This is a genomic window from Pseudoalteromonas luteoviolacea (genome assembly GCF_000814765.1).
Taxonomy (GTDB): domain Bacteria; phylum Pseudomonadota; class Gammaproteobacteria; order Enterobacterales; family Alteromonadaceae; genus Pseudoalteromonas; species Pseudoalteromonas luteoviolacea_H.
In genome coordinates this window covers 527,752-585,422 of sequence record NZ_JWIC01000007.1, presented here as the reverse complement: position 1 = coordinate 585,422, position 57,671 = coordinate 527,752, and the positions used below count along the sequence as shown (strand labels likewise).

Annotated in this window: 61 protein-coding genes and 1 CRISPR repeat array (2 of these 62 only partly in view); of the genes, 25 read left to right on the top strand and 36 right to left on the bottom strand. The window is 41.8% G+C overall.

Annotation, left to right across the window (positions count from 1 at the left end; all coding sequences use genetic code 11):
- Window positions 1-592: direct repeats of the CRISPR family, unit length 28 nt; unit sequence TTTCTAAGCTGCCTGTACGGCAGTGAAC; it reaches 1,896 nt to the left of the window's first position.
- Between the two features lie 211 nt (window positions 593-803).
- From JF50_RS16925 to JF50_RS16900, 6 genes are all read right to left on the bottom strand, one after another.
- Window positions 804-1,085 (bottom strand): hypothetical protein, encoded by a 282-nt coding sequence (locus JF50_RS16925; protein ID WP_039610573.1) that lies wholly within the window; start codon window positions 1,083-1,085, stop codon window positions 804-806.
- A gap of 235 nt (window positions 1,086-1,320) precedes the next feature.
- A complete protein-coding gene (locus JF50_RS16920) occupies window positions 1,321-3,069 on the bottom strand; it encodes an ABC transporter ATP-binding protein (RefSeq protein WP_039610572.1) in 1,749 nt (582 codons plus the stop codon).
- Entirely contained in the window at window positions 3,070-4,875 is a 1,806-nt protein-coding gene (locus tag JF50_RS16915; RefSeq protein ID WP_039610571.1) for an ABC transporter ATP-binding protein, read from the bottom strand.
- Window positions 4,876-5,259: 384 nt separating this feature from the next.
- Window positions 5,260-5,703: a hypothetical protein gene (locus JF50_RS16910; RefSeq protein WP_039610570.1), complete on the bottom strand. Its 444-nt coding sequence runs from the start codon at window positions 5,701-5,703 to the stop codon at window positions 5,260-5,262.
- A 27-nt stretch (window positions 5,704-5,730) separates the two neighbouring features.
- On the bottom strand, window positions 5,731-5,973 hold the full coding sequence (locus JF50_RS16905) for a hypothetical protein (RefSeq protein ID WP_039610569.1): 243 nt from the start codon (window positions 5,971-5,973) through the stop codon (window positions 5,731-5,733).
- Between the two features lie 100 nt (window positions 5,974-6,073).
- The gene (locus JF50_RS16900) at window positions 6,074-6,568 is read right to left on the bottom strand and encodes a hypothetical protein (RefSeq protein WP_039610568.1); all 495 of its coding nucleotides are present in this window, start codon (window positions 6,566-6,568) and stop codon (window positions 6,074-6,076) included.
- A 110-nt stretch (window positions 6,569-6,678) separates the two neighbouring features.
- Between JF50_RS16900 and JF50_RS16895 the strand changes: the two genes are divergently transcribed.
- The 5 genes from JF50_RS16895 (at window position 6,679) to JF50_RS16880 (ending at window position 9,584) form a co-directional block, all read left to right on the top strand.
- Window positions 6,679-6,978 carry a helix-turn-helix transcriptional regulator gene (locus JF50_RS16895; protein ID WP_046356816.1) on the top strand — a complete coding sequence of 100 codons (300 nt, stop codon included), beginning with the start codon at window positions 6,679-6,681 and terminating at the stop codon, window positions 6,976-6,978.
- Between the two features lie 65 nt (window positions 6,979-7,043).
- Window positions 7,044-7,172, top strand: coding sequence for a hypothetical protein (locus JF50_RS27810; protein WP_268747836.1), 129 nt, complete (start codon window positions 7,044-7,046; stop codon window positions 7,170-7,172).
- Window positions 7,173-7,184: 12 nt separating this feature from the next.
- On the top strand, window positions 7,185-7,817 hold the full coding sequence (locus JF50_RS16890) for a hypothetical protein (RefSeq protein WP_039610567.1): 633 nt from the start codon (window positions 7,185-7,187) through the stop codon (window positions 7,815-7,817).
- Window positions 7,818-8,048: 231 nt separating this feature from the next.
- Window positions 8,049-8,843, top strand: coding sequence for a tetratricopeptide repeat protein (locus JF50_RS16885; RefSeq protein WP_152614573.1), 795 nt, complete (start codon window positions 8,049-8,051; stop codon window positions 8,841-8,843).
- 138 nt (window positions 8,844-8,981) lie between these two features.
- Complete coding sequence (locus JF50_RS16880) at window positions 8,982-9,584, top strand: DUF998 domain-containing protein (RefSeq protein ID WP_039610565.1); 603 nt, start codon at window positions 8,982-8,984, stop codon at window positions 9,582-9,584.
- A 52-nt stretch (window positions 9,585-9,636) separates the two neighbouring features.
- On the opposite strand, the gene JF50_RS16875 is transcribed toward JF50_RS16880, so the two are convergent.
- The 5 genes from JF50_RS16875 to JF50_RS16855 form a co-directional block, all read right to left on the bottom strand.
- Entirely contained in the window at window positions 9,637-10,125 is a 489-nt protein-coding gene (locus JF50_RS16875; RefSeq protein WP_052262386.1) for a hypothetical protein, read from the bottom strand.
- Between the two features lie 29 nt (window positions 10,126-10,154).
- Window positions 10,155-10,712: a GrpB family protein gene (locus tag JF50_RS16870; protein WP_052262385.1), complete on the bottom strand. Its 558-nt coding sequence runs from the start codon at window positions 10,710-10,712 to the stop codon at window positions 10,155-10,157.
- 67 nt (window positions 10,713-10,779) lie between these two features.
- Window positions 10,780-11,796 (bottom strand): tetratricopeptide repeat protein, encoded by a 1,017-nt coding sequence (locus JF50_RS16865; RefSeq protein ID WP_052262384.1) that lies wholly within the window; start codon window positions 11,794-11,796, stop codon window positions 10,780-10,782.
- Window positions 11,797-11,887: 91 nt separating this feature from the next.
- Complete coding sequence (locus JF50_RS26245) at window positions 11,888-12,742, bottom strand: cupin domain-containing protein (RefSeq protein WP_052262383.1); 855 nt, start codon at window positions 12,740-12,742, stop codon at window positions 11,888-11,890.
- Between the two features lie 93 nt (window positions 12,743-12,835).
- Window positions 12,836-13,708 (bottom strand): GNAT family N-acetyltransferase, encoded by an 873-nt coding sequence (locus tag JF50_RS16855; protein ID WP_039610564.1) that lies wholly within the window; start codon window positions 13,706-13,708, stop codon window positions 12,836-12,838.
- A 185-nt stretch (window positions 13,709-13,893) separates the two neighbouring features.
- Here JF50_RS16855 and JF50_RS16850 point away from each other — a divergent pair, with 185 nt between their 5' ends.
- Together JF50_RS16850 and JF50_RS16845 are read left to right on the top strand one after the other, a co-directional pair.
- Window positions 13,894-14,940 carry a YjgN family protein gene (locus JF50_RS16850; RefSeq protein ID WP_039610563.1) on the top strand — a complete coding sequence of 349 codons (1,047 nt, stop codon included), beginning with the start codon at window positions 13,894-13,896 and terminating at the stop codon, window positions 14,938-14,940.
- Between the two features lie 2 nt (window positions 14,941-14,942).
- Window positions 14,943-15,977 (top strand): M48 family metallopeptidase, encoded by a 1,035-nt coding sequence (locus JF50_RS16845; RefSeq protein ID WP_039610562.1) that lies wholly within the window; start codon window positions 14,943-14,945, stop codon window positions 15,975-15,977.
- Window positions 15,978-16,018: 41 nt separating this feature from the next.
- Here JF50_RS16845 and JF50_RS16840 read toward each other — a convergent pair whose 3' ends face one another.
- The 4 genes from JF50_RS16840 to JF50_RS16825 all read right to left on the bottom strand — a co-directional run bounded on the left by JF50_RS16840 (window position 16,019) and on the right by JF50_RS16825 (window position 20,277).
- Window positions 16,019-16,987, bottom strand: a complete 969-nt coding sequence (locus JF50_RS16840; RefSeq protein ID WP_152614571.1) for a phosphatidylinositol transfer protein — start codon at window positions 16,985-16,987, stop codon at window positions 16,019-16,021.
- A 193-nt stretch (window positions 16,988-17,180) separates the two neighbouring features.
- Window positions 17,181-17,774 carry a hypothetical protein gene (locus JF50_RS16835; protein ID WP_152614570.1) on the bottom strand — a complete coding sequence of 198 codons (594 nt, stop codon included), beginning with the start codon at window positions 17,772-17,774 and terminating at the stop codon, window positions 17,181-17,183.
- A 197-nt stretch (window positions 17,775-17,971) separates the two neighbouring features.
- Complete coding sequence (locus tag JF50_RS16830) at window positions 17,972-18,634, bottom strand: M15 family metallopeptidase (protein WP_039610560.1); 663 nt, start codon at window positions 18,632-18,634, stop codon at window positions 17,972-17,974.
- A gap of 326 nt (window positions 18,635-18,960) precedes the next feature.
- The gene (locus JF50_RS16825) at window positions 18,961-20,277 is read right to left on the bottom strand and encodes an ABC1 kinase family protein (protein ID WP_039610559.1); all 1,317 of its coding nucleotides are present in this window, start codon (window positions 20,275-20,277) and stop codon (window positions 18,961-18,963) included.
- Window positions 20,278-20,498: 221 nt separating this feature from the next.
- Between JF50_RS16825 and JF50_RS16820 the strand changes: the two genes are divergently transcribed.
- From JF50_RS16820 to JF50_RS16810, 3 genes are all read left to right on the top strand, one after another.
- Window positions 20,499-21,206: a substrate-binding periplasmic protein gene (locus JF50_RS16820; protein ID WP_039610558.1), complete on the top strand. Its 708-nt coding sequence runs from the start codon at window positions 20,499-20,501 to the stop codon at window positions 21,204-21,206.
- Between the two features lie 123 nt (window positions 21,207-21,329).
- Window positions 21,330-22,166, top strand: coding sequence for a pirin family protein (locus JF50_RS16815; RefSeq protein WP_039610557.1), 837 nt, complete (start codon window positions 21,330-21,332; stop codon window positions 22,164-22,166).
- 114 nt (window positions 22,167-22,280) lie between these two features.
- Entirely contained in the window at window positions 22,281-23,045 is a 765-nt protein-coding gene (locus tag JF50_RS16810; protein WP_235423459.1) for an alpha/beta hydrolase, read from the top strand.
- Window positions 23,046-23,103: 58 nt separating this feature from the next.
- Here the strand turns inward: JF50_RS16810 and JF50_RS16805 are convergent, their stop codons facing one another.
- Window positions 23,104-23,577: an NYN domain-containing protein gene (locus tag JF50_RS16805; protein ID WP_039610556.1), complete on the bottom strand. Its 474-nt coding sequence runs from the start codon at window positions 23,575-23,577 to the stop codon at window positions 23,104-23,106.
- A 122-nt stretch (window positions 23,578-23,699) separates the two neighbouring features.
- Between JF50_RS16805 and JF50_RS16800 the strand changes: the two genes are divergently transcribed.
- Complete coding sequence (locus tag JF50_RS16800) at window positions 23,700-24,455, top strand: SDR family oxidoreductase (RefSeq protein ID WP_039610555.1); 756 nt, start codon at window positions 23,700-23,702, stop codon at window positions 24,453-24,455.
- A 50-nt stretch (window positions 24,456-24,505) separates the two neighbouring features.
- Here JF50_RS16800 and JF50_RS16795 read toward each other — a convergent pair whose 3' ends face one another.
- Window positions 24,506-24,997, bottom strand: a complete 492-nt coding sequence (locus tag JF50_RS16795; RefSeq protein ID WP_039610554.1) for a GrpB family protein — start codon at window positions 24,995-24,997, stop codon at window positions 24,506-24,508.
- Window positions 24,998-25,192: 195 nt separating this feature from the next.
- On the opposite strand from JF50_RS16795, the gene JF50_RS16790 reads away from it, so the two are divergent.
- Entirely contained in the window at window positions 25,193-25,621 is a 429-nt protein-coding gene (locus tag JF50_RS16790) for a GNAT family N-acetyltransferase (protein ID WP_039610553.1), read from the top strand.
- 28 nt (window positions 25,622-25,649) lie between these two features.
- On the opposite strand, the gene JF50_RS16785 is transcribed toward JF50_RS16790, so the two are convergent.
- Both JF50_RS16785 and JF50_RS16780 read right to left on the bottom strand, forming a co-directional pair.
- A complete protein-coding gene (locus JF50_RS16785) occupies window positions 25,650-26,198 on the bottom strand; it encodes a dihydrofolate reductase family protein (protein WP_039610552.1) in 549 nt (182 codons plus the stop codon).
- Between the two features lie 103 nt (window positions 26,199-26,301).
- Window positions 26,302-26,877: a DJ-1/PfpI family protein gene (locus JF50_RS16780; RefSeq protein ID WP_039610551.1), complete on the bottom strand. Its 576-nt coding sequence runs from the start codon at window positions 26,875-26,877 to the stop codon at window positions 26,302-26,304.
- Between the two features lie 357 nt (window positions 26,878-27,234).
- Here JF50_RS16780 and JF50_RS16775 point away from each other — a divergent pair, with 357 nt between their 5' ends.
- Window positions 27,235-29,397, top strand: coding sequence for a M3 family metallopeptidase (locus tag JF50_RS16775; protein WP_039610550.1), 2,163 nt, complete (start codon window positions 27,235-27,237; stop codon window positions 29,395-29,397).
- A gap of 58 nt (window positions 29,398-29,455) precedes the next feature.
- On the opposite strand, the gene JF50_RS16770 is transcribed toward JF50_RS16775, so the two are convergent.
- Complete coding sequence (locus JF50_RS16770; RefSeq protein ID WP_039610549.1) at window positions 29,456-29,845, bottom strand: response regulator; 390 nt, start codon at window positions 29,843-29,845, stop codon at window positions 29,456-29,458.
- A gap of 94 nt (window positions 29,846-29,939) precedes the next feature.
- On the opposite strand from JF50_RS16770, the gene JF50_RS16765 reads away from it, so the two are divergent.
- On the top strand, window positions 29,940-30,254 hold the full coding sequence (locus JF50_RS16765) for a Rho-binding antiterminator (protein WP_152614569.1): 315 nt from the start codon (window positions 29,940-29,942) through the stop codon (window positions 30,252-30,254).
- Here the strand turns inward: JF50_RS16765 and JF50_RS16760 are convergent.
- Window positions 30,251-30,715, bottom strand: coding sequence for a GNAT family N-acetyltransferase (locus tag JF50_RS16760; RefSeq protein ID WP_039610547.1), 465 nt, complete (start codon window positions 30,713-30,715; stop codon window positions 30,251-30,253). The genes JF50_RS16765 and JF50_RS16760 overlap by 4 nt on opposite strands.
- Window positions 30,716-30,986: 271 nt before the next feature.
- On the bottom strand, window positions 30,987-31,775 hold the full coding sequence (locus JF50_RS16755; protein WP_052262382.1) for an MBL fold metallo-hydrolase: 789 nt from the start codon (window positions 31,773-31,775) through the stop codon (window positions 30,987-30,989).
- 236 nt (window positions 31,776-32,011) lie between these two features.
- On the opposite strand from JF50_RS16755, the gene JF50_RS16750 reads away from it, so the two are divergent.
- From JF50_RS16750 to JF50_RS16735, 4 genes are all read left to right on the top strand, one after another.
- Window positions 32,012-33,046 (top strand): DUF4097 family beta strand repeat-containing protein, encoded by a 1,035-nt coding sequence (locus JF50_RS16750; protein WP_039610546.1) that lies wholly within the window; start codon window positions 32,012-32,014, stop codon window positions 33,044-33,046.
- A 240-nt stretch (window positions 33,047-33,286) separates the two neighbouring features.
- Window positions 33,287-35,449 (top strand): ATP-binding protein, encoded by a 2,163-nt coding sequence (locus tag JF50_RS26240; RefSeq protein WP_052262381.1) that lies wholly within the window; start codon window positions 33,287-33,289, stop codon window positions 35,447-35,449.
- Window positions 35,450-35,727: 278 nt separating this feature from the next.
- Window positions 35,728-36,462 carry a glutathione peroxidase gene (locus tag JF50_RS16740; protein ID WP_039610545.1) on the top strand — a complete coding sequence of 245 codons (735 nt, stop codon included), beginning with the start codon at window positions 35,728-35,730 and terminating at the stop codon, window positions 36,460-36,462.
- Between the two features lie 67 nt (window positions 36,463-36,529).
- Window positions 36,530-37,978: a dihydrolipoyl dehydrogenase gene (locus JF50_RS16735; protein WP_039610544.1), complete on the top strand. Its 1,449-nt coding sequence runs from the start codon at window positions 36,530-36,532 to the stop codon at window positions 37,976-37,978.
- 43 nt (window positions 37,979-38,021) lie between these two features.
- On the opposite strand, the gene JF50_RS16730 is transcribed toward JF50_RS16735, so the two are convergent.
- Both JF50_RS16730 and JF50_RS27410 read right to left on the bottom strand, forming a co-directional pair.
- Window positions 38,022-38,774 carry a substrate-binding periplasmic protein gene (locus tag JF50_RS16730; protein ID WP_052262380.1) on the bottom strand — a complete coding sequence of 251 codons (753 nt, stop codon included), beginning with the start codon at window positions 38,772-38,774 and terminating at the stop codon, window positions 38,022-38,024.
- A 227-nt stretch (window positions 38,775-39,001) separates the two neighbouring features.
- Window positions 39,002-39,175 carry a hypothetical protein gene (locus JF50_RS27410; RefSeq protein WP_200890422.1) on the bottom strand — a complete coding sequence of 58 codons (174 nt, stop codon included), beginning with the start codon at window positions 39,173-39,175 and terminating at the stop codon, window positions 39,002-39,004.
- Window positions 39,176-39,364: 189 nt separating this feature from the next.
- On the opposite strand from JF50_RS27410, the gene JF50_RS16725 reads away from it, so the two are divergent.
- From JF50_RS16725 to JF50_RS16715, 3 genes are all read left to right on the top strand, one after another.
- The gene (locus tag JF50_RS16725; protein WP_039610543.1) at window positions 39,365-39,904 is read left to right on the top strand and encodes an isochorismatase family protein; all 540 of its coding nucleotides are present in this window, start codon (window positions 39,365-39,367) and stop codon (window positions 39,902-39,904) included.
- 90 nt (window positions 39,905-39,994) lie between these two features.
- The gene (locus JF50_RS16720; protein ID WP_052262379.1) at window positions 39,995-40,945 is read left to right on the top strand and encodes a GlxA family transcriptional regulator; all 951 of its coding nucleotides are present in this window, start codon (window positions 39,995-39,997) and stop codon (window positions 40,943-40,945) included.
- Window positions 40,946-41,069: 124 nt separating this feature from the next.
- Complete coding sequence (locus JF50_RS16715) at window positions 41,070-41,387, top strand: hypothetical protein (RefSeq protein ID WP_039610541.1); 318 nt, start codon at window positions 41,070-41,072, stop codon at window positions 41,385-41,387.
- A 57-nt stretch (window positions 41,388-41,444) separates the two neighbouring features.
- Here JF50_RS16715 and JF50_RS16710 read toward each other — a convergent pair whose 3' ends face one another.
- From JF50_RS16710 to JF50_RS16695, 4 genes are all read right to left on the bottom strand, one after another.
- A complete protein-coding gene (locus tag JF50_RS16710; RefSeq protein WP_039610540.1) occupies window positions 41,445-41,996 on the bottom strand; it encodes a metal-dependent hydrolase in 552 nt (183 codons plus the stop codon).
- A 218-nt stretch (window positions 41,997-42,214) separates the two neighbouring features.
- The gene (locus tag JF50_RS16705; protein ID WP_052262378.1) at window positions 42,215-42,778 is read right to left on the bottom strand and encodes a DUF3833 domain-containing protein; all 564 of its coding nucleotides are present in this window, start codon (window positions 42,776-42,778) and stop codon (window positions 42,215-42,217) included.
- Window positions 42,778-43,302: a chalcone isomerase family protein gene (locus JF50_RS16700; protein ID WP_039610539.1), complete on the bottom strand. Its 525-nt coding sequence runs from the start codon at window positions 43,300-43,302 to the stop codon at window positions 42,778-42,780. The genes JF50_RS16705 and JF50_RS16700 overlap by 1 nt, the downstream gene beginning before the upstream one ends.
- Before the next feature lie 129 nt (window positions 43,303-43,431).
- Window positions 43,432-44,349 (bottom strand): LysR family transcriptional regulator, encoded by a 918-nt coding sequence (locus JF50_RS16695; protein ID WP_039610538.1) that lies wholly within the window; start codon window positions 44,347-44,349, stop codon window positions 43,432-43,434.
- A 98-nt stretch (window positions 44,350-44,447) separates the two neighbouring features.
- On the opposite strand from JF50_RS16695, the gene JF50_RS16690 reads away from it, so the two are divergent.
- On the top strand, window positions 44,448-44,930 hold the full coding sequence (locus JF50_RS16690) for a GNAT family N-acetyltransferase (RefSeq protein ID WP_039610537.1): 483 nt from the start codon (window positions 44,448-44,450) through the stop codon (window positions 44,928-44,930).
- Here JF50_RS16690 and JF50_RS16685 read toward each other — a convergent pair.
- From JF50_RS16685 to JF50_RS16675, 3 genes are all read right to left on the bottom strand, one after another.
- On the bottom strand, window positions 44,927-45,421 hold the full coding sequence (locus tag JF50_RS16685) for a DUF2314 domain-containing protein (RefSeq protein WP_039610536.1): 495 nt from the start codon (window positions 45,419-45,421) through the stop codon (window positions 44,927-44,929). The two genes, JF50_RS16690 and JF50_RS16685, sit on opposite strands and share 4 nt — an antisense overlap.
- Window positions 45,422-45,719: 298 nt before the next feature.
- Window positions 45,720-46,109, bottom strand: coding sequence for a hypothetical protein (locus JF50_RS16680; RefSeq protein WP_039610535.1), 390 nt, complete (start codon window positions 46,107-46,109; stop codon window positions 45,720-45,722).
- A gap of 108 nt (window positions 46,110-46,217) precedes the next feature.
- Window positions 46,218-46,784, bottom strand: a complete 567-nt coding sequence (locus JF50_RS16675) for a uracil-DNA glycosylase family protein (RefSeq protein ID WP_039610534.1) — start codon at window positions 46,782-46,784, stop codon at window positions 46,218-46,220.
- Window positions 46,785-47,394: 610 nt separating this feature from the next.
- Here JF50_RS16675 and JF50_RS16670 point away from each other — a divergent pair.
- Window positions 47,395-48,984: a PepSY-associated TM helix domain-containing protein gene (locus JF50_RS16670; RefSeq protein WP_039610533.1), complete on the top strand. Its 1,590-nt coding sequence runs from the start codon at window positions 47,395-47,397 to the stop codon at window positions 48,982-48,984.
- Complete coding sequence (locus JF50_RS16665; RefSeq protein WP_039610532.1) at window positions 48,981-49,316, top strand: DUF3325 domain-containing protein; 336 nt, start codon at window positions 48,981-48,983, stop codon at window positions 49,314-49,316. The genes JF50_RS16670 and JF50_RS16665 overlap by 4 nt, the downstream gene beginning before the upstream one ends.
- A gap of 688 nt (window positions 49,317-50,004) precedes the next feature.
- On the opposite strand, the gene JF50_RS16660 is transcribed toward JF50_RS16665, so the two are convergent.
- The 3 genes from JF50_RS16660 to JF50_RS16650 all read right to left on the bottom strand — a co-directional run bounded on the left by JF50_RS16660 (window position 50,005) and on the right by JF50_RS16650 (window position 54,279).
- Window positions 50,005-51,657: a hypothetical protein gene (locus JF50_RS16660; RefSeq protein WP_039611013.1), complete on the bottom strand. Its 1,653-nt coding sequence runs from the start codon at window positions 51,655-51,657 to the stop codon at window positions 50,005-50,007.
- Window positions 51,658-51,719: 62 nt separating this feature from the next.
- The gene (locus JF50_RS16655; protein ID WP_039610531.1) at window positions 51,720-53,597 is read right to left on the bottom strand and encodes an alkaline phosphatase PhoX; all 1,878 of its coding nucleotides are present in this window, start codon (window positions 53,595-53,597) and stop codon (window positions 51,720-51,722) included.
- A gap of 142 nt (window positions 53,598-53,739) precedes the next feature.
- Complete coding sequence (locus JF50_RS16650) at window positions 53,740-54,279, bottom strand: lipocalin family protein (protein WP_039610530.1); 540 nt, start codon at window positions 54,277-54,279, stop codon at window positions 53,740-53,742.
- A 128-nt stretch (window positions 54,280-54,407) separates the two neighbouring features.
- Between JF50_RS16650 and JF50_RS16645 the strand changes: the two genes are divergently transcribed.
- Window positions 54,408-54,950 (top strand): DUF6942 family protein, encoded by a 543-nt coding sequence (locus JF50_RS16645; protein WP_052262377.1) that lies wholly within the window; start codon window positions 54,408-54,410, stop codon window positions 54,948-54,950.
- Here the strand turns inward: JF50_RS16645 and JF50_RS16640 are convergent, their stop codons facing one another.
- Entirely contained in the window at window positions 54,951-55,622 is a 672-nt protein-coding gene (locus tag JF50_RS16640; RefSeq protein ID WP_039610529.1) for a class I SAM-dependent methyltransferase, read from the bottom strand.
- 11 nt (window positions 55,623-55,633) lie between these two features.
- Window positions 55,634-57,671, bottom strand: the 3' portion of a protein-coding gene (locus tag JF50_RS16635; RefSeq protein WP_039610528.1) for an AAA family ATPase. Its footprint extends 1,616 nt past the window's final position; the window shows 2,038 of its 3,654 coding nt (coding positions 1,617-3,654); its start codon lies beyond the right edge, outside the window; it ends in the stop codon at window positions 55,634-55,636.

The window sequence follows — 57,671 nt, the reverse complement described above, 5'->3', positions numbered from 1 at the left end:
GTTGACCCTATAGAAGCTTGTAATTTTCTAAGCTGCCTGTACGGCAGTGAACAAAATTCGATTGGCTGGGCGGTCACCGTATTTTTTCTAAGCTGCCTGTACGGCAGTGAACTATTTGAAGGCGAACTCAATTTAAACATCATCTTTCTAAGCTGCCTGTACGGCAGTGAACGGAGCGGTCGCTTGGTTGGCTCATATAAAAAATTTCTAAGCTGCCTGTACGGCAGTGAACTCTCAAGACTTCTATAGAAGAAATTGTATAACTTTCTAAGCTGCCTGTACGGCAGTGAACCAGACGGCGGGAATGGGGGCGGCGATGGTGGTTTTCTAAGCTGCCTGTACGGCAGTGAACGTGCTATTTGGTTTTTGACTCGACTTTTTTCATTTCTAAGCTGCCTGTACGGCAGTGAACGAAACAGTTTTATCAAAGCGTGCTCTAAAGTCTTTCTAAGCTGCCTGTACGGCAGTGAACTTGATATTCACGACTTGCTAACGCATCTTAATTTTCTAAGCTGCCTGTACGGCAGTGAACTCTAAGGCAAGCAATGACGACCGAGTTTTAAATTTCTAAGCTGCCTGTACGGCAGTGAACTATGAGTTTTTAACACAAAAACATGTGAATACAAGCACCTAACTAAATAATTCAAAAAACACCATGTTTTTTAGGTGGTTTGTAACTCATTGATTTTAGATATTATGATACTAAACAAAAATAAAAAGGTATTTTGGTATTTTTGCACCCACCAAAAAGGCCGCTTTACCGGCCTTTCATATCACCTATTATTTAACAACAAGGTTTAACTTTATTTATTTGCGCAGTTGTTCAAGCAACGTCTAATAAAATCATTACAGTTTGTCCAAGGTGGTGCCCACTTAACACAGGCATTATAGTCACTTTGACATCGAGCCTCACACGCATTTGATGGCGTCAACAACGCTAACACATTAGGCTGAGCTGGATAAGTAGCAGAAGTCACACCATCCACTGTTAAAGTTTGATTTACAGTGGTCGATTGTGTATCGACTGCAATAGCAGCTGCACTCATTCCTAAACAGCTAATCGCAGTGAGTAGTACTTTTTTCATGGTTTCTCCTTGAATGGTCTGTATCAAATTAAGACCATAAAACGCTATCAAAAACACAAAAAATTAACAATTGAGTTATTTTTAACTCACCTTGTCTAGGTTGCCACTTTTTAGTGGATACAAGCTCACTGCGACTTGCCTATATTTCCCAAGTTTTTAAAGAACATATTACCGATCTCATTATCGGTCACTAATAGGCACTCAGCTGAGTCGCCTACTTTTATGTAAAGCCCCTTTACGCGACATGAGATTCAGCTCTCCAAAGGCGAGTATAGTAACCACCAATTGAAAGCAAACAACGGTGCGAGCCCGACTCCACGACTTTTCCCTGCTCTATCACTAAAATATTATCCGCCTGCACAATACTAGATAAACGATGCGACACGGTGATCACGGTGCGGTTTTGTAATAAGTGCTGTATCGCGCTGACCACATCCGCTTGTGTGATCGGATCTAATGAGGCAGTGATGTCATCTAATAAAACAATCGGTGTATCTTTAAGCAATGCTCTGGCAATGGCAATACACTGGCGTTGCCCACCAGATAACAAAATACCACTCTCCCCAACCTGAGTATTTATCCCATCAGGGAGTTTATTAATAAACTCAAAGCAATGCGCATCAACGCATGCTTGATATACTTCTTCATCCGTTGCATCAGCCTTACCAATTCGAATATTCTCTAAAATACTGGAGTCAATGAGCTGTACATCTTCAAAGATCATACTTATCAGATTATGTAAGTTCTGAGAGCCTATCTCTTGCAGCCCTACCCCGCCTACTTTTACACAGCCACTGCTTGGTTCAAAAAAGCGAGCACATAGGTTGAGCAAAGTCGACTTACCACTCCCTGTCTCTCCCACAACAGCGGTGATGGCGCCTTCTGGTGCATAAAATGACATATTATTTATAGTATCAATATCATCATAACCAAATGATACACGCTCAAATTCGATACTATGATTCTGAGGTGTAATTGGAACGCAAGGTTCACTTAGGCTGGGCTTATTTAAGAATGCTTCGACTGTACATTCAGACTGAATTACCATACGCAACGTACTGCAATGTTCTGCAACTTCATTGAGCATCATCAGTAATGGGATGATCAATACCCCAAATACAATAGCATCAAAATTCATCGCAGATGTGTCTGCCTCAGGGAGTGATAAAGCCAGTATCACAACAAATAAAACCAGTGCCATATTGAGTACAGCCCGATAGCCTAGTAAGGGGCCTGCACCCCACATTTCAGCCTGTAACACGTGTTGCTTAGCACCATCCAACTGTTTTTGGACGCGAGCCAACCAATGGTGTGTTTGATCAAATAACCTAAGGGTTTTGAGTGCCTCAATATAATCTATTAGGGTACTACGGGTATACTTATCAGCATGCGCTTTTGCTTTAGAAACGTGGATAAATCGCTGCTTTAATACGTGCATTGCCCCAAATGCACAAGGCAAAATTAAACACATGCTCAACGCATACAATGGGGCAATACACAGCAAGATCACCAACCCAAATAAAGCCGCCATCAGGGCTGACAGTAGATCGGGCAACACATGCGAAAATATGCGCTCTACTTTCTTGATATCATCACGGAGTAACTCAAAAAATGCACTGCTGTGTATTTGATGCATAACCCCTAGTGGCAGGTGCCTATAATGCGTAATCGCTTTACTACGATAATCCTGCGCTATTTGGTAACCGCCTATAAGGCTTTGCTGCTGGCCCACATAAGCACAGATGAGTTGTAGTAAAAATACACCGCTCAGTGCCATAAAATAGTCACTGGGTGTCGACAGAAGCATGGTGGCAATGGTGACTTTACTCAACTCTGCATAGAGCCAGTAACAACATAAAACACATGGCAAAATTGAAAAGCATCGCTCCAATATCTTAAATATAATACCAATGATAAACGACTGCTTGCCTGACTTTACATGACCGAGTACACGGCGAATACTGTTGATGACCTGTCTATCCATTTAACGCTCGTAACTTGGTAACTGGGCTGGTATAACCGGTGTTTTCTGAGGGTGCACACCCCCTTGTAACTGCCACCCTTTTTTATAGTGCTCACACCGAGCTAACATTGCCTCATGCGTGCCCTGGGCTGCAATCATGCCATCCATTAACGTGAAAATTTGATCGCTATTTTCAAGACCAAAATAATGAGGTGTGATCACTAAAAATGTGGTGTTAGGGTAATGCCCTTTTAAGCCTTGATAAAACTTCGCGTAGGTCAGGTTATCCATGTCGGCACAAGCTTCATCTAAAATCACCAAAGGTGGTGCGTTCAATAATGCTCTAGCGATGGCGATACGGGTGCTCTCTCCTCTTGATAAATTCATGCCGCGCGCTTCTACCCATGTATCTAACCCATTCGGTTGTCGTCCCAGCCAAAATTTGAGCTGAGCCGCAACGATGGCATGCTCTAGTGCCTCTGTTGTGATGCCACTTCGACCGAATGTGATGTTATCTCTGATTGTCCCCTCAAATAAATAACTTTCTTGCATTACGACGCTCATCGCCCCAGCTCTATCGCCATCAGAGAGTTCAAATACATCTTTACCATACCACTGGACGCGGCCCTTATTGGGCGCAAGTAACCCGCTTGCAAGCATTGCGATGGTCGACTTGCCACTGCCCGTACCGCCAACAATCACATTGAGGGCGTTGGGTAAAAGCTTAAAATGCACATTCTTCAGTACAGAAGCCTGTGCATAACAAAAATCGACGCAATAAAATTGTAGCATCGGGTACTTTGAAGCCCCTTGAACCGGTGTGGTATCGTTTTCAGTAGGCGCCATACAGTACAATGGCGTGATCCGAGCAATACTGGCCAGCATATCGTTGGCTTCCATAAAAAAGCGACTCACCTGTAACAGTGGACTCACCATGCTGGTAGCCAACAAAACAGCTAATATAAACTGCTCGATTAAAATCAGCTGCAAGCTGTATAACCAGATAGCCGTTGGTAGCAAAAATAAACAAGACGAACCCAATAACACGCTATACGCGGCCCAACCAGGTAACGCTTGGTGAGTAACCGACTTCACTGTACCGTGATGGATTTCCAGCTTGTGATGCAGTGTTTCAAACCGTTGGCTATCTAAATTATGTAACTTCATCAAAGGGGCGTATTTTACATAATCATGGAGTGTGGAGTTTAAGTCCGCTGCCTCATGGCTAAATTGTGCATAGCGCTCGGTAATTTTGCATTCCCAAAAACCACGCACGAAATAGCACAGCGGCACAATGGCGATAGCACTCAAAGCAAGCCGCCAATCGATCAGGCACAACGCACACAATAAAAATATCGGAGACAAACAGGCGTTAAATAACTCAACACTATTATGAGCGACAAAGTTTTCTAGTTTTTCAATATCATGGAGCATTTGCTGCTTTAACGCGCCTGTATTTTGCTGGCTTAACCATTTAAGTGTGACACTGGCTAAATGTGTTGACAGTGTCCCCCTAACATCAGCAAACGCTCTAAGCGCAACTTGGTAACTCAAATAATACGCGCTAATACGAAACAGTGTCTTACAAACGATAACCGTGACTAGCCCTGCTGCGACCCAAAGTAATGTGTTGACTGATGTGGTAATCGGGTCAAGTAACTCAGTTATGGCGATAAATAGTAAATATATAGGCAGTAATTGAGCACAACTTGCCAGCGCAGTTAAGCTCAGTGCCATCACCATTTTGCTTTTATATCGAGCACACATTGACCACAAAACCAGCCAAGGGTTATTGCTCTTTTCGGTATCATAAGACTCAACACGCATATAAACAGCTCCTTGAAATGCGTTCTTAAATCAGGGCCAAACGGCTAGCCAGATAATAGAGGGGTAGCAAAGTAATGCAATGATCTCGCTACCAAATACAGATTTTGTTTAAGTGCATTTGTTATAAATCAAACAAACCTACGAGTCCTTTAAACAAAATCCATTATAAAGAATGAATTCAGATTACAAGCCTCGTGATTTTTATCAACGTTAAATAATTCATACAAACAACAAGAATAAAGAAGTATTTATTCATTCAATGACGGAAATACTGCAGTATTATTCATAGTAATTTGGTTGATAGACACTAATAAAAATGCAAACAGCACACTGTGTAAAGATTTTTTAATTAATTAACAATACGTTAGTATTGAGTTGCCGTGACTAGCTATTATTACCATTACGGCTGGTACCAAAGACATAACCGAGCAAAGCAGTCAGGGTCGGAAATAAAACATTGAGCAAAATTAATTGCAAAGTATCAAACCAAAAAGCTCTAAAGTCGCTTCTCTGCTGCGTTAGCTGTTTTAGGACATCCGAATTAATCACTTGATTCGTTAACATCAGTTGCTGCGTTTCTCTCATCGCGATAAAGAACTGATATTCACCCCACATAAAAATACATAAGATGATGACTAAAAAACCAATTAATACACTGATGATCCCCCACGTTAAATTAACGCCTGCTTTTTCTTTTCCTGTAAGGGGTTCAGAGACAGGGGCATCCTCAGGCGTATAGTCCTGTGCCGATGCAAGATCAATATCCTGCCAGGATTCTGATGATGGGATTGCGTTTGATTGTGTGCAGTCCTGTGCACTTGAAGACATGATTTAACTCATTTAATAATTAATGTTCTATAAATTGGTTTTGGAAATATTATTTAATTCAGGTATGACAAGACGATGTATGTCTTTGCCTTGTTTATTTGCGGATAAAATTGTTCTGTCGTGGACAACCTCATCTGATGCCCAATCAAGTAACGTCAAAGCGACTTTAGTCAGATCACTTGATTTTTTCAGTCCTAAACGACTTTGTAGCGCCGCTAAATAATCTGCATCAACCGAAAACCTAACTTCTGTCTTTTTTGCATCCGCCATAAAAACTCCAAAAAATATCCAGCTTTTTTCCGATTTTAGTGGATATACTTTGTTTACGCAACAGCAAAAAAGGCTCCCGAGTACCCAAATTAAGAAAATACTACACTGAATCAAGACTGGACACTTTTGCCATCGCTTTAATCTGTGGATCCAGTCCATTGAGTAAGTCAATTAATTGTGCAGCAATTCCAAAGTCTGATTGAACACGACTTTGTGCTTCATATTCATCAATCCCATTTACCAGTTCCTTTAGCGTTAAAAAGAAACCACTGTTGCATTTATTGCCAATGCCCTTTAGTGTGACGCACACCAGCACATTTCTTGGTTGGCTCACCGTGTTTAATATTACACTTAATAGCCGCGGCGGCATGGACATATATAAGCTAGCCAATGCCTGAAATTGATACTCTCCCATCTGAGTGTATATCACCCAAATTGGTAACTGCTTACTGTACAAAGGTTGATAATTAACTACTGGGCACCTATCGGTTGACAACATGTCTATCAATCCACACTGTACTTGGTGAGATAGTCTTTGCTCCACACTGGCTCTAAATTGGTTTATCAGCCTAATGTCATGTTCTATCCTTGTCATTACGGTATGCTCCATATATAGTATTTACATAATTTAACATTTTTATAATAAATGCTTAAACATCTAAAAGTCTTTAGATTAATTAACATTTTTGTATTTAGGGCGAGACATTGAATAAAACTGTTAGGCCGCACGATGAGCAAAGCTTAAGTGACTTAAAGGTAATGAGGCTCGCAGCTAACAAGACTCAGAAGCAAATGGCCAAAGTGCTCGGGACGAGCGAAGCAACAATTATTAATTATGAAAATGGCGTAAGTGACATTAAGTACAAGGATTACCTTAAATGGTCACTCGCATGCAAATTCGATTTAAGCGCTATTGAAGAACAGCTTCAAACTTTACGTGATCTTGTTATCGAAAATAACTTGCACCGATACCGCAAAGTCAACAAGCTAAAGCACGAAAAGTAGTCATCAGGCCTTATTCAAAAACCATAAAATGTCCCCAAAGGGCAATAAATATAAGGAAAATAACCATGAAAATACCACTGAACACTCAACTACTCTCTCAAGATACATGTCGACTTGTAAATGGTGCCTACAAAACCAAATACCCGACAACTAAACCCGTAAAACCCAAACAACCACCTATTATTCAGCTTTAAGTTCTCTGTATCATGAGTCTTTTGCGCATCTCTTGTGCAGCCTTCATGATCATCGCTTTGATATTTGTCTATTCATATGACTGGATGTTTATGTCATTTGCGACCATCTCATTTTGTTTTGGTGTTCTCCTACTTAGAATAGACAATATCAACGCGGTCTCGATTACTGCCCTTATTCTCGCCATGTCTTTATTTGAATTTGTGTCATTCAATTACCTGATCCCTCTAGAGTCTGAAACGCTCCCCATGATTTGGCTTGGTTCAATCGTATATGGTGTGCAATTGTTACTATTTTTGAGTACCTGTATTGTCCTTTTGCTCAGAGTTAGACTGACCAAACAACTTTTCAAACAAACACATAATATTGCCCCGACCTACGCAGAGGGACTCATCGCTTTTTGTCTCTTTATGACGACGATGTTAATGGCGCTCATGCTCATAGAAAACTTTGTCAGAAATACCATTGATCTGGGCTTCACAAACCACTTTTTTGGCACGTTGACACATTTAACCGTTGTTTATGATAGCTACGAAATAATTGCCTATACGCTACGTGCGTCAATATGTGCCTTATTAATTTCTATGCTTTTTGTTGTTGAGATTGATACAGCTAAACTGGTTGAACAAAGCAAAGTGCGCGGATAATCCGCCCTTCTTATACATATCTTTTCACTCGAAAAGTACATATTTCATACACAACGTCAACAGATGTTTGTTTTGTTATTATGAATAATCTCATTTCTTAATAAAAATTTCTCTAATTCTGTTTTTTAGGATGACAAACCGAAATGGATCTGAGAGAATCCGCCCCATAAACGGTGAATTAGTCAGTATTTACTTACTACATAGTAATTTATAATTATAAGTCTTTTAATAATGCGTAACGCCCTAGTGTCATTAATTTTGCTGTTTACCTTTCTCCCCGTACTGACCTTACACGTACAAGCAAGTAATGCTTACTATAAAGTAACATACCACTACAACATTGGTGATGTATTTACAACGAAAGAAAATGGTGTTTGGCGAACCGCTAAAATTCTAGATATTGATACAAATGAGCAATCATCAACTATTCATGCCTTGCTGTACAACAGCACGAAACACAAGCCAAAGCTTGAAGAAGTGAATAAGTTATCAGTTGCAACATATCACTCCACCATTGCACATGCCAAGCTTGAGAAAAAGTGGCTATTTATCGGTAATGACACGCCCCTTAAGGCTGAATTGAAAGGCTACATTCACTACTTAAAAAGTCATGACTTTAACAAGTACGCTGAGGCAACAAACCAAAAAGTTGATGACCTCATTTTCAGAGCTAATACGCTGTACACAAAAGGGTATGCTTTAAATCAAGCAGCCCAATACAAGCAAGCGATTGAAGCATATAAGCAAGCCATTCATATCTACCCAATGTACTTTGAAGCAATCGATAATATCGGTTTTGCTTACATGGATATGGGAGATTTTAAAACAGCCATCAACTACTTTGATCAGTCTTTGGTCGTTAATCCACAAGGGATGACAGCGCTGTATTATAAAGGCATGTGTTATATCAATCTGGAAGACTATGTGCGCGCCAGTGAAGTGTTCAAACAAGGTATGCATGCCTTTCCCCAGCAAAAACACGTTTTCGAAGAGATCTACATAAAACTGCAACAAGATACCCTTTAACTCACCTTTGTTTCTCCTCATGCTTTGTTAATAAAGTTGGTTGGTAATGCTTCAATAGGAATTGACCGCCAACTATTATTCACGTATTTTATTTTCAACATCAACAAAAAAAATACCAATAACCATAAGGAGAATTCCATGGCAGGTAGTGTCGTGCTACTGACAGGCTTTATTGCCACTATTTGGATAACGATAGGTGTCTATATCGCAGGTAAATTCTATCCGAACTACAACCATAAAACGCAATTTTGCAGTGAGCTTGGCGCAACAGGCAGCCCCACAGAAAAACTCTCACCGCTCATTAACAACTACCCCTTAGGGCTATTATTTTGTTTATTTGGCTGGAGTGTTATAGCGCATGCAAACGAAGCTTTAACGCTCACCGCAGTGGGTTGGTTAATCATCATCCATGGTATTGGGACCTGGGTTGCGGGGTACTTTCCTATGGATAAAGATCCGTACACAAAAACCCCAACACTAAATTGCCAAATTCACTCTCACGCAGGGCTTGTCATGCTGCTATCACTCTTAATCGCACCGCTGCTAGTCCTGTTTAGTGATCTGGCTTTTGAATTTCGTATTTTTTCAGGTGTGTCTGCCGCCATTGCCTGTTTTTATCTATACCGAATGGCAAAGGCGTTCAAACAAAAAACCTATTTAGGTTTATATCAGCGTATTTCATATTGGGCCAAACTCATTTGGTTAGCCACACTGTCTCTGCTACTTTGGAGCTCGACCTAATCTTACGACCTCTGCACTATGAATACAGAGCGGTGCAGAGGGTAATTTTCGACTAGAAAAAGCGTTTAGTCATAGCACCGATTTTGACTTGTTCAACTTTATCAAATTCAATGTCACGTACTTTAGACATATTTTTCCAAAGCAATGTGTAACCTCGAGTAAAACGAGTTTTACTGACCCGCTTTTGAAATTTTGCCTTCTCCTGCTCAGTGGCATCTCTTAACTCCCCTAAAGTGCCATATAAACGCACCGCGGGCCGACTGACAAACTCGCCTCTAAGCAAAGACTTTAGCCAATACCACATACTGCCATTGACCGCTAAAATGCAAACTCTCCCCTGAAGATGGGCAGATTTGGGCAAGTGTGTTGTGAATTTTTCAAAATAATACCCTTTTCCTGGTTCAGTCAAAATTAACGAGCCTATAGGCGTAATATGTGGTTCCCCCTCAGCAGAAACACTGGCAATCGCATAATGAAAGGAGGACTTAAAAGAGCGCTTAAACAGGGTTTTTATTTCGAGCCAATTGGTATGTATATCCATATGAATGTCCCATTTTTTGTTAGCTGATTTTATTGTGTCTGATTTTTACTCTCAAGCAAACTGGCAGCATAAAAAAGTGAATCCATATAAGGGTCTTTGAATTCATAGTATGCGGCTTCATCATTTGGAAAACGCCGAGCCAGCGCACTTTTTATTTTACCGTACGCATCTGCGATCGGTTTATTATCACGCAAAAAATCACGAAATTGTAAAGCGTAGCCTTGGTTCACTCGACCTACTTCTCTGATGTGAATATGAGTTTGTCGCTGTCCAGGTGGCTCTCGAAAGTATCGCTTCCCCAAGCATACATCTCCCGCTTGATAACCGATTAAATTATCATGGGTAATGTCGGGCCTGAAAACATACCCTGCTTCACGCAAAACAGATACTAAATACGGGTTGTCAAGGTCCTTTACACTCACTTGAATGTCTATTACATCTTTCGCTACAAGACCGGGAACTGCGGTCGAACCTATGTGATCAATACGCACAGCCAACCCACCTAATACCTGCTGCAAAACTGACTGAATAGCAATAAACTCTTCTGTCCATCGAGGCTGATACTCTACCACTTCTATTTTTTTCATTGATGCTAACGCTTAACTATCGATACATGCTTTGACGAACACACCGTAATGATAATTAAATAATTAATCACCAATCACATCGCCTTACTTGTTCAAACCACTTCGCCTGAAATGCTTGAATACGCTGCTCAGTTAAAGCCGGGACTGTCACTTTTACTTTCGGTGCCAAATGTGTTGCAACTAACCGCCGGACTTGATCGCTCTCTAATTGATTAAATAATGTTTGTAACTGCATGCGCTCTTGTGCTGATAGCTTTTGGCCTTGCTGCGTTAAATAAGTGATATTGATCCATTGTAAAAAAGCCTTTTTTGCTTGATTCGGAAAAGCATCAGTCAGCGCTTTTATAGGCGAATACAAACGCGCATAGTTGATGCTTTCACCTTTTAACACGAATAAAAAAAGTAAGTTGGTTCCCGCAGTAATATGTCCAGAGCGTTTATCCACACGTTGATACCCTTCTAGCGCAGCTCTTAAATAACCATCCGCTTGATCATAGTGAGTCAAATCTAATGCTATCGCACCTAAATTATTATTGATGGTTGCAGCCATCGATACATTGTGCTGTTCTTGAGCCAACAAAGCCGCTTGCTGATAGAGCGCGATCGCTTTTTGGTGTGCTCCCATATGTCTTGCAACCAAAGCTCTGCTATTTATCAATGTTAAGCGTTGTGATGCATTTTCTGCGTATTTGAGTGCACATTGCAGACTCATGTCCGCCTCATTCAAGTGCCCTTTTCGACGCAGCCAAATTCCAAGCGCACTTAGAATACTGGTCAATTTATTGATGAAGTATGGATGTGTACTATGCGTAAACAAAGTCTCAAGAGACTGCTCTAGCAAAAGGAGTTGATTGGTAGGCACTGATGCACGTACCCGTAAAACATGCCAGCGGATCTTGAGCGCCGGAGGTAATACATCAATATCAGGCATTGTTTTAAGCAAATACAAAGAGTGAGAAGGTTTCACCGTTAAATAATCTTCAACCTCCAGCAACCTCTCCATCTGTTGCTCTACAGACGGCTTTGCCTCAGGTGTAAAAGAAATAAACAACCCAATAGTGAACAGTACAGCCTTACCTATCAAATCAAGTTCCCAGTCGTTAATTACTTATTGAATATAGAGGAACAATATGAACAGACCAAATTATCCACTCATCCGAGGCCAAAATAGTAAGTTAACTTGCAAAGCCAGAAGGCATTTTGGTTTGATGATGATTGACTGCAAGTCTATCGCATATGTCTGCAACCTCAGGATAGTCAATTTTTAAAGCCTGATGATCTGCCGCTTCAAAACAATCGCCTGTAAACCCCGGTGCCATTGTGCAGCCAAATATCGCATATTGTCCACGCTCACTCAGTTCCCCAGCCTGCCAAACACCAGCAGGAATACGGTACTGTAACTGTTGCCCCTGCTTAAAGTCAGGGCCCATCACCACAGTTTCAACGTGCCCATCAGGGTAAAGTAAGTACAGATTGAACGCATCGCCTTGATAAAAGTGCCAAATTTCTTCATGTGTGAGTCGGTGAAAACACGATACGCTTTTGAGCGCATGGCAATACATACCGATCATGGCTGTGCCAATAGGTTTATTATCATGAAGCTCTGTCTTAGCACGCCAAGTACTTTTATATAGAGTCCCTTCAACGGGCAGACGAAGAAAGCGATAATGTGCCAGCACATCTAACAGAGTGGATGACACTTCTCGATGCGCAAAGAGAGGGTATTCAACAACATCGACAATCGCATCTGTATTGAGCTTGCCATAAATATGTGGAAACAATGCATGGCTGCCAAGCGGCTCACTAGGCGCTTCAAAAATCAACTGCGCATGAATAAGGCGCGGATCAACCACAGCCACTTTGACGTCATCCAAGCTTGCGTAAAAATGCTGATACACATCTTTTACTTGCTCTGCTGTACACGCATGTATGTAACCCTCTGCACTTAAAGAGGGGGGCGCATAAACCGGTTTATTGGGCGTGATCTCATCACCACAAAATAGGATAAATATCGCGTTATGTTTTGTCATACAAGTCCTTAATTAACCAAGACGTTCAAGCCCCCATATAGTCGGGCGCGCTATTCTAAAGAAGTATTACTATGTCGCTGGCGCAGCGCCGTGCTAACCAATTTCAAATGATGCGACACCAAACGTGCGCGCAATTGGCAAAGCTGGAGAGTCTCCTGTGTACATTCTTGCCGTTTCAAACACCATATTCATACCTAATAATTCGGCTAAATTCACCGCTGCTTGATTTGGCTCCGGCGTATCTAAAAACACGTCTAGCGGCTGTTCTGAACCCTTCGCGATTTTTAACAACAAGGCTTTGAGCAGCGCTTTAGCATGCTCTGCATCATTTGCGTAAAGAGGCCCAATTTTATATCCAGTTCTACAGGCTCGGATAACACCATATCCAAGTACTTCTTGTTGGGCTTGTATACTCACAGCATGTGCATTAGCTTGAGTGCGCCATCGATAATTAAACTCATCACGATCTGCAGGGAAAAAATCACGTTCGTATTGAGTGATCGATGTTTCATCTACCGCCTCGATATCTCCATCAACTGAAGTGCTGATCTTTACTATTTCACTCTCCGTGAATGTACCTTGATATCTGATATTCCGATAGGCAAGTTTAAACCCTGATTTTTGATAATTTGCTTGTTGTTCAACAACACCATCTAGGCCAATGTTGCAACCAGACAGGTATGACATCGCCGCTTGCCAGATCTGGTAACCATAGCCCTTCCCTCTATAATCTGGTTTCACAATATAAAAACCGATAAAGCCAAAACTCGCATCATATTTCATTGCAGAGATAACCGCGATAGGTTCATCATTGAGAAGCCCTATCAAAAACCCTTGTGGATCGGCTAATGCGTAACTTGTGGCATCACACTCCCCTGGGTTCCAGCCTTCTGCCGCAGCCCAATCTATCGCGATATTTATTTCATCATGAGTCATCGCCCTAATCACAAAATTATCCTTACTCATCTCTTTACCTTAGCTGCGTTATTCATCACTGATATTTAATTTTTCTCTAGCTTAATCAAGGAAAAATTAAATTCAACAGTGGCCTATTTTTCATTCATAAATATTTACATAGAAATTGGCAGTTTGTTGCTTTTATTGAAACATAGTGTGTATCATAAATTGGCATTTCTAGGAGTATGATATATATGGATTCAGCGAACCAACCTACACAAGTAGGTCAAGACACCCCCAAACTTATTAGCTTTACGGGCAATGCCAAAGATTTCTTTGGCATATGGATTGTTAACCTACTTTTAAGTATTGCCACTTTAGGCATTTACTCTGCCTGGGCAACAGTCAGAACTAAACAATATTTTTATGGCAATACCAGTATTGACGGTCATCGTTTTGAGTACTTGGCTACCCCAATGCAAATTCTCAAAGGACGTGTTGTCGCAGCCCTGCTACTCGTAGCCTACTTGTTTTGTGCCAATTACTTTCCAGTTATTGGTTTAATAATGGCCCTCGCACTCACCATAGCCGCACCTTGGCTCATCAATCAGAGCTTCAAATTTAATATGCGGATGACTCGGTTCAGAAATATCCGATTCAACTTTCAAGGCAGCTATGGCCAAGCATTTAAGGTCTTTGTTCTCCTGCCTATTCTGTGCCTATTGACGTTTTACCTACTGACGCCATGGGCGTTAAAAAAAATCGATGAATACTTGTGTAATAATATGCAATTTGGAGACAAACCGTTTTCAGCAAAACTTTCAACAAGTACCTACTTAAGTGCAATACTCATTACATTCTTAAGCTCTCTTGCCTCCATCCCATTGATTATTGCGATTATATTTGCAGCAGGTGGCAGCTTCGAGAACTCAGCAAATGCCCTATTCATCGTTGTACCTGCTTATTTTGCTTGTATCTATCTATTAAAGGCAATTTACCAAGCGCTAATCAGAAATCATATTTTCAATAGTACAACCATTAATGACGTTGCAGAGCTACATTCAGACCTTTCGCCTGTGAGATATGCCTATGTCGAGGCCACGAACATACTTGCAATTGGCGCAACTCTAGGGCTTGCTTACCCTTGGGCAAAAATACGCAAAACCCATGTGCTTGCTAAAGCCAGTGCAATTAGCGTGTTACCAACAGCTGACAGCGTTTTAGACACAATGGATTCGTCGGAATCCTCGCTAGGAGATGAGGCAGCAACATTGTTTGATGTTGATGTGTCTCTGACGTAGCTATGCGAGTCTCAGGCCTGCTTTACCCATTTTCGAATAGCACCGCATACGAAGTAGAAGCGCTGCTCGAAAATGGGCAGCTAGTGATCCATTACGATCAAAATCGCGCTGCTCGTTGTGCACTTGATAATGTGTCACTATCCACTCAGATCCCAGGTGTTCCAGTACAAGCCACCCTACCTTCTGGAGAACGTTTTGTGCCTCATAGTCCCGACTTTATTTGGCCTATTAGCGCTCACCGTCAAGGGATGGCCAAGTTTGAACGTCACTATGGCATGATCTTATCGGCATTATTACTCACACCCTTATTAGTTTACGTTCTTTTATTTAAGGTGACCCCGATGGCAGCCGTGCTGATAGTCGACTATGTACCTGACAGTATTGTAGAGACCATGGGTGAGCAATCTATGTATGTGGTTGAAGAAAACTTTTTATCACCGAGCGCACTGCCGCCTCAAACGCAGCAAGAAATACATGCCATTTGGGAGGATGCGTTAGTCAAAGTTGCTCTATCACAAGAGCAATATCAACTTGGTATTTATGCTTCTGAGCATTTTGGTGCCAACGCGTTTGCGCTACCCCATGGGCAAGTTGTCATAACGGACGACCTGATCTCGGCACTTAAAGACAACCCCGATGCAATTCGTGCTGTATTGCTACATGAAATAGGCCATGTCGAAGGAAAGCATAGCATTCGACTTGCTGCACAGGCATTTGCAGGCACCATTGCCATGAGCTTTATATTTGGCGATATGGAAGGGATCTTGGAACTGCTCATAGGGTCTGGAAACTTAATCATGGGCGCACAATTTTCACAAAAAATGGAGTGGGAAGCAGACAATTTCGCACTGGAACGGCTTACTCAACTTGGTCATTCAAACACAGATTTTGCCGACGCCCTCAAGCATTTAAAAACGCTTTCGGAAACTGATAAAGACTCAACATCAGAGCGTGCACAGTGGCTAGAATATCTATCTACGCACCCAAGCCTTGAGGCACGTATCCAACACGCTCAATCATATCAACATAACCAATAGGCGGCTAAAACAAGCCGCCTTTACCTGATCATATCGCGCTATTACTCACACTTTGCGGTAGGGTAATCATCGACATGTGTCTGAATATGCTGATAGTAATGATTTTGATCAATCGCCGTCGTGCCATAATGTCCAGCATCAGGCCCAATCGTAAAGCTACTGTTTTCACCCAGCCCTGCACGAATAAAAGCTTCTGCATCCGTTTTTGCATTGCCATAGGCACGCACGATGTCTAAACCTTGTGCCTGTAAACGGTTTATTTCTGCCGTTTTATATTCTGCGGTACGGAATAAACTGGTCTCGTTACTCAGTGAAGTGCGTAAAAAACCTTGGGGTAATCCCATCCAATTCAGCCAATCTCGTGTACCTTTTGCATACCAATATACTCGAGCAGTCAAATATACGGGCTGATAACCAAGATCTAAATATCGACGAACTAAAGTGTATGCACCTTCTTTTTCATCCGCTCGGCTAATGCCCGTATAGTCACCAATTTGCTCGGCATCTGATTCCGTCAATGTGCCATCAATATCAAACAAGACCGCTTGAGTCCCTGCTTGTACAACCGTCACATAACCTTCAGCACCGGATTTATCTGCCGGTACACCTGCGTAAATTCGGTATTGCCCAGCTTGTAATGCGGGTAATGTCACTCTGGCTTTACCATCGTGGTCTGTCACAGCATTGGCCAAAAACCGCCATTGAGTATCCTGCTCTGAGCGAATATAAAATTTTACGGCTTCATACTCTAAATCTTTATGTGCTACAGCACCATAATCAAACTTTGCCGTAACCGTCACTGCATGTCCCTCAGCCACAACCTGATCATGAACCATATGAAATGCGGGCAGCCAAGTTATGAGTTTATTTAATCGGTTTCTGTACCCTGAGTCAGGCAACTCTGGTTGGACAAACTGAGTTTCTAGCCATGCCAGATTTGGACAAGTAGGTAGTGCACTCACTGCACTGCTAAATCCGGCAAGCAAAGCCATATAACCAAATAATTTCATCTTCTTTCTCATCATAATTTTGTCATTTAAAGAGTAAATACTCCAGATTACAAAATTATTAACAATATTTTTTCTTTTTCCAGTGAGATGTAGAAGTTTGTTGTGGGAATGATTTTAAAAAGATGTAAACAACTGAATGTAAATAATAAAATTAAAGTCTAGAGGAATGAAAGCGGCCCAAAAAAATATGAAACTACTTTTTGGCAATGACATCAATCGGGGAAGAAAGCCTATCAGGATACTTAAAATATTGCTTTTTACCTTCATATTGCGCTGCGATCCAACCATATTGCGCATGAGATCGGAACAAGTATTCTCCATTCGTTGTTTGCAATCGGCCAGCGACAGAGCGCCCTTCCAAGGTCAGTTCAAGCGCCATATGTTGTTGCATATCATCAACAAAGTAACCAGAAACATTGAGGCCACCTTGCTTTGACTGCTCAATATCATTAATCACAATGAGGTAACTACGTGCATGCTGAGGGACATAAAATGCTACTAAATCAGATACTTTTAAACTTTTAATCCGTCTAATATCAAATTCAATATAAGCCTGACTGATGTATTGATGATTATCAAATAGTGCCTTTCTTGCATTTGATGAAGCTTTGTTAATAACAAAGTACTCTGCATGATTTCGAGATAAAGCGGGCTCAAGTGACACTATACTTTCCGCTGTGACGCTTAAAGCTTCTGGCTTTATTCCATTTGCACATACGTTACTGAGCCCTCCCCATAGAAGGCATGCAATAAACAGTGCTACAGCGCAGGCTATTCCCTTATACATATCACTATATTAACAATTATCAGTTATTTAGGTACATTAAATGGTGCTAGTCAGTTAATCAAGCAATAAAAGCCTATTATCAATCACAAAATTTTCACATTGGAAATACGTAATATACTTGACACATTAAATTCAATAACTTGCATTAAATTATACGTTTACGTTGATTTACAAACAGCGCCCTTGGCCGTCATAACTTATTCGACAGGTAGCGTGAAGTACACTTCATTATAAGGCTCATCTATCAATGTAAAGTGCCACCACTCTTCTGTTAGACCCTTAAACCCCGCAGACTTCATAACGTTAGCTAACAACATACGATTAGCCCGCTGCGTCGCATTGATGCCTTGATAGCTTGGCCACGATACTTTAGAGAAGTAGTCCCACCCAGATCCCATATCCAACTCTTTACCGGTGGCCAGATCAACCAAGGTGACATCCAAAGTACTGCCACGGGAATGACCTGAACGTGCTGCGATATAACCACGCTCAAACAATTCACTTTTAGGTACATCAGGATAGTATTCAGCTTTATTCTTTGTATCATTTAACACTTTTGCCCAGCGAACAAAGTGATCAACCGCCATTTGTGGCCTGTAGCAATCGAACACCTTTAAACCTAAGCCAAATTCATTTAATGCAAACTGCGCCTTTGCAGTTGCTTGCGCGGCAGGCTCGCTAAGTAGGCATTTTGGAGCCAAGTAACCATCGATTTTTGTGCCGACAAAATTGTCTGTGGTGAAATAGCGGATCTCTGTTTGAATATTTGGTACTTTGGACGTGATATCAACAAACTCTGCTGCTGATAGCTCGCTTGTCGCCAATACCAACCAAGCCAGTCCATACATGGATTTTTTCATTGTCTACCCCAAAGTACCTTTAAATACCACAAAGGAAACAGTGTGAATTGAAATTATGGAAGAAGTATGGACAGTAGATTTTGAAATACAACTATGTGGTAGCGCCTCAATACAAAAATTGACATGCGCTCTTTTTTTCAAAAATAGTGAGGTCATATAGTCAGTGCTCACTTACACTTTTTTACTTATTAACACACTCTATAACGGAATTATCGCTCTCGTGTTTTATGCTATAAGTAACTCACTATTGGGATGGACAAATGCTATATGCATTATTTTTCAGGGACGATGACTTTTTCATCGCCTGTTTACTCATCAAAAAGCCTTTATTTGGGCGCCAAAAATTCAGCAAATAAAGCCCTGACATCCACTTTAGCCCTTAACCTTGCAGCAATGAGATACAGCCCAGCTAGCTTGCGATGAATAAATAACGCATCGACTGGCGGAGTATGCCATTGTCGTTCTTTTGTGCTCAGTGCCATGCCTTTATCACGGATCTGAGTCGCAATATCGCTCTGTGCAAAGTCATAAGGCTGCTCTGCTCTTAAAGGCTCGGTCGCCATAAAAAACAACTCTAACACAATCTCTTGATATGCTTCATCAATCTCATCACCGAAGTAACCAATAGCATAAATGGCTTCGATCATCTTTTCTTTGTTTTGTTCCAGGCCAGCTTTTAACAGTAACCAGTAACCTTGCGCTAACGGCAATGGAATAGAACGAGATGCCCCAAAATCCAATAATACAACTTGCTGCGCACCGTCATCGTACAGATAGTTTGCTAAATTGGGATCGCTTTGAATGGCGCCAAGCTCAAACATCTCAATGAAAAACAAGCGAATTAAATCTTCAGCAATTTTATCGCGCTGTGCCTGCGCGGCATTTTCAAATGCAACAAGCTCTTTCCCGATGACAAATTCCATCGCCAAAATATGATCTGTTGAATATTGCGGATAAAATTCGGGCACTCGATATTGTGTGTGGCTTTTTAAGCCTTGCTTAAACTCTTGTAACCGCTTCCCTTCTGCAAGGTAGTCAGTTTCTACTAAAAGTTGTTGTTTAGCTTCCGCAATTAAAGGATCGATCACCACCTGTTTAGGCATCAAGCCCGACATTTTTATCAGCATAGCCACGTTGTCAACATCACTATCGATACTATTGGCAACGCCGGGATACTGAATTTTTAACGCTAACTTTTCTCCTGACTCAGTCGTTGCTTCATGGACTTGACCGATAGATGCCCGTGCAAAACTTCTCAATTCAAGGTGACTAAATTTATCGAGCCAATTAGGGCCCCAATTCGATTTAAGTAATTGAACCAGCTGCTTATGCGGCATCGGCTGAGCATCCGCACGCAGCTTATCTAACAACACTGCGAGCTCTTTAGGTAACAGATCACCAGAGTCCATTGAAACCAATTGACCCAACTTCATCGCGGCTCCTCTCAAATGCGCGAGTTTGTCAGCAACGGCATGCATGTTCTTAGGCTGTAAGAGTAGGTCTTTTTTTGTGACAGATTGCCCTGTGAGCACCTGCTTTGCGCCTGAAAGTACAACATTTGACGCAACTTTTCCTGCTAACCCACCTAAATGAGCCAGTCGAGAAATACGTGAGGAAGGAACCCGCTTACTTTTATCTGTCATCTTATAAACCAATCAAACCCATGTTGATACGTGCGAAATAGAGGTACTGTGTTTTTTGCAAATTGGATCAATAATCCCCTTTCAAAATACAAAAAACGCATAAGCAATGGTGTCAGTATATCAAAATCAACTTACATGCCCTATCAATGAAACATCCTCTTTTATAAATAATCGTCTAAGCTATAATTTGATTAATTTTTGGGATATTCCTGTAGTTACTAATGAAGTATTTGCTCACCGCTGTTTTTCTGATGTTTACCAAGCCACTCTATGGCGAGACATATCACTTTGTCTCAATTAACTATCTGATAGAACAGGAAGTGGGCAGAATTGTACTCACCGAAGTCTACAAACAACTTAACATCGACATCACCATTACACCACTGCCAGGTAAACGCGCTCAATTTGAGGCTAAAACAGGCATGAAAAATGGCGAAATAATGCGTATTTTTAGCTATGGTGAAGAGAACCCCGCAACGATCAGAGTACCGACCCCCTATTACTATTTAGAAACCACCGCATTTGTTCGTCAAGATAGCGACATCAACATAAGAACTGCTGCAGACCTAGAGCAATATCACATTGTTAAGGTCAGAGGCGTAAAACACACCAATAATATCACCAAAGGCCTAAAGCATGTTGAAGATATGGACACCACAGAGCAGATCCTAAAGCTGGTGTCAAAAGGCTTAGCAGATGTTGCCTTAACAAATAAAACTGACGGGCTCATGTATTTAAAAAAACTGGGCATAAAGAATGTCATGCATAGCCCAAGCCTAGCGGTACTCGACCTATACCACTATATACACGAATCACAGCGACACTTAGTCCCTTTAGTAAACAACAAACTCATAGAGATGAAAGAGTCAGGAGAACTCGCTAGGCTGATTAGATCAGCCGAAGAACAAGTGATGTCTTCACGCCAATAAGTAACGTCAGCTATCTCATCCAACCATTCTCTTTTAAAGAATGATTGTTTCGTATTTTATCAATTTCATTCGCATTTCAAGCCGACTAAAGTATGCTTATTAGCATACAACAGTGAGACAGCTATGAAGATTTTAAAGGTAACCAAAGCGCAACCAACACAAGATGGGGCTGGAGTAAAAATTAAGCGGATCGCAGGGTTTGACGGTAAAAGTATCGACCCTTTTTTAATGATTGATGAGCTTAAATCTGACAACGCCCAAGACTATATTGGTGGTTTCCCTCCTCACCCTCACAGAGGAATTGAAACGTTTACCTACATTAGACAAGGCGGCTTTGAGCACCAAGATCAAATGGGAAATAAGAAAGCCATTCGAGCAGGAGAAGTGCAATGGATGAGCACCGGTCGTGGCGTAGTCCATTCTGAAATGCCGCTCGCTGACGCGAAATACGGTATGCATGGATTTCAAATTTGGCTCAATATGCCAGCAAAGCACAAAATGGATCCGCCTAAATATCAAGATTCGAGTGAGCGAGCGTTGCCCATACTAACAACTGTACAAGGTGCAACCCTCAAAGCGCTTGCGGGTGAGTGGTCGGTAGGAAAAAAAACCATCTCTTCAGGATTAAATGACTTATCAGGGGAAGGGGCTATCAGCGATATCACATTGTCAAAGCATAGCTCAATCCAGCTCGACTTATCACACTTTGGCAAAGTCATCGCTTATATTCACTCAGGCTCATTAAAAGACGAGTCTCATCAGGCTGGCCAGTTACTCACCTTAGATGCCAAATCTCCGATCCTTATAGAAACCGCAGAACATGAAGCGGGGTTATTATTGCTGGCCGGTCAACCCATTAACGAAAAGATCGCACATATGGGCCCATTTGTTATGAATACACAAGCTGAACTGCAACAAGCAGTCAAAGACTATCATGCTGGGTTGTTTGGTACACTTTAACACGGTCATTGTAAACCCCATTTACATACAACAAACTCTTACTTTTCATTAATTTACAATTGATTGAGTGCAGCTTATACTCACTGCGCTCAATATAATAAGGAAAGTAATACAGTGAACAAGTTAGTAATTGCGTTGATAACACTGATAGCGACTAATGCAAACGCCAAGCACACTGATGTGAGTGTCCTACATGATAAGGCACGCAGCAGATCAATTCCAATTGAAATAACCTTTCCCACCAACGCAGCTCGCTGTAAAACCAACACACCATGTCCCGTTGCGTTTATCAGTGCAGGCTATGGGGTATCACACCAAGACTATCAATTTTTAAGTAAAACATTGGCACATCAGGGCTATTTCTCCGTTGCCATTCGCCATGAACTCAAGACAGATCCCCCTCTATCAGTTACGGGGAATCTATACGAAACCCGGTTGGAAAATTGGCAACGAGGCGCAAAAACATTGGATTTTGTGCGCAATACACTCAAATCTGACTATCCACATTATGATTTTGATAACCTGCTACTACTCGGCCATTCCAATGGAGGAGACATATCCTCTTTGCTAATTAACCAAGGTGCTTCATATGTTTCTGGGTTGGTGACGCTCGATCACAGACGTGTACCACTTCCTCGGAACAAAGCCATCTCAGTACTCTCAATTCGCGGCAGTGATTTCCCAGCCGATAAAAACGTTCTATATACAGTACCAGAATCGCAAACTTACCCAGTCTGTGTGATAGAGGTGCCTAACTCAAAGCACAATGATATGACAGATGAGGGCCCTGCTTGGCTAAAACAGTCAATGGTCACTTTGATTAAAGGGTACTTGCATGGCAAGACTTGCCCCACTCTAAAAGACACATTAAACAATTAACTTGATGTCAATGGTTTACAATAAGTGGCTCCACTACAGCCGCTTATTGCAGCCTATACTATAAGAGTAACTCCGATTCTATCGCAAAATACTCAGAGGCGGCATTCATCAAACTTGCCGCCGTCAATGACGGAACGCCATATACATGTGCCTCAGTCTGATATTTTTCACGTACTGTATTGAGCAAAATATCAAAATCACCATCCCCTGAGACCAATATAACTACATCAGATTGCTTAGCGGATTCAAGTACATCAATGGTGATCCCCACATCCCAATCTCCTTTCGCAGACCCATCTGCACGTTGAATAAACGGCTTGAGCTTAACTTCAAATCCTATGGCTCTGAGAATATTTTGAAACTGCCGCTGCTTCTCATCCCCTCTCTCAATGGCATAAGCATAAGCGTTAATAACTCGCCTATTATGTGTTACTTCTGCCCAAAACCGATTGTAGTCAAAGTTGCGTTTGTAGGCGCTCCTCGTGGTGTAATAGATATTTTGTACGTCGACAAAAATACTCACAGTTTGCATTAAACCCTCTCGCACACATAACACACGTTGAAAAGTTTAAGTCTACCATTAAAGAAAATATTGAACACAGTCAAAAATCGCTATAGTTTTAGTAATTAAAAAATAATCAAAAGGAATAGAGTATGAACCCTCCATTACAAGATAAAGTGGCGCTCATTACAGGCAGTGCGAAAAATATGGGTCAAGCTTTTGCGCTCAGTCTCGCCCAACAAGGCTGTGATATTGTTATTCATTATCACAGTGAAAGTGCACGCACAAATGCACAAGATACCGCAGAGAAAATCATTGCGTTAGGTCGTAGGGCTTCAGTTGTCCAAGCCGACTTAAGCTGCACGGCTCAGGTCAAAAACCTCTTTGCACAAGCGTTAGAAGCATTCGGCAAAATTGATATCGTCATAAACAATGCGGGTCAAGTGTGCAAAAAAGCATTTATAGATTATTCAGAGTCTGATTTTGATGCGCTATTTAATGTAAACGCCAAAGGTGCTTTTTTTGTTATGCAAGAAGCCGCCAAAACACTTCAAGATAATGGCAGAGTGATCAATATTGGTACTTCACTTTTAGGCGCATTTACCGGTAACTATGCACTATACGCTGGCTCTAAAGCACCTGTAGAACATTTCACCAAAGCGCTGGCCAAAGAAGTAGGCGCACGTGGCATCACAGTCAACATGATCTGTCCAGGGCCTGTTGATACGGATTTTTTCCATGGGCAAGAAGATACAGACTCTGTCGCTTATTTGAGTACTGCCAGTGTAGCAGGTCGGCTTGGCACCATTAAAGACATTGTACCGATGGTTGACTTTCTTTGCTCATCGCAATCGCAATGGACTACAGGACAAATCTTGTTCGTGAACGGTGGGTTTGTCAGTCGATAATCAATACAAGTTGCCATGCTCAGGCGAAAAATGCTGGGTATGGCGAAAAGTTAATAACCTAATACCTTCTGAATAAATGGCCACTTTTTTCGAGTATACGCTTCTCTGTCTTGACAATTTTCAAGTGCAAGCGAATGTTTTAACTGTGCATATTGCTTAGCGATGGTATCATTTGTACGTAGTATATTCCTGAACTCGACCCGCTCGTACCATAATGGACTCTTAAAAGGGATCAGGTGAATATGGTGTGTCCTAAATTCCGGTGAAGGCTTACAAAACCAATGCATGTGTTCAGGTTTATATGGGTAATAGCAATATCCATGTGTACGCAAAGTCGCTATCGCATCAATTGACTCATTGAGGCTGCGCACTCCAACCATAATATCAATAATAGGCTTTGCAGACATACCCGGTACGGAGGTACTACCGACATGCTCTATTGTGCCATGAAGCCAAGGCCTTACAAGCGATAATAAATATGCTTGCTCTCGCTCAAACTCTTTAGGCCACGCTTCATCGTAACTGACTAATTCGACTTTCATAATGTAATCTCAAAAACCTCATAATTACCTGACGAGCACTGCCACAATTTTTTTAACCTTCCAAAATTAATATAGTGGTGCTTAGTAAATCTCATTGCTTTATGCACAGTTTGTCATCTTGATGGCATACATTCATAGTTGTGTTTATTGCGTTTCACATGCCAAGTACATAGCTCAAAATCGCAAGGATAAAGCATGAAAATTACCCTAAAACGTGCATTAGAGTCCGACAAACCCTATTTACTCGCCCTACGTGAGGAAACAATGACGGAGCACTTAGAGCGGCTAGGTATCTTTTTGTGTCATGAAGCCCATTTAAGCAGATTGGAAGAGTATTATCATTATGCCAACCTCGTATTCATTAATGGGAAAAAAGTGGGCTGCTTAAGATATAGGGCCACAGTGCACCATCTTGAGATCATGCAACTTCAAATTGCGCCAAAGCATCAGAATAAAGGGATAGGTGCCGCCGTACTTAAATTTATTTTAAATAGTTATCCGACCATTCCTGCGCATCTCAGTGTGTTAAAACAAAACCCAGCACAGCGCCTCTATCACAAGTTGGGGTTCCAAACATACTCTGAAGATGAATTTGAATATTATATGGTACTCAAACGTGCCTAAAGACGGGTCGAAAAACTGTCAACCCCCTTTACATAGACGTACTGTTGAGCACTTGGTAGTGTGACTGTACTAATTGCCCCAATAACACAGACGTCGCCAGCAAACTTATTTTACTATTGAGTGGACGCTCTGGCAGCCATTTTAGCCCCTGCCCCAGAACAACAGGCACTGTAATGACGATTAGTTCATCAATTAATTCTTTAACTAAAAAGTTTTGTACTAACTTGCCACCATCTATATACAGGCGGTAATGGCCCAATTGATGAAGCTGAGATAATACTTCTTGCTCACTCGCACACACCAAGTAGGCTTTACCTTTGCTCTGCTCAGGTAGTTTTTCTAAAGACTGGCTCAACACAAAAACAGGCTTATCATAAGGCCACTGTCCATATCGCATAACCTGCTCGAAGGTGTGTCTGCCCATAACAATGGCATCTATCTGCGCCATGAAGTCAGCAAACCCAAGATCGCTATGCTGCGGATTATCTATTTTAGATAACCAATCTATGCTGCCGTGCTGATCGGCAATAAACCCATCCAAGCTCTGTGCTAAATATACTGTATTTTTTGTCTTCATTACCTTAACCGCCCACCTTATCCAATGATTAAGTATCGGCTAAAAGTCTAGATTAATTAGCAGCTTTGATACATTTTTTAATATAAAAAGACCACCAGCCTGTTTATAACTCTGACCATAGATAATCCATTTGATGAGCTGTTTGCCTGGCGACATCAAAGCCAAACCTTTTTTTAACCATATCTAGGCTCATATCAATGCCACACGCTACACCTGCCGAGCTAGTAAAATTTTGATCCGTTACGAACCGTTTATCATTAATAACCAATAGATGAGGATACTTTTCACGCAGCTCTTCGATACGCTGCCAATGCGTCGTCACGGTTTTGCCTTCTATGAGCCCCGCTTTTGCAAACAGGAATACACCACTACAAATAGATGCACAATGACGAGTATGTGTTGCAGTCTCTGCCAGCCAGTCTAACACCGCTTGGTTATCTATCACACGGTCAAGTTTGCCACCAGCTACAATTAACAGATCAAACCTAGGGTGGCCATGAATGCAAAAATGAGGGTTAATTGATAAGTCGCCGCGCGCTCTAATCGGGGAATTACTCGGCGCAATCAAACTCACATTGATAGGGCGTTTTGAAATGCGAGAAGCAGTCGTAAAAACTTCTAACGGACCGCAAAAGTCCAAAGCTTCCACGCCATTATAAATAAAGATACCAATTTCCATGATGTCATCACGGGTTCAAAGTATGTGTAATTAAAGTGGCTCAAATTTGACCAACAATCAAGAGAAAGTTTTATGAATAAAATTAAAATTCAGAAATAAAAAAATATAAAAAATAGTAAATTTCATTAAAAATTCGATGAATAGCGGTTTAAAAGCGGCAGAGTCACCCTATGATTTGACCGTCACATTTTGCAATACTTTTACGCTTGATCACATTTGCACTTTATATTGATTACAGTAGTATGTCCCCGAATTAGCAAGCTTATATCTCCTGTAAAATTAGATATGGGGGCCATTACCTGGTCAATATTGCAACTCTATAACTCACAATTATCAATCGAACAAACTGAGAACACTATGAAATTAAAAATGTCATTTTTAAGCGCTGCGGTATGTTTAGCGCTGGCTGGGTGCGGTACTACACCTAGTTCACAAGACTCAGCATCCGTTGAACAAGTAAAAAAACAATATTCAAACCCTTTATTGAAAGCGTACACAGGCCCTTATCAAGGTGTTCCTCAGTTTGGCGACATGAAACTCGAAGACTTAGTACCTGCAGCTGAGATTGCGCTTGCAGAACAACTTGCAGAGCTTGACGCCATCGTTAATAACCCACAATCCCCGACGTTTGAGAATACCATTGCAGCCCTTGAGCGCTCAGGCGGTGCTGTAAACAATATGTACCCTTATTTTGTTACCTATATTACGAACCTGTCGTCACCAGAAGTGCGTGAACAGCAAGCCATAGTGATGGCAAAGATGTCAGAGTTCGAATCAAAACGTAACCAAAACAAAGCGCTATTCCAGCGTGTGAAGGCCGTATATGAAGGTGCTGAATACAAAACATTGACGCCTGAACAACAACGTGTCACTTGGAGTCAATACAACAGCTTTGCTCGCCACGGCGCAACGTTAGAAGGCGAAAATGCTGAACGTTATGCTGAAATCAATCTTAAATTATCAAAGCTGTATACTCAGTTTGGCAACAACGTACTTGCTGATGAAGAAGGTTATACGACGTTCTTAACCAAAGATCAGCTATCTGGTTTGCCACAAGCATTTATTGACTCAGCAGCAAGTGCCGCAGAGAAAAAAGGTCAACCAGGCAAATATGCGATCACCAATACACGTTCATCAATGGATCCGTTTTTGACCTACTCGACTGAGCGTGAACTGCGTAAAGCGGTTTGGCAAAACTACTATAGCCGTGGTAACAATGCCGGTGAGCACAATAACAAAGCGGTGATCTCAGAAATACTTAAACTACGTCGCGAACGTGTTGAACTGCTTGGCTACGAAGATTATGCACAGTGGCGCCTTGAAGACCGCATGGCGAAAAACCCAGAAAATGCCATCGCTTTAATGGATAAAGTATGGCCTGCTGCTATTGCCCGTGTTAAAGAAGAAGTTGCAGATATGCAGGCGATTGCAAACAAAGAAGGTGCAAACCTCACCATTGAGCCTTGGGATTATCGCTTTTATGCTGAAAAAGTCCGTAAAGCAAAATATGACTTAGATTCAAATGAAATTAAGCAATACTTACAACTAGACAAGCTCACTGATGCCATGTTCTATGTTGCAGGGCGCTTGTTTAACTATGAGTTTTCACCTATCCAAGACGGCTCAGTGCCAGTTTATCATGAAGATGTAAAGGTATGGGAAGTCACAGATAAAACAACTGGCAAGCATATTGGTTTATGGTATTTAGACCCGTTTGCTCGTCAAGGTAAACGCTCCGGTGCGTGGGCGGTATCCTTCCGCAGTCATACTTCTATGGATGGCAAAACTAACGTACTCAGTACCAACAACTCTAACTTCGTTAAGGGCCCTGAAGGTAAAGCAACACTTGTTTCATGGAGCGATGCAGAAACTTACTTCCATGAGTTTGGTCACTCACTACACGCGCTCTCTTCAAACGTGAAATACCCAAGCTCAAACGCAGGTGTACGTGACTATACTGAGTTTCAGTCACAATTGCTTGAGCGCTGGCTGTCTACCGAAGAAGTGATCAATAAATTCTTAGTGCACCATGAAACTGGCAAGCCAATGCCACAATCTTTAGTCAAGAAGATCAAAGAGTCTGCAACTTTCAATCAAGGCTTTGCCACAACAGAATACCTGGCGTCTGCAATTATGGATATGAAGTTCCATACAACTGATCCAGATAAAATTGGCGACCCTGTGGCGTTTGAAAAAGCACAACTTGAAGCGATTGGCATGCCTAGCGAAGTCGTTATGCGTCATAGAACAACACATTTTGGTCATGTTTTCTCAGGCGAAGGCTATGCCACTGCCTACTACGGTTACCTATGGGCAGAAGTACTCACCTCCGATGCTGCGGAAGCGTTCGCTAATGCACCAGGTGGTTTTTACGATAAAGACGTTGCAAAACGCTTAGTAGATTACTTATTTGCAGTTAGAAATGCGATGGACCCAGCTGAAGCGTATCGCAAGTTCCGCGGTCGCGATGCAGATGTAAGCGCATTGATGCGCGACAGAGGTTTCCCTGAAACCAAATAATATTGGCTTTTATATCTAAAAAAGGGCGTACACAATACGCCCTTTTATTTTCATATCGTTAGTGACAAAGCTGACCGTGTTCATCCAGTACATTAATTCTTTTGAGTTGCTGTATTAATGTGGACATATTGAATGGTTTCACAACAAAGCCATCAACTTTCTTGAGCAAAATTTCCTGCACTTTTTCTTTACTATTTTCACACGTGACCATCAATACTGGCACCTGAGCTAAACGAGGTGTTTCTCTGATTTTACTGAGTAAGGTTAACCCATCGATATGTGGCATATTGAGATCCGATACAACCAAATGGTATTTGCGCTTACCAAGCAAAACCAACGCTTGCTTGCCATCTGTCGCTTCATCAATATCGTCAAATCCCAGTTTTCTCAGCATATTTATCATAACATGACGCATCGATGTCATATCATCTACCACTAAAATTCTCATTTTATATCCTTATTACTCGTATAGAATAAGTGCCGAGCTTCAAAGCTAGCCAACTTTTAAGCACTTGTCTAACCCCTTTACAGTGACATCGGATGTGCTGACAACAAGTCATAACGGCTATAATCAGATTGAACGAGATAATATTTTGCGAAAAACGCCAATGCGATGTGAAGATACCGATTTGATTGAAATTGCATGTATGAAGTCTTTCATACTAAAGATTACAACGAATACAAAAACATATGAAGGAAAAGCGAAAGACATTGTATACAACGAACATCGCATACAATGTCTTGTCATAGAACAAAACAGAGCGCTCACTCAGATAGCGCTAGACACAGTCTCAGAGGTTACAGCACTGACACAAAATCCATTTTTTCAAACGATTAAGCTTAATGCTAAGACTTAATCGGTTTGCAGAGATAATGACATAAACACACTGAGCGGATTATCTCTGTATAAACCAAATCGCTCACAGCGCTCAAAGCCCAAAGACTCATACAATTTAATCGACTCTGCTTGCTTAACACCCGTTTCGAGACGGATCAATGGAATTTGAGCATCACCTGCGTAATGCAATAGTATTTGCATAATACGTTTCGATAGCCCTTTGCCACGATAACTGGGTTTGACGTATAAACGCTTTATTTCGCCATAAAGCCTTTTATCAAACTGTTTCACAATGGCACCACAAGCCACAATTTCTGATTCATCTTTTAAACCAACCGCTCTCACATTGGGCTGATTCAACTCCTCTAGAGCAAGCGATTGATCACTGGCAATTGGATAGAGGGTGTTCATTAGACGATCTATTTCTGCAAATAAATCTTGAACATTAGGATCATCTGGCTTTAGCTCTACTAGCTGCATAGGGTCCCTTTTACATTGTTATTTTTTCGCTCATAAAGTGTGCACATACATTGTGATTGGTTTCATATATAGAAAGTCACAACACACTCTAAGTCGTACTCCAAGGCACTCATATGCACCTTTAAACGAGGGGAGTCACTCAAGTAAACAACTCAGTGTAATCTAAATTGACGCAAGTATAACGGAAAATAGTTAAAATGTTATTAAAATGCGATTTCTTGCGCCAAATGGGTACAAAACATCACAAAATGAGTAGAAAACAACCATAACGTCAGGGGAGGCGGATGGGGCTTAAAGCCGTGACATATTTAATTCCGGCACGTTCAAAGCAACGAATATCTTGCCTACTATGATAATGGTAAACCCATAACTGGCTGATTAATGAGCTTGGGTATTCGCGAAGTAAATCATCTATGCCACTATGACTGGGGTTGCCCTTTACAGCACAATCATGAAAAATAATTTCACTATCTGATGTTACATGCGCAAGCAGCTCAGGGATTGGACGTGTGTCTCCAGAATAAAACATAACACCTGGAATATGTAACGCAAAAGCCGAGTTTGGTGCATGGTGACGAACAGGGTATACCCACACTTTCACCCCTTGATGCCAAAAGTACTCACAGACAGGATGCAAAATAAAGGTATGCCAAACATCTGTTTTTAACTCTGCAAGCTTAGTGTAACGAAGCATGGCACATAACTGCGAAACCAAAAAAACAGGCACATATACTCTGATCTTTTTCTCAGATAGCGTCGCTTTAAAATAAAGCTGCTCAAGACCTCCCACATGATCATAGTGTAAGTGTGTAATGAACACGCTATCAGGCAGCTCATCAGGCAGCACTGCATCATATCGATGCAATGTATCATGACCACAGTCAATTAACAGCCAAGGTCTCGACTGATGCTGCAATAAACACGCAGAGTTACCCAACTCCATAGCGCTTGCATCACCAACCCCTAAAAACAAGGCTGAATCAGGCCTGATTTCTTTTTTACATTGCGCCTCAACCATCGGCGTCAATGACTCTGGCATAGTCACATCTTGCAACACCATCGACCTCATTAACTAGAAGCTATTGAGCCAATTTGCAGCATCAAATTGACAGAGCAATGACACGAAGTTGACGAACCTGTTACGTAAAGCACTATATTTTAGTCAAAAAAACCATTTCAAAAATCAGCAAAAAACAATTAACTTATTAAAAATCAATTAATTAAAATATTTTCGAATTTGGTCCTATATTTGCTGCTAATATCTCAAACCAAACAAAATTAAAAAAGACTATAAAGATGAAAAGAATAATTACCCCAATTATCGCCGGATTATTGCTAAGTGGCTGTGTGGTTCACGTCAACGGCAATGCGCAAGACGACTTAGTACAATACACAAAATCCCTCTCTCTACCATCTGCAGGTCTATCTGAATTAAGCATAGATAATGGTTCTGGCGATATTATTGTCAAAGGTGATAAAGATGCCACATCAATTTCACTCACTGCAAACATCATCACAGCCCCTGATAGAAGCTATACTTTAACATTAGATAAACACGGCGATACGGCAAAACTCGTTGCAAAACATGACGCATTCGTGGGCGTCGCTTGGTACTCAGGGAAAAGCCCACAAATTAGTATTGAGGTTACGGTGCCTGACTCTATGATCCTCGATATAGACGATGGTTCAGGTACGCTGTTTGTCTCTGATGTTGACAATGTTACCATTGACGATGGTTCAGGCCACATTGAGCTGAAAGACATTGATGGGCACATCAAGATTGACGATAATTCAGGCGATATCACCATTACTAATGCCACTCAAGATATTCGCATAAAGGACGGTTCAGGTAACCTAGAGTTGACAGATATTGATGGCCATATCGACATTGACGATGGCTCCGGCAACATTAGCATTGCCAACGCCGCAAAAGATGTTCGCGTGCAAGATGGCTCCGGTAATATCCTAATAAACTCTGCTCAACTTGTGTCTATTGAAGATGCTTCGGGAGATATTACGTTAAGAAACGTTGTTGGAGAGATACAAGTAGAAGACGGCTCGGGAAAAGTCGACATTGTCGGCGGCCAATCTGTGACACTCAAAGACGACTCCGGAGATATTCAAATCTCAAACATTGCTAGTAATGTAACCATCGATGACGGCTCTGGTGATATCTGGGTAACACAGGCAAAAGGCGAGGTATCTATAGAAGATGAGTCAGGTGATATCGCCGTCAGTGACAGCCACAAACTAGAAATTACTGAAGATGGTTCTGGTGATGTCAAAATCTCAAATGTCACACATGTTTCGAATCTAAATTTAGATAGATAATGACTGTGTTGTTTTAATCAAAACACGACAGCTGCGCGCCCAATTTCATGCGCGCAGCACTGAAAAATACCGAGCCTGCACACTTAGCGCCATAAATTGCTACTAGGGCTTATGCTAAAGTGATCACATATTTGAAAAAAATGCATAGCTACCAAGCATTGTTAATAATAATTACCTATATCCCATCCCTTTAAGTTCTCATAATATAATCCTCTTGCTTGTTATACCTATGGGAATTCAGTGTTTAAGGTTTTTATCTCTACGTGCTTATTGTCGCTTGCAGCAATCAACTCTATCGCACATGCCTCTGAAGACTTTACACAGTATAAAACTCAGTCTGAGGCCAAGGGCAAAAAAGATCGAAACGCGCTCTTAGAAGATGCGCAGAACTTACTCGCAGATCCCACTTTAACGCACACACAGCGCACCTATGTATTGCATCGCAGTGCCTTACACTTAGTAAGGACGAATCAATTTCAAAAAGCCGCTAGGCGACTGGATGAATTTGCTGCTCACTTAGCGCAGTTCCCTGACACTAATTTTCTGGGTAAATATCACTGGGTAGCGGGGGATTTGGCTATACTCCTTGGCAACAATACCGATGCACAGCGTCACTTTGAGCAGGCGATATCTCAATTTGAGCAATCTGGCGACCTTCGTATGAAAAGTCACGCTCATCGCATGCTGGCCAATGTACTGTCTCAGAAGCAAGATTACTTTCCCGCACTGGCACATGTTTTTCAGGCCAAAGACACGGCAAATAAAATCAACAATGCACATTTATTTAGTGCTGCATTAAGTACAGAAGCAAGGGTATATAGAGATTTTCACCAGCTAGACAAATCACTAGATGTACTCAATCAACAATTGGAGTTTCAGCTAGGTGAGCCAGACATCAGTCTTGCGCATATCTCATCTACTTACTATAGCTTGGCGCGTATTTATGAAAAACTGTCAGACCATCATGCCGCAATTGAAGCATTAAACAAGTCGTACGATATAGATAAAAAGCTCGATGATAAAAATTATATGGGCTTAACTCAGCTCCATATTGCAAAGTTATATATAGAACTGGAAGACCTCACCGCTGCACGCACAGCCATTGATCAAGCAAGCTCATTATTTTCATTGGTTAATAATGAGAAAAACCAAGCACGAGCACAAGCTGTACAAGGGCAAATCGCATTGGCCGATGGCGACTATGTGAAAGCCATCCAACTGATTACCTTGGGCTTAGACAAGCTAAATGCACAAGACAATGAAAAGCTCTACCAAGCGTTTCAAGTTAAACTGGGCATGGCATTAGCCTATGAACAACCTTCAGAGGCAATTGAACTCTTATCGACATTACTTGATACAGTCAATGAAGAAGATAACTTAACGGTATTACAAAGCCTTGCAGTGGCACATAAAAGCCTCAATGACTTTGAACAAGCCCTTTATTACCAAGAGCGCGCCTTTGCAACCAAAGAACACATAAACCAGCAAGCAATCACCACAAGGTTAGAGGCCAAAAAGCTTAATAGTGAGATAGGTCTCAAACGACTGGAGGTCAATGAACTACAGGCAGGTCTAGCACAACAACAGCAAGACACAAAAACACGCACCGTCGTGTTGGCTGCTGCCATTATCGTATTAATTAACTTCATATTACTATTTTATCTTTACCATTTAAAACGCCGCCGTGTGATGGAAAAGGAAGCCGAGTTATTAAACCAAAGTCTGAGCTTGAAGCAACAGCTACTCGCTGATGTGTCTCATGAATTGCGTACGCCGTTAACCGTACTCAAGCTAAATATTGAAGCGCTCGAATATAATTTAACTGAAGACCCTAAAACAACGTATAAAGTACTGCAGCGCAGACTGGATATGCTCAATACCCTAATTGCAGACATTTATGAATTAGCTCAAGCCGACACAAATAACTTGCGACTTGAGTTTGAGCTGTGCCAAGCAAAAGCTTTATTCGATGACTTAACTATCGCTATCGCCCCAATCATTGATTCATCTGATTTAGAGGTGATATACATCAATCAATTACCAGAAAAGCTACAAGTTGAATGCGATATCAGTCGTTTAAATCAAGTGTTTAATAATTTAGCGCGTAATAGTGTGCATTACACCGATCAACCGGGACAAGTAAAAATAACGGTGTCTCAGCAGCAACAAACTGTGGTATGTACCTTTGAAGATAGCGCGCCTGGGGTCAGCTCGGACGCACTGGAAAAACTATTTGAGCGACTCTATCGATGCGATAAATCTCGCAGCCGAGATTTAGGTGGCTCAGGTCTAGGCTTATCAATCTGTGAAAAGATCATTGAACTACACAAAGGTCATATCGCGGCTATGCACAGTGAATTGGGGGGAGTAGTGATTCAATTTACTTTACCAATCAAGCCTTAACTAAATCGCTCTCTCACTGACATTGTCAACTGACCTCCAGTGATCAAACGTCTATCCAGTTTGGTCACGTCTTCCTCATTCCTACCGACGGATTTTCAGGCCCATACGCTGTAAGTCAGCTAATCAATTTGTCATTTAACGTCTATATTTTGAGTATGTTTTGATATATGAAAACTAACCCATCAATTTTTTGGATTGGTTTGATTAATTCAATCAAATATACAAATTAAACGTTCAGCGACATAATAGCTCCATCAACTTTAGAGGAGAATCAAAAAATGCTAAATAACATCGAAGGCAAAAACGTACCATCAGTTACTTTTCCAGTGCGCGTAGGTGAAGAGTTCCAACACATCACATCTGATGAGTTGTTCAAAGGTAAAACCGTCATCGTATTCTCACTACCAGGTGCATTTACACCAACGTGTTCATCAACACACTTACCGCGATACAACGAGCTTGCTCATGTATTTAAGCAAAATGGCGTAGATGACATTGTATGTATGTCTGTCAACGACACGTTTGTCATGAACGCTTGGGCAAAAGATCAAGAAGCAGAGAATGTCACACTCATCCCAGATGGCAATGGCGAATTCACTGATGGTATGGGCATGCTTGTCGACAAAAGCGACCTTGGCTTTGGCAAGCGAAGCTGGAGATATTCAATGCTGGTGAAAGACGGCGTAATTGAAAAAATGTTCATCGAGCCAGACTTACCTGGCGACCCGTTTGAAGTGTCTGATGCTGATACCATGCTCGAGTACATCAATCCGGAGCAAAAAAAGCCAGAGCCAGTATCCATTATTACTAAACCTGGTTGCCCATTCTGTGCTAAAGCAAAAGCACTGCTAAGCGAAAAAGGCTTGGTATATGAAGAGCTAGTACTTGGTCAACAGGCGAGCTTGACCAGCTTAAAGGCTTTGTCTGGTCGCGAGACAGTACCTCAGGTATTCATCGGTGGTGCACACATCGGCGGCTCAGATGACTTGACCACATACTTCGAAAATAACTAACTCCTAGCACTGTAAAGGGGCATGACAGCCCCTATAAACCACATTTTCAATCTTTAGTGAGGTAATAATGAAACAGCTTGAAACAGATGTCGTTGTGATTGGTGCAGGTACTGCTGGCCTGAGTGCTTATCGTAATGCAAAGCAATACACACCCAACGTGTTGATGGTCGAGTCAGGTAAATATGGTACAACTTGCGCGCGTGTTGGCTGCATGCCGAGTAAACTGTTAATTGCTGCGGCAGAAGCCGCTCATCATGTCGAACAAGCCCCTCAATTTGGCGTCATGAGTGAACCGGCAAAAATCGATGGAAAAGCAGTTATGGCCCGAGTACGCAGCGAGAGAGACCGTTTTGTCGGATTTGTAGTCGAAGCTGTCGAAGAGTTACCAAATGAAGATCGCATCATTGGTCATGCTAAGTTTCTTGATGACAATCGCATTCAAATCGATGACCATACCATTATTACCGCTAAACGTTTTGTGGTTGCCACAGGTTCTAGACCCAACATTCCGCCACCATTTTTAGCATTTGGAGATAGGCTCATCATCAACGATGATGTGTTTGATTGGCAGGATCTTCCAGATTCGGTCGCTGTATTTGGCCCTGGTGTTATTGGGTTAGAGCTTGGACAAGCACTGCATAGACTTGGGGTAAATGTAAAATTATTTGGCGTTGGCGGCAATATAGGCCCACTGACGGACCCCGTGATCCGTGACTACGCAAACACCGTATTTGCCGAAGAGTTTTATGTTGATACGGATGCAAAAGTGTCTGACATGAAAGTCGTTGATGGTAAAGCCCAGCTCACCTATATCGATAAACAAGGTCAATCTCAAACTGAACAATTTGATTATGTGTTGGCCGCAACGGGCAGGGTACCGAATGTCGATCAGCTTGGCCTAGAGAATACCTCATTAGAGTTAGAAGACCATGGTGTACCAATCGCAGATCCTCACACCATGCAATGTGGTGATAGCCACATATTTGTAGCCGGTGATGCCAGCGATCAAATTCCGCTACTGCATGAAGCGGCTGATCAAGGCACGATTGCGGGCGTTAATGCCGGGCGTTTTCCTGATATCCGAAATGGATTACGCCGTACGCCAATCGCTGCTGTATTTAGTGATCCGCAAATCGGTATGGTAGGTGATAACTACGCTCAATTGACTGCAAATTATGGTGAATGTGGATGCTATGAAATTGGTGAAGTTAGTTTCGAAAACCAAGGCCGAAGTCGTGTCATGTTGAAAAACAAAGGCCATATGCGCGTCTATGCAGAGCAGGGGACAGGGCTATTTCTCGGTGCTGAGTTTATTGGACCGGCTGCCGAGCACATTGCGCATTTACTGGCATGGGCAGTACAAAATAAAATGACCGTCCCTCAAATGCTGGATATGCCTTTTTATCACCCCGTAATAGAGGAAGGTGTCAGAACGGCGCTACGCAACGTCAATGCAAAGCTGAAGTTTGGCCCAGATATCATTAAGCATTGTTTAGAGTGCGGTCCTGGCGCTTAATTAAGACCATTTTATTTCAACATACCAAGAGTGAGCGTTATGCTCACTCGGTCTGACTGTAAAAGAGTTCGGGATCAAATATCTCTGGCCGACGACTTCTTATTACCTTCAGCGCGTCATTCATTTTTTTAATGATTTTTTTATCTATTGCTTTGTTGCAAGCGAACCCTAAATAGGAAGAACGCAACGGCATCACTATTCGATAGTGCTTTGGATTTATCCCCGCTCGTTTAAACTGATAGCGTGCAATCACATCCCCATATGCAATTAAATCTATACGCTTTAGCTTTAACATTTGTACCAACTCAAAGCCTGAGGCTAAAAAGACTAAACTCTCCTTATCAATCCCAGATTGACGCAATAATTGATGACCAATATCATTTTTCACCACACCAATTTTTAAATCGCCAATGCTTTTCAAGTTCGCTAAGTGATAGCTTGTTTCTTTGTGGCCAATAATTGCAATATGATTATCCATGGTCGGGCCAATAAATTGAAAAAGCTTGGCACGCTCTTCAGTGTAAGTCATAGAAAAAATGCAAGCATTGTGATTAGACAGCGTCATCTGGTAGGCCCTAGGCCAAGGTAATAGCATAACGTCGTTATCGTCAAAATCCCAACCTAAATCAAGATAGACGAGCTTCAACGCTTCGATGGCAATGCCTTCCACTTGGCCATTCACATGGTAATTAAAAGGCGGGTAGTCTTCAGTAAACCAGACAAGCTTCGGCCCTTTAGCCACAGCCGAATGCGTTAACATCACAGCCAGTAAATAAAACGCGAATTTGAGCATCATTGGATTTCCTCACTTCATTCAAAGTGTAGATGCAATCGCCTCGTTTGTAAGGTGCGTTTTACTAAACTCACACAACCAAAAAAGGCAGCCTGTGCTGCCTTTTAGATGGAATTTGAACTTACGCTTTTTTAATCGCTTTTTTCAGCTTTTTGATTTTTGCTTCATGCTTTGCGATCTTCTTAATGCGTTGCTTAACTTCTTTTTTTAGCTTTTTAACTTCAACTTTCTTAGCCATTATGATCTCCTGTTGATTTTGATTTATGCTTATTTACAAACCTTTTTATAAACTTTCTAATTTCTTTTGATGAACTCGTGTCTAGCTCATTACATAACGCAATAAACTGATCTTTCTGGTCTTTATTAATACGCACAAGCAACTGTGCATCTTTGTTCTTCGCCATACGTTCCCCTAAATGTATATACAAACGTATATACATTTACCATCTATGTCAACGATTAATCTGTACAGTATTTGTGCTGTCATTATACATGTCTTAATCTGTCCGATGCTTGTCGAGAATAGGTATCTACTTACTTTGTTTCACTTTTTATACTGGCCACCACAAAGTAACCGATATAGGACAAACGCAATGAGCAAAGCACTGATCATTATTGATACACAAAACTCTTTTTTTAAAACGGACTATTGGCAGGAAAAAGATTTCCTCACCTTCAAAAAAAATCTAGGGAGTCTGATCACGCATTTTCACAACGCTAACTTGCCGATTATTAAAGTACTGCATAGCCGAGAGGATGCGACTGACAGCCCATTCAATCCAGCTTCAGGTTTAGTTGAACCGATGGCCTTTTTACCAAACTCATTTACGAAAGTGTTTTACAAGTCCGTACACAACGCTTTTACAGACACTGGGTTGGCAACATGGTTGAAACGATACAACATAGATACACTGGTGATCAGCGGCATACGCACAGAGCAATGCTGTGAGACCACTGCACGTATTGCCTTTGATTTAGGCTTCAACGTTGAGTTTGTGACTGATGCCACACTGACCTTTGATATGAATTGCCCCATAACGGGAGCAGATTATTCATCCGATGACATCAAAGCCAGAACAGAATTAGTACTTGCTAATCGTTTCGCTTCCATTCATTCTCATCAAGACTATTAGTGCTTAAAGTTGGCGGTGCACCTTGTTTATAAGAGGTTTATCGCCATTTTATATTAACAATTCCATCCTTTTACAATGTGGCGACAACCAGTGACTATTTATTTTGTTTTGCTTGCAGACACACTCCCTCTCGATTTTGCAGGCCCTCTGCAAGTGTTCATAGAAGCTAAACGCTTAGGTTTAGACTACGAGATAAGCTATGTCAGTGCATCTGAACAGCTAAGCTGCGATGGGGGGTTGCAATTAGCCAACCTAGCATCTTTACCGCCAACATTAGCGCCTGAAGACATCATAGTACTGCCTGGTTGCCATCGTGCTTTCGATGCATATTCAACTCAAGATGCGCGAGAGACTATTCAATGGCTAAAAAACGTCATCGCAGATCACACGGTCCTCACCATCTGCTCTGGCGCTGTGCTGGCTGCAAAAGCGGGGTTATTAGTTAACAAATCCTGCACCACGCACTATCAACTCATAGATACAATGCGCATAGCATTTCCGGAAAGCCACGTATTAGATAATAGAATATTTGTTGAAGATACGAATATCATTAGCAGTGCAGGCATTAGTTCGGGGATCGATATGGCACTTTATTTTGTTAGCACTCAATTCGGCGAGCATATCGGCGCTCAAGTGGCGCAAGAAATGCTTGTCTATTTCCGTCGAACAGGCCAAGACCCTCAGCTCAGTAGCTGGCTGCAATATCGTAATCACATGCATCGCAGTATTCACAAAGTACAAGACGCAATTTGTAGTAATGTCACTGAGCACTATTCGCTCGAACAACTCGCCGATATTGCACACTTGTCACAGCGTCAATTAAGTCGTCTTTTTTCTGTACACCTCGGCATCTCTCCCCGAGAATACCTCCAGCACATCAGAATCGGCCAAGCAAAACAGTTGTTGAAACACAGTAATAATAGCGTTGAAATTGTTGCACAAAACTGCGGTTACTCAAGCGGCCGTCAGTTCAGGCGCGCGTTTACTCAAACAACACGCATGAGCCCCCAACAATACAGACAACAATATAGTGGTGTTTAACCTCTTAAGGGCAAGGGATCACCTGTGCGGTATATCAATACATCAACAAAGTAGATCAGATAGGGTATTTATATTATCTTTATGAACGTCTAGACTCAAAGAAACCATTATCTATGGAGTGTTTATGAGTGACTTATTACTCTACGTCCAACTACGCTTAGAACCGGGTTGTATGGGCCCGCAAGGAAAAGACCATATTGAAGCTTTTTGTAAAAAGGAAAACGCGTCTCCTTGGCAAAATCAATTTGCCACGGTGAGCGTAGTACCTCGATATGACAAAACCCTACCTGAGTGGGAATATAGAGTAAAAAACAAATTACTGAGCGCAGAACAAGCCACTAAGTTTATATCTATGCATGATACAACTAAATCAGATTTAGAGGATGACATTGAATCTCATATGGCCGAAGAGATTGATGCCTACATGCAGGGTAAGTTTTAGTCAGAAAACTCCACATCACGATATCAACCTACTTACCATGGGGTGATCTATACACGGTCACCTTCTAATATATTTATCGTATAAATTAAACACAGTTATATTCATACGCGTACTGAAGACTTCAAAACAACAAATACGCTTTGTTATCCCAATATAACAACTCAAAACGATCAATAATGCAGTTAGCATTTGGTTTTGCCATGCATTCAATGCCCATTGCCCAGACCAAACTAGAGTAAACTCAGTCATCATTGGATACGCATACTGAATAGGCCATTGGAAGCCATCAGGGCCTTTTGACCCCAATACATCGCAGAAAATATGCAGGTGAAAGCAAAGAAATGATGCAAACCAGACACAAGTTTTATTTGTCTTTGCTATCCATGCACATAACAAGGAAATAGTAAACGCAGCGAGCAGGTTATGCCCTAACACATGATGGTATTGACTATACCAAGCGGTTTTACCCGTGATGGCATCGGCCACAATCCCCAGCCCATCCAAATCTGGAGCAATACCAGATAAACTGACTAACATACGGTTTCGTCGACTGTTAAATGCAGCAACCGACACCGTCCAGCTCAATAATAAATGAGTCACTGGTGCCATGCACTCACTCCCAATATTTATAATTCAGATACGCTCGTGATTTCGTAATCAGGACAACATTATAAAATATGGGCATAAATATGCGCTGAATAATTTTTATAAAACTGAGCGCAAGTCATAGTGTACAAAATAGAGTGTGACAACAAGAAGGTGCATCACGCAATGCGAGTAAGAGGCACAATGCCACTGTCTGCCTCTTACTTTTATATCTTGGGGTGCTAGGGGTGTAATGCCCCTTTACAGCCTTGAGTGGCCTCATTGCGCTGCATAAAGATAGTAACTTCAGCCATCACTAAGCCAAACTTTTTTATATACGAGCGGTTCATTAATGTGCATTTATCAAACGCCCACATCCAATCATCAAAAACAACACGGTAGGTGCTATCATCAACGGGTAAATCCATTTCATACTGCCATCTAAGCGCATTACCATAGACAGTCCCAACAGCGGGTGTTGCAATGTCAGGTGCACGACCCGTAAAACCGTCACCGCGCTTTTCTATGGTCCAAACTCGATGCTTGACACCATCACCAACTCCGTAAGTAAACGTTTCATCTAGTACCAGTTCTCCCTGCACATTGACAGAGCCGTCTATGCTCACTTTAAAACGCTGAACAAGCTCGCCACTGCGATTTTGAACGATACCCCATGCATTGACCTGCCCATCAAAAAAGCGAAAAACGTCAATTTTGGGATTCATATTTTGGTACTCATCGCTTTGCACTGAACTTTGGCACGCAGACAGTAAAACCAATACGCAGCATACAATCACAAATCTCATTATTTCTCTCCCAACAATTTCATCCGCATTTTGGGTTCAGTGGTTCTTTCACCCAACCAAATATCAAAAAACCACTTAGTAAAATTTTGATCTGTGATTTCGCCTAATAACTTTTCAGAATCATAAAAACGTGTCGCGCCCTTCTCATCTCTAACGCCATACAGCGAGTAGTTCTTGGAAACATCGGGGAAAATCGACTGCATTTGTGTTAACCAAATATCACCTAGCGCTTGATCATCGAAACCTTGCTTTTGCATTTCTTCTAACGAGCGTTTTGCAATTTCTTGTCCATCTAAATCACGTAAATACGTTAAATGCAGGACAAACGGCTTTAGGCGTTCATATTGACCGGAAGGCGAATAAAGTCGAATATCATACACGTCCCAAAACAAATAAGTCATGCGCGCAGTTTGACCAACCTGCGTCATGTCTTTTATCAAATCAAGTCCTATATTTTCACTGCTATTGGCCAAGCCACTCACAACAAGGAAAAACGCCAATACACTATTTTTATACTGTTTCATTTCTAATCCATCATTTATGTTCAACAGCTTATACGCAAGTATTATATGTATCGTTCACTTAGCAAGTGGCTATCTTGTAAGAATGTGTATCGGGGTGTCTAGGAAAGTATCGTTTCTACTACAGAGAGCTTAATGTGGTTCGTGATGTAAACCGTAAAATTGACAAAACTGGGATATAAACCACTGTAACTTCGGGTCTCGCTGACGCGTCTTATGCCAATATAGTTTTACACGATAATTTGGTACGTTGATGGGGGGGATATGGCTAGATAACTGATACTCTTTTGCAGCGTGTGCAGCATACCTTGCAGGCAGAGTGATCAGCCAATCAGTGTCTTTTATAAGCGCTAGCGCATTGAGCATATGCGGCGTCGCCATAACGACATGACGAGACTTTTTAGACTGCGCCAAAATACGGTCCACGATTCCTCTTGTTTCATTCCAAGGTGCAATCAACACATGTGATTTTGACAAAAAAGTTTCCAAAGACAATTGCTCGGGTAATCGCTGCTTTGCGCAACTCAACGTCACATAACTCCCTTCGAAGCAATTTAACTGTACCAACCCTTCTAACGTTTCTTGCTGGTGCTCAAACCCGCAAACAAGGTCTAGTTTTAAGTCTTTCAATGCCTGAACGGGAATACGTTCTTCCAATTGAATTATCTGAATAGATAAGTTCTTAAACCGAGACAATATGTCACTTAAGAATGGCTTCAAACACCATGCTGTATAATCTGTAGCAGCCAGTGTAAGTCGCTCTACTTGTTGCGGGTCAAACGGTTTTGCCTCTTGCAGCCCCACAGTGATCGCTTCAAATGCAGGCAACACATCAGCGGCTAGTCTATTGGCATAATCCGTTGCCAACATCTGATTATTTTCTCTGACGAACAGCTCGTCTTTTAACCCTAACCGCAACCGAGTCAAAGCATGACTACATGCTGACTGGCTCATATGTAAAATATTCGCGGTTTGGGTCACTGAGCCAGTTTGATACAACACAGCAAACAGCTTCAACAAGTTTAAATCTATATTGGGTATATTATTCATGCATTTAATACATATACTAAGTGCAAACCATGCACTTTATTCATGTGTTACTAAACAGTACACTGATACGCATCTAAGTCAAACAGGAATAAACCACCATGAGCTTATCTATACGACCAGCAGAAATTAAAGATGCAGCCACTATCTTGCACTTCATTAATGAATTAGCCATTTATGAAAAAGAACCTGATGCGGTTGAAAATACGGTACAAGATATAGAAAAAAAACTATTTGGCGATGATGTGCGGGCCCATGCACTTATCTGCGAGCAAAACGGCGAAGCCATTGGCTTTGCAGTATACTTTTTCAATTATTCAACGTGGCTAGGCAAATATGGCTTATACCTTGAAGATTTATATGTTGCACAAGACAAGCGCGGCGTAGGTGCGGGTAAAGCATTGATGAAACACCTTGCCCAAACGGCAATACAAAAAGACTGCGGCCGTTTTGAATGGGTGGTCTTAGACTGGAACAAGCCCGCTATAGACTTTTACCAGAGCATAGGTGCAGAGCCGCAAGATGAATGGATAATTTATCGCCTAACCGGACAAGCACTTAAAGACTTTGCAGAACAGCCTTAAACATCTACGTATTTATCTTGCATTGCTTTGAGCTCAGGTGGAAGAGCAATGCCTTCACGCTCAGCAATCGTAAACATGGCCCGTTGAATATACCCACCATAAATATTGCCGGCATTATCCGTGATCTGCCAATCTTCTATGTCTTCCAATTGGCAGACATAATTGTGGGCCATTTTTCCAGTATGCGTGATCGGGGGTGTAACCAAAAATACACTCACTTCATTGCCCTTAATGGTTTCTACATGCGCACCTAAATGTTCAATGACACCTCTATCACTTTCAAAGCCAAGTTTGACGAATGCATCCTTTGGATATCTTAAGAACAAAACCCGAAATTCATCGATTGTCGCTTTCGCTAGTGCAACGGCCTCCAATACCAGAGGATCATTCGGATCTGTTTCTATTGGCGGAAAGTCTTGTGATTCAGAGCTATAACGATTGTGTAGCCAAAACCCAGCGAGTATTACCAAAACAACTAGACCCCAGTACATACTTTCTCCTTACGGACTATTCTTGAAGTGTGAATCTCACTTTTAGACACTCATCATGTCATTATTAAACCTATAACACTCAGTTTAGGACAATTTTGATCTAAATTAAGGCGATTATTGAAATGTAGAGCAGGATAGTTGGTAAATTGAAATCGAGGCTCTTCCGAGGTTGAAGTTGACCAATAAAACGTGGCTATATTAACGAGCAAATACACATTAGAATAACAATCTATATGTAAACAAATGCAAAAACATGAATTTTCACAATCATTTACAATAAAAATATTAATTTTTTTGCTTACCGATATGCAGCAGGCTTTTGTTCTCTCTTGGTCTGTTTTCTGCTTATGCTGTTACCGAGCAAATCTTCTCGGCTAACTAAAAATCCACATATGCTGCTTACCACAATATAGATCCCATACATGGATCCAATGTAAACCCAATCATTTTCGCTGGTTAGCAATGATAAATTAGTCCCATCATTCACAAACAATACATTTATGATTGATAATACAAACGCAGCTCGATAGTACAGTGAGTGACCAAGGTGACTGGCAAAAGCAGAGACTAGTAAGGCAAATAAGCACAAATAAAAACCAATCACAGAACCTGCGCCTGGTTGATAGCTCGGGTATATGGCAAAAATCGAAATTAACACCGAGATCCATCCCGATAGGTGGTAAATCATTTTCAGTTCCCTTGAATTGAAATGTTATTTTTTGTAAACCAAAGTCTGTGGCGATTATGGTAGATGTCCGGCATTTTAGCAACTCCTTTGAGATGACATATTTATTGACTAACTCGTTAAAACGTCTGATATACGTTTTTTTAATGCAGGAATTGCATTTATTTCAAACCAAGGATTCCGTTTCAACCAATAATGATTTCGTGGGCTTGGATGCGGTAGTGGCATCTTAGTTGGCATAAACATTTCCCAATTCTGAACCGCTTCGGTGACATTTGTATAGCTCGCCAAGTGATAAGCTTGCGCATACTGTCCAATTAATATTGTAAACTCAACCTGATTGAATTCCGCCAATAATGTTTCGCGCCAAGTGTTAGCACATATTTTAGGTGGCGCTTTATCACCGGTTTTACCTTTCCCCGGATAGCAAAACGCCATAGGGATAATGGCAAACAATGATGGATCATAAAATTGCTGTTCCGTAACACCCAACCAATCCCGAAGCTTTTTACCACTGGCATCATTAAAAGGTTTCCCTGTTTTATGCACTGTCATACTAGGCGCTTGCCCTGCGATTAGTATTCTAGCGTTGGCACTGCCTTGCACAACAGGGGAGGGCACATGACCAAACTGTGTATGACACAAACGGCACGCTGCTATCTCATCTAATAACTTCATGGCTATTCTGCATTCTTAAAAAAGTACGCTATCATTGCTTAAGTAGACCGCCATAACCAACTATTAATTCACACCAGCCCTAACTTTTTTAATGATATAGGATCACTTACTAAAATAAAGAATAAATTACCCCAACAAACAAATTAAACTTTACCAAAAAATTAATTCTTCTGTTTTCTTGTAGCAAAAACTTTAACTTCTTTCACTTCCAGTGACGAGCCATACTTTTAAGTGTATTTAGCAATGATAATTACTGTTATTTACAAAACTATTCGTAGATAATAATTTACCTAATCAAAAAACTTAGGAACGTTATGTCACACGCCGATAATGCTTTGACTTTTCAATATAGGTTGAGCGTTACGTCCCGATTTTGCGCTGCAATTTTAGGGGGATATTTTTTCACAGCCTACTGTGTTTCGCTTTTGAGTCTCTTACTGCCTACGAGTAAAGTAGATGCCGTTTTATACAGTGTATGTGCGAGCATATTAATTTATAGCTGTGTATTTATTGCCGTTTTTGCTGCCCGCTCCCTATTTAAAGTATGGGTCGCATTAATAATCAGTACTGGCGTATTTGCGCTATTCACGACCTATATTCAGGGAAGTATATGAAAGACAGTTTTTTTCGCTCAATGACTTGGCTACATACTTGGGTTGGTCTTTTAATGTGCTGGCTACTATTTTTAATTTTCTTCGCCGGTACAATCAGCTTCTTTCGTCATGAGATTAGCCTTTGGAATCAACCTGCTGTGCATAGCATTGATAACAAACCTACGGATCAAAAAGCCTTAATCAGCGCAGGGTTGGATTACCTGCATGAAAAAGCCCCCGAGGCAAATAGATGGTGGATAGGCTTGCCTTCTCCCAGACAACCAGAAGTCCATGTCTCTCATCGTCACAGCCAACCAGATGGGCAAAGGGATAAATGGATAGACGAGCGCCTTGACCCAAATACGTTAACCCAAGTAGACGGCATCGTTGATACTCGGGGCGGTAACTTTTTTTATCGATTGCACTTCGATTTACACTACATGGACCGCAAATTAGCACGATGGTTAGTCTGCTTGGCGTCCTTGTTTATGTTAATCGCGCTCATCTCTGGCATTGTTATTCATAAACGTATCTTTAAAGACCTATTTCAATTTAGGCCGCAAAAGGGAGTAAGAGCTTGGCTCGATGCACACAACCTATCTTCTGTGCTGGCGCTGCCATTTCACCTTATGATCACCTATACAGGCCTAGTCACATTAATCTTTATGCTCTTTCCGGGTCCTGCCAATACACTCTATGAGGAGGGTGTAAAAGGCTTTAGATCCGACTTTTATCCAGAGCGTCAGGGCATTGAGAAGTCAGAGCAAACACTCAATTCACCGGCTTTCGAAAACGCTTTTGCACACTTTTACCATAACTGGCCAGAGCAGAAAATTAAGCGCGTGATCGTCGACTATCCAACTGACCTGAGTGCCACCATTAAAATCTATGGCGACAATGGTACGCTTATTCGTGATGAATATCCGTACTGGCAATACTCAGGTTCAACCGGAGAGCTTATAAAAACAGCTCGCCTAGATCCAAGTGGCGGGGAAGTGCTATATGGCGGTATGATAGCAGTGCATAGTGGCAGGCTCGCTCACCCTGGTCTACGTTGGCTTTACTTTATTTGCGGTATAGCCGGATGTGTGATGATTGCCACGGGCTGTATAATGTGGGCCAAACGAATTCGAGAACGTTTAAAGCCAAATCAATCACCTAGTTTTGGGCTCAAATTAGTAGAAGCATTAAACCTTGGCACAATCATGGGGTTACCACTAGCAACTGCAGGTTTCTTCTATGCTAACAGGTTATTGCCAGCAGAAGTCACCGGTCGGGCTGATAAAGAGATACTCGCTTTCTTTTTAATTTGGCTTGCTGCAACAGTGACAGCAGGACTTTGGCGATCTCGTCGTGCGTGGCAAAGATTCGCTCATCTTAATGCCGCAGTGTGGCTACTATTGCCTATCTGTAACGCGCTGACAACAGATGGAAATTTAATCACATATATCATGGACGGAAAGTGGATCTTAGCCAGTTTTGATCTCACATTTTTAGCAACGGCTGCTGTTTTTTATATGCAAGGCAACAAATTAGGCGCTCAACCAAATACCGTCAAACAAGGCTCAGTGCAAAACCGCCGTTTAGGTCGGGAGCAAAAAGCATGATTTATAGCTTAGCGACACTGTTGTGTTTTAGCGCCTTTTACGCGTTTGCAATGGCCAAAACATCCCATTACAAAAGTGTATTTGGCTCACGTCCAGATCAAACACAAACTCAGCGATTTAATTACTCCGCTTGGATCATTATTTTACTAAGCTTGGGCGTCAACCTATCCCAAGCTATTGGTTATGGCAGTTTGATGTTTTGTGGGCAAATAGCGCTCTCTGTCATCATCATTTCACTTTGTATGACTTATAGAGCACATTGGCTGAGATCACTTTTATACGTACTTCCCGCAATAACTTGTGTACTCATCATTTTAGCGCTCCTGTACTAACCAATTTCGGCGGCTGATTAGATGAATATCAGCCGCTGAGATCATTATTTTACTATCTCCTCCTCCAAATACTGCCACTCCAAGCTCTTTTTCTCGCCACTTCATTACCTAATGTTAGTAAAAATGTGATCTCAGAACTATTTTCATTATCTTCAGCTAGTAAAAACCTGATCTATATTTTAAATACCACATGCACAGTTAGTAAAATGCTGATCTGTCTAAAGTAACTTGGTAAAAATATGATCTCTGTAGACTAAAGATAAACCCTGTGTTAGTAAATTCCTGATCTATAAAAACCAACCAAAAGGGCAAGGCATTGAAAAGTAGTAATTTTATTTTCCAATGTGTGACTAGAACACAAAATATCTGAATAAGTTAGTAAAATAGTGATCTACTAAATATCGATGCAAATTTTTACTAAGTAAGCGTTGCTCAAGTTAGTAAAAAAGTGATCTATACGACTTGCACTTAGTAAAAAAGTGATCTCAAAATAAAAAAGCACATTCAGAGCAACAAACACTCTAAGAACCTGCAAATATGAGCTGTCAGATGTCACTTTAAAGATAGATGTGGACTGACTTCAATCTAAGTAGGTAAAATCATGATCTGTAGGGACAAACAACATATACATCCGGGAAAGTAAGCCTATTTACCTATTTACGTCCCCGGATATAGCGGTTTAAAGCAACTAGTTTTTAGACCAATCTAATTGCATATCCCATTTAAATTGCTTGTCTTGCTGCAATGGCGCTTGTGAATCATCCACTCTTTCAAGTACATTTTTCGCTTTTACCAGAGTCGCATCACGGCCAAATAAATAGCTTTGCTCCCTGACGATGGTCAGATACGCCTTATTTAAAGCCAAGGCTCGCTCTTTTGATGGTGTTATCAGCTCATACAGGTTCACGGCTTTTTCAACTTTTTGCATATCGACCTTGCCCCCTGTGAACCATTTTCGAAGCATTTCTTTATTTTGACGAAATTCATCCCCACCGCCCACTCGAGACATATAAGTAAAGAATTCACCTTGTTCTTCACCCACGTTAGGCACATCCGTTTGCGCTTTTAAATTGATGTAACCCCAGCCAGCTGCACCCTCAACCTTACGCGCAAATGAAAAGGTTTGATCATATGTTGCCCCCACCGTTTTATGACACCCATTACAGAATGCCAATTCCTGTGCGTGTTGCGGACGAAGTGCACCTTGACTGTCTTCAATATAACCATTGATTGTCCAGCCAAATGTATTATTCACGCCTTTATCACCGATATAAAGTGTTACAGGCAATTTCTCGAATTCTTTTTCTTTGGCTTCACGGTAATATGAGCCTGCAATTTCTTGTTTTGACTTGAAGTTATGCTTCTTCATATAACGTAACTCTTTCAACCTAGGGGCGTTATAAATCTTACCTTGTTTATCCACCCCCAAGTATCGTACCGTATGCAGGAACTCCGTGCCCTCAGGATATAGCATATAAGCCAACTCATCACGTGCATCACCCACATAACGCGCCTGTTTCGTAATGTGAGTTATCTGGCCTAACTGGCCATCACCATTTAAATCTTGACCAACCACTCGCTCTGAAATCAAAGGCACGGAGATCACTTCCAAACCTTTAACAGCCAGTTCAGTTAAACTCAAATTAGCAAGGTATACATCTTTACTATATAGACCATTTACCGTTTGAAAAGAGCGAGGAAGCCTTATCATGACATCCCCAGTCGAGCCATTAGTTGGCCAAAATGTACTTGGGAAAGGCTTGTAGTTAAATGCAACCCAACCACTACCATCGCGTGCAAAACCTTGCTCATCAAACGCTTTTTCTGGAAAAGCCAAGTTTGCAAGGGGTGTCACTTCACCGTGCCAATCATTGCGCTTCGCCATTTTCTCAATGAAAGGGGTGTAATTATCCTGCTCTACCCAGTTAGTAATTTCTTGATCTGAGATCCCTTTTATTAACTCAGTGCGGTCGATAAAGAGGTTTTTCCAATGGTTTTTTAGACCAAGATCTGAAAATGCATAGTCGCCTTGTAAATCTCCATCTTTCATCACATTTGGGCGCGCCTTTTCGTCATGATATGACTGATGGCAAGCATAACACGGGTTATTGACTCCATCCGTCTTCGTATAACACTGTGGTGGAATAACCGACTCAGGGTTGTATACCTCACCATGCGCTAAATAGGCTGTTGCAGGGATCTCATCGCCAGTACGATAAGGCGCTGTATGGCTTGGTTGCTCAGCGCTAGTTGGTAAAATTTTGCTCCGTTCAAGTATATCGGAGCAACCACTCAATGCCATGGTCAAAGCCACGGTCGAAATAAGTAACGGGTATTGCATTTGTATGACTTCCATTTTTAGTGCCAAAAAAGCGGTGCAAAGCACCGCCTAGTCGTTAGTTTTTATTCTGATTTTGGGTCATACATCCACAAGGTATTATTGTATTTCCAATCCGCACTGTGATCTTCACCAATCAATATACGTCCATCGCGCATAACGATCACATTGTCTGGTTGTGCCAATAAGCTGGCGTCGCAACGCTCACTTTCATAAAGTGACGAGCGATACGTCGATCCCATTACCACAGGTTCAATGCGCGTTAAGCTATAATTATTGTCGATATGAGCACGATAAACACCACCACAGCTCAATACACGAGACGACAATTGAATATCGCCTTTATCATCGACCATGGTTTTATTGATGTCAGCAATTCCGATATATAGGTAGGCTTTATCTACCACTTCACCTTCAATCATATCCTGTCCAGTGATCGCCTCAAGAACACGGTCATGATTAATTGCCAACCCTTCTAGCTTTCGCCACTCCGCTGTTGCACCTTTTAAGCGTGCAGCCTGACGAGACTCTAAGAATGCCACGCGATTATCCATTGGCTTACCCGCAGTAACGGGTGAGCCACCTTCCTCAGCAGTCGGATAAGTCTGTTTACCATCCGCCCACGCTTGTACATCGGCCATGGCAATGTAATTCGTTTTGCCATCCACATATGCATCAGGCGTGATGCCATCATACTCTTCAATCCACTCCAAGATCGCTGCATTCGTACCTGAGGCAATTTCCACCCACTCAATGTCAAACCCAGTAACAGCAGGATCATTTAACCCTTTGTCTTGAGTCAATTTTGCACCATATAAAGTACCTGCGCTTAAGTCTTCCGCCGTGTCAGCTACAAACTTGAACAGCACACCACCTGTATCATCTTGTGAAGAATACACAGTGCGTCTATCAGGCATAACAACCGCGTTCTCATGTTCGTAACGACCGATGGTGTAGTGTTTTTCTACAACAGGCTTATCTGCTAATGGTGATTTAACTTCTGCGATATAGCCATAACGGTATGGGTTTGGTGATTCAGGTGCTAAAAAGTCTCTAAATTGCGTGAGGCGTGAATTCACCTCAGGTGCATTCCACTCAGGGTTTGTCGTCGTATCCACTTCTGAATTTACGATCCACTCTTCTGACGTTAAGGGCGTGCCCCAAGGAGATACCGAACCAAAGCAATTCGCTGCTGTGCCTTTGACAGCATCAAAGTCCAGCATCATGGCTTCTTCTACATTCCACTTACCACTGTCGCTTTTCGACATTTTTAAGCGGCTCATTCCACCGGGATAATCTTCCCAGTTAGTAAATAAATAGCCTGTTGATTCAGACTCAAAAATGAAACCGTTAAAATCTGGCATATCATTCTTAATGATTTCATCACCGGAAGTCATGCCGTAAATCACGCCTAAACCGCCAGCTAACCCCTTATCACCAAGGTCGGAAAACTTATCTCCAGTCTGACCCAATATTTGATATTGACCAATTGCGGTTACCACGGTTTGCTTTTCATAATCACTAGAATGAAGCGGCGCATCAACCAAATTGCGTGGTAATTCATTGAAGTTCACCCCTGTAAGTACACCGACAGTGCCGGTGTTGAATGGGCGCTTGTTGAAGTTATCTTCAGCAGTATTGCTGTCGCTTGGATGCTGGGCATTAAAAAACAAGTCACCTTGCTCAGTTAAAAATATTCCCGTTACCTCTGAGCCAGTAGGCACTGTTGCAATACGCACCAAACCTGTCCCTGTGTTTAGGTTAGGTTGTGCATTCTCACCATCTTTACCGTCTGCACCATTGGCCCCGTTTTCACCAGCTGAACCAGACTCGCCCTGAATACCTTGCTCTCCCTGAACACCTTGTGCACCATCATCACCATCACATGCTGTTAATGCCAAAGCGACGGCAGTGGCAATTAACGAATAGGCTATGCGCTTCATTTTATTACTCCGATTAGTTTGTTGCTACATTGGGTTTTTATAAGCGCAACTAGCCTGACCGGAAGTAATGACAATTAAGTTTATGAAATATTAATCTTTTTGGTCACTAACAAGACACTATTAATGTAACTGTAAAGGGGGATTACAGTGGCTCAACAGCTTGATGTTCCATATAAATCAACGCATCCACTGCATAGCCAAGTTTGTGTGCAGTCTCTTGAAAGTCTTGCAAAACCTCAGCAGGCACTTGCGGTGTTCGAGATAATAGCCACAAATAATCTTTATCGTAACTGGTCACATACGCGTATTGATAGTGTTTTTGGTCTAATTTAAAAATCACATAACTGCCGTAAAAAGGTCCGAAAAAAGAGACTTTTAAATGACCGGTACTTTCGTCAGACACAAATTTAGCCACGCCTTCGGCCTGCTTCCAACTTTTTTCATCCGTCACATACCCACGGTTAATCACCGCAACACTGCCATCTTGATTCAAAGAGTATGTTGCTGTCACATTTTTCATACCCCGCTCAAAACGATGATCGAGTCTCGCTATTTCGTACCACATGCCTTGATAACGCTGAAGATCAAAGTTTTTTACTGGCGCAACTCCCTCTGGTATTCCGGTACATGCGGACAAAATAACGAAGGAACTCAATACGCACACTTTTAAAAAATAATTCATTTTCAACACTCTGCTCCTATATCGTTAATTAGGCTGATACAATTAATATTGTGGTCTATACGACCTGTTCGCGCCACGCGATCTATTTGCTGGCATAATATTAAGTCATTGAAATTACTTTGCAGTTCATGAAAATACTAACTCACGGATTTGGCGCCTCACATGGCATTTTGGCTGTGTATGTCGAAAATAGCCCGAACCTTGTCAAATATAAAAATATCAATTATGTCATGCCATTACAGCCAGGAGAGATTGAGTATATCAACCAAGAATGTGGTAATGGGTGGCGAAAATTATTTAACGTGTATAGCAAATTTATTGCTGAGCTGCGGCATCCAGATCATCATTTTACTAACGGTGAACATGCTACCCAAACATGGCAACAATATCGAGACTCCACGTTACTCCAAGCTGGGTCGCAGGAAGCTTTGCTGTTTTCTCCTCCAGATTTGGCTCAAAAAAACTATCAGTGGCATATTATTGCTGGGCGCACCTATGCCAAGCAGCTCTTAAAAGATCACGATTTAACCCAGTCAATGGTGTGGTTAGATGAGGAGTTCGCCATAGATAGCATCAATAAAATCATCGTATGCCCTTACTTTGACTACCGCCAGCTCAGCAATATTAAAATCACTAAGCTGGTTGCGCTTATCAAAACTTACTTGAACTGATCAGGCATGTTTTTCCATGGTATAGGCGCTAAATCCTAGTGCCTTAAAATAGAGAGTAGGGGAGCCAAACCCAGTAAGGTGCGCCAATTTATGTAATCGAATATCTGCTACTGGGTAGAATGCTTCCTGAAAATTACGACACATCGTCTCCGCGCCCGCTTTTGATAGCCCAAGTTCAGCTTGGCAATACTGCAATTGGGCCGCGCGTTCAAAGCTTGTATCGGGTAGCATCAGATCGGCTAAAAACAGGTACCCGTTAGCACATAAGTTTGTACCAACTTGCTTCAAGAGCGCCGCTTTACCGCCATCATCTTTCACAAAATGCATGACCAAAATACATAAAGCGGCATCTGCTTGATATGTATTTTCTTCAATTGGACCATGATGAATGGTCACTCTGTCATTCAACCCCAAGTTAGTAAAATTTTGATCTGCAATGTCAAGCATATCAGCTGATACATCTTGTGCGATGAAACGCCAATGAGCATTGAGCTTAGCAAGTTCAATGACTTCTTTACCTGTACCAGCACCTACTACAAGTATCGTCGCTTCTTTTTCAAGCATTACACTTAGCTGTGCCGCAGTCGTATGATGCAGCAGCTCATACCCTGGCACAAGTTTGCCTATTCGTTTATCGTAGCTCAGGGCTTCGTCACCGGTGAATGTTGGCATAAATTTCCTCGTTAACTTTCCTTTGTTGTCACGGTAGAGTAACCGCCGGACTGTTTTTTAATCCTAATTTGTGTTGCAACCCGCTCGGTCATTTGCGCCACATGAGAGATCACCCCCACTTTTCTGCCTTGTGACTGCAATGCATCCAGCGCGTCCAGCGCAACACTCAATGTTTCTGGGTCGAGTGTGCCAAACCCTTCATCTATAAACAGAGAGTTGATTTGCACTTGGTTAGAAGATAGCGATGCAAGCCCTAATGCCAACGCAAGCGACACCAAAAACGACTCACCTCCGGACAAGGTGTTCACACTTCGCTGTTCATCAGCCATATCACGGTCAATAATCGCAATCTCCAGCGACTGACCAATGACAGTCAGGCGATAACGGCGCGACAAACTAGATAGGTGGTGGTTGGCATAATGCAGTAAAATCTTCAATGTTTGCGTTTGAGCCAAATTACGCATTGTTTTCCCTGTCGCATCCCCCAGCAATCGATTCAGTAAATGCCAATGCTCATAGTCAGCTTGCATTTGCTGCAATACACCTTGTTGCGATTTAAGCTTTTCAGCGTTATCTCGATGAGTTTGCAGTGTCACAGACACCGTAACGATATGTGTTTGCAGCTCGGCCTGTTGTGCATTGACATCCTTCAATGCGGCCGTAATCTCTGAAAGTAAATGCTCGGGTTTAGCATGCTCTAGATGCTCAGCGAGATTGCTTTTTACATGCGCTAACTGTGACTTGGTCGTATCACGCTGCTGCTCTAGCAGCTTGGCTTGCTCTATCAAAGGCTGCCATATCGCAGGCTGCCAATCCAACAGTTCTTCAACCAACACTTCTGTCAGTACGGGATGTTGCTGTTGTGCGTGCGTAAACCAATCTAAAAATCGCAGTTGGTTTTCTTCTAGGGTGCTCTGGTATTCGGCTACCTGCTGATTCAAATGGGCCTGGCGCAGTACTTTCTCGTCATGCTGCTTATGTAACTGCGCAAGTGTATCTTTGTGAGATTGGATTTGTTGCCGTATAGCAGAGACCCCATCTTGCAGCTGCTGGTGCCACTGCTCTGGCGTCGTATCCAATGCCAATAATGCACTACGCTGTGTCTTTGCATGCTCAGAAAGCTGTTGATGCTCACTCAACTGCGCATTTAAGCTGTCTAATTGCTGCCTTACTTTATCGAGTAGGGCTTGCGTAGTCTGTTGCTGTGGTATGCACTGCTCAATACTTTTAACCACTTGCGCGTAAAGTTCTTGTTGAGTATTGAGCACATTCACTTGCTCAGACAATATATTAACGGCAGATTCAGGCGCATTCGTAAACTGTGTGAGCCACTGTTCATCATCGTAAACTTCGGCAACTCTTTTGCTCAATTGCTCGCAAGATTGAATAAGCTCATTATCCCTTTGATTTAATGTCGTTTGTGATTGCTCAATAGCCTGAAGCTGCTGCTGCTGATGTGTCAAACTACTTTGTAAAGTGTGGAGCTGTTGTTGACTTTGTTGTAGTACTTGAAACTTCTGCTGCTGAGTTTTACTCAGCTCACTGTACAAAGCTAACTGCTCATCAATTAAACGCAGCTGCTCTGCGTGTTGATCCACGTGTCGAAGTGATTCAGGCAATTCATCCAGTACTGCTTGATTAACTTGCTGTTTTTTCATCAGCTGTGCTTTTTGTTGCAATGCAGCTTGTAACTGGCCGTTAATTTGCTCAAGGTGAGACACGACCTCATGATAGCGAGCTTGTGTTTGCTGGCGTGCTTTTTCTGCGGCCTGATATTGGCTAGTAAAGTCTCGGATCAATTGCTGCCAGTGGCTGTCGATGTGATCTACGCGGTAAGGATGCTCCGTAGCACCACATACCATACACTCTTTACCATGCTCTAATTGTCCACGTAAGGCACTAATATTATCACTGGCACGTAACTTTACTTGATGCAAGTTTTCCTGCGTTAAGTTCAATTGCTGACGAGTTAGTTCATCCTGATGTTCAGCGTCTTTTCGCTGCGATTCTGCACTATGTTGTTGATGTCGGAGACCATCAATTTGCGCC

Coding starts and splice junctions, on each gene's coding strand:
- JF50_RS16725 (WP_039610543.1), top strand. CDS start 39,365: ATGAGCAAAGCACTGATCATTATTGATACACAAAACTCTTTTTTTAAA.
- JF50_RS16650 (WP_039610530.1), bottom strand. CDS start 54,279: ATGAATTATTTTTTAAAAGTGTGCGTATTGAGTTCCTTCGTTATTTTG.
- JF50_RS16880 (WP_039610565.1), top strand. CDS start 8,982: ATGGCAGGTAGTGTCGTGCTACTGACAGGCTTTATTGCCACTATTTGG.
- JF50_RS16770 (WP_039610549.1), bottom strand. CDS start 29,845: ATGAGAATTTTAGTGGTAGATGATATGACATCGATGCGTCATGTTATG.
- JF50_RS16730 (WP_052262380.1), bottom strand. CDS start 38,774: ATGATGCTCAAATTCGCGTTTTATTTACTGGCTGTGATGTTAACGCAT.
- JF50_RS16830 (WP_039610560.1), bottom strand. CDS start 18,634: ATGAAAAAATCCATGTATGGACTGGCTTGGTTGGTATTGGCGACAAGC.
- JF50_RS16660 (WP_039611013.1), bottom strand. CDS start 51,657: ATGCAATACCCGTTACTTATTTCGACCGTGGCTTTGACCATGGCATTG.
- JF50_RS16740 (WP_039610545.1), top strand. CDS start 35,728: ATGCTAAATAACATCGAAGGCAAAAACGTACCATCAGTTACTTTTCCA.
- JF50_RS16665 (WP_039610532.1), top strand. CDS start 48,981: ATGATTTATAGCTTAGCGACACTGTTGTGTTTTAGCGCCTTTTACGCG.
- JF50_RS16820 (WP_039610558.1), top strand. CDS start 20,499: ATGAAGTATTTGCTCACCGCTGTTTTTCTGATGTTTACCAAGCCACTC.
- JF50_RS16705 (WP_052262378.1), bottom strand. CDS start 42,778: ATGAGATTTGTGATTGTATGCTGCGTATTGGTTTTACTGTCTGCGTGC.
- JF50_RS16825 (WP_039610559.1), bottom strand. CDS start 20,277: ATGACAGATAAAAGTAAGCGGGTTCCTTCCTCACGTATTTCTCGACTG.
- JF50_RS16905 (WP_039610569.1), bottom strand. CDS start 5,973: ATGGCGGATGCAAAAAAGACAGAAGTTAGGTTTTCGGTTGATGCAGAT.
- JF50_RS16815 (WP_039610557.1), top strand. CDS start 21,330: ATGAAGATTTTAAAGGTAACCAAAGCGCAACCAACACAAGATGGGGCT.
- JF50_RS16870 (WP_052262385.1), bottom strand. CDS start 10,712: ATGAAAAAAATAGAAGTGGTAGAGTATCAGCCTCGATGGACAGAAGAG.
- JF50_RS16755 (WP_052262382.1), bottom strand. CDS start 31,775: ATGGTGTTGCAAGATGTGACTATGCCAGAGTCATTGACGCCGATGGTT.
- JF50_RS16890 (WP_039610567.1), top strand. CDS start 7,185: ATGAGTCTTTTGCGCATCTCTTGTGCAGCCTTCATGATCATCGCTTTG.
- JF50_RS16835 (WP_152614570.1), bottom strand. CDS start 17,774: ATGTATAAGGGAATAGCCTGCGCTGTAGCACTGTTTATTGCATGCCTT.
- JF50_RS16715 (WP_039610541.1), top strand. CDS start 41,070: ATGAGTGACTTATTACTCTACGTCCAACTACGCTTAGAACCGGGTTGT.
- JF50_RS16675 (WP_039610534.1), bottom strand. CDS start 46,784: ATGAAGTTATTAGATGAGATAGCAGCGTGCCGTTTGTGTCATACACAG.
- JF50_RS16920 (WP_039610572.1), bottom strand. CDS start 3,069: ATGGATAGACAGGTCATCAACAGTATTCGCCGTGTACTCGGTCATGTA.
- JF50_RS16790 (WP_039610553.1), top strand. CDS start 25,193: ATGAAAATTACCCTAAAACGTGCATTAGAGTCCGACAAACCCTATTTA.
- JF50_RS16735 (WP_039610544.1), top strand. CDS start 36,530: ATGAAACAGCTTGAAACAGATGTCGTTGTGATTGGTGCAGGTACTGCT.
- JF50_RS16700 (WP_039610539.1), bottom strand. CDS start 43,302: ATGAAACAGTATAAAAATAGTGTATTGGCGTTTTTCCTTGTTGTGAGT.
- JF50_RS27810 (WP_268747836.1), top strand. CDS start 7,044: ATGAAAATACCACTGAACACTCAACTACTCTCTCAAGATACATGTCGA.
- JF50_RS16915 (WP_039610571.1), bottom strand. CDS start 4,875: ATGCGTGTTGAGTCTTATGATACCGAAAAGAGCAATAACCCTTGGCTG.
- JF50_RS16750 (WP_039610546.1), top strand. CDS start 32,012: ATGAAAAGAATAATTACCCCAATTATCGCCGGATTATTGCTAAGTGGC.
- JF50_RS16655 (WP_039610531.1), bottom strand. CDS start 53,597: ATGAAGCGCATAGCCTATTCGTTAATTGCCACTGCCGTCGCTTTGGCA.
- JF50_RS16785 (WP_039610552.1), bottom strand. CDS start 26,198: ATGAAGACAAAAAATACAGTATATTTAGCACAGAGCTTGGATGGGTTT.
- JF50_RS16855 (WP_039610564.1), bottom strand. CDS start 13,708: ATGAGTAAGGATAATTTTGTGATTAGGGCGATGACTCATGATGAAATA.
- JF50_RS16925 (WP_039610573.1), bottom strand. CDS start 1,085: ATGAAAAAAGTACTACTCACTGCGATTAGCTGTTTAGGAATGAGTGCA.
- JF50_RS16775 (WP_039610550.1), top strand. CDS start 27,235: ATGAAATTAAAAATGTCATTTTTAAGCGCTGCGGTATGTTTAGCGCTG.
- JF50_RS16640 (WP_039610529.1), bottom strand. CDS start 55,622: ATGCCAACATTCACCGGTGACGAAGCCCTGAGCTACGATAAACGAATA.
- JF50_RS16685 (WP_039610536.1), bottom strand. CDS start 45,421: ATGTACTGGGGTCTAGTTGTTTTGGTAATACTCGCTGGGTTTTGGCTA.
- JF50_RS26245 (WP_052262383.1), bottom strand. CDS start 12,742: ATGACAAAACATAACGCGATATTTATCCTATTTTGTGGTGATGAGATC.
- JF50_RS16885 (WP_152614573.1), top strand. CDS start 8,049: ATGCGTAACGCCCTAGTGTCATTAATTTTGCTGTTTACCTTTCTCCCC.
- JF50_RS16710 (WP_039610540.1), bottom strand. CDS start 41,996: ATGGCACCAGTGACTCATTTATTATTGAGCTGGACGGTGTCGGTTGCT.
- JF50_RS16900 (WP_039610568.1), bottom strand. CDS start 6,568: ATGACAAGGATAGAACATGACATTAGGCTGATAAACCAATTTAGAGCC.
- JF50_RS16840 (WP_152614571.1), bottom strand. CDS start 16,987: ATGAAATTATTTGGTTATATGGCTTTGCTTGCCGGATTTAGCAGTGCA.
- JF50_RS16670 (WP_039610533.1), top strand. CDS start 47,395: ATGAAAGACAGTTTTTTTCGCTCAATGACTTGGCTACATACTTGGGTT.
- JF50_RS16690 (WP_039610537.1), top strand. CDS start 44,448: ATGAGCTTATCTATACGACCAGCAGAAATTAAAGATGCAGCCACTATC.
- JF50_RS16645 (WP_052262377.1), top strand. CDS start 54,408: ATGAAAATACTAACTCACGGATTTGGCGCCTCACATGGCATTTTGGCT.
- JF50_RS16695 (WP_039610538.1), bottom strand. CDS start 44,349: ATGAATAATATACCCAATATAGATTTAAACTTGTTGAAGCTGTTTGCT.
- JF50_RS16800 (WP_039610555.1), top strand. CDS start 23,700: ATGAACCCTCCATTACAAGATAAAGTGGCGCTCATTACAGGCAGTGCG.
- JF50_RS16805 (WP_039610556.1), bottom strand. CDS start 23,577: ATGCAAACTGTGAGTATTTTTGTCGACGTACAAAATATCTATTACACC.
- JF50_RS16760 (WP_039610547.1), bottom strand. CDS start 30,715: ATGCAGCTAGTAGAGCTAAAGCCAGATGATCCTAATGTTCAAGATTTA.
- JF50_RS16780 (WP_039610551.1), bottom strand. CDS start 26,877: ATGGAAATTGGTATCTTTATTTATAATGGCGTGGAAGCTTTGGACTTT.
- JF50_RS16910 (WP_039610570.1), bottom strand. CDS start 5,703: ATGTCTTCAAGTGCACAGGACTGCACACAATCAAACGCAATCCCATCA.
- JF50_RS16875 (WP_052262386.1), bottom strand. CDS start 10,125: ATGGATATACATACCAATTGGCTCGAAATAAAAACCCTGTTTAAGCGC.
- JF50_RS16850 (WP_039610563.1), top strand. CDS start 13,894: ATGGATTCAGCGAACCAACCTACACAAGTAGGTCAAGACACCCCCAAA.
- JF50_RS16795 (WP_039610554.1), bottom strand. CDS start 24,997: ATGAAAGTCGAATTAGTCAGTTACGATGAAGCGTGGCCTAAAGAGTTT.
- JF50_RS27410 (WP_200890422.1), bottom strand. CDS start 39,175: ATGGCGAAGAACAAAGATGCACAGTTGCTTGTGCGTATTAATAAAGAC.
- JF50_RS16680 (WP_039610535.1), bottom strand. CDS start 46,109: ATGATTTACCACCTATCGGGATGGATCTCGGTGTTAATTTCGATTTTT.
- JF50_RS16845 (WP_039610562.1), top strand. CDS start 14,943: ATGCGAGTCTCAGGCCTGCTTTACCCATTTTCGAATAGCACCGCATAC.